Consider the following 57,671-nt stretch of genomic DNA (forward strand, 5'->3'; position numbering starts at 1 on the left):
AAAAATCCTCAAATCTATTGGACAATCAGGACATGAATTGGTTTGGGAGTGAAAGCGCCTGTCATGTTCGTCGTGATATTCATCCATACAAGAAGAACACATCTCAAAATTCCCCATGGATGAGCGATGCCTATCATAAGGAATGCCTCTTAGGATAGAATACCTGGGACCGCATTGTGTACAGGAAATAAAAGGATATTGATAGCGCCTGCTATTTGGATTTAACAACTCCGATTGACAGGACATACAAACTCCAAAATCTGGACTGACGTTGGCACTCTTACTCTCACCTTCTTGAGAGGGTAGAATCTGAAAATCCTTGGTAATGTCTCCTATGTTGGAAATTTGCTCAATCTGTAAATTGGAAATTACTGCCAGTGGCGAAAGCTTGGATTGTAATTCTTCCAAAAACTCATCGAGATCAAGTTTTGAACAATAGACTTCTACGGTTACTCCTTTGCTTGTATTGAATACCTTACCGCCCAAGCCCTTTGCTTGAGCAATGCGCGAAACGTGTGGCCTAAACCCCACTCCCTGCACCTGTCCTTCAATATGAACGCTCCAAAATGGCACTAGACAGCAACTGAATCTGATGATTTTTTCTCTTTGATTTTAGCTTTTAGCCAATTACACCAAGCCTCAATGCCCGTTCCGTCCAAAGAAGAAACTTCAATTACCTCGATACTGGGATTAATGGCCCTGGCATCATTGGTGACCGCCTCGACGCTAAATGGGAGATAAGGCAGAAGGTCTGCCTTGGAAACCAACATCATTTCGCTGGTCAAAAACATTTTAGGATACTTTTGAGGCTTATCATCACCTTCTGTGGTGGCAATAAGTGTAACCCTATAATCTTCCCCAAGATCAAAAGAGGCTGGACAAACTAAATTGCCTACATTTTCAACGAAGAGCACATCCAAACCGGAAATATCAAAACTCTTTAGAGCCTGCCACACCATCTGGGCCTCCAAATGGCAAATACCTCCCGTCACAATCTGTAAAGCTCTCCCTCCTACTTCCTTGATGCGGTCTGCATCTCTTTCCGTTTCAAGGTCACCAACAAGAATACCCATGCTTATCTCATCCTTTAATCGTTTGACTGTTTCTTGCATAAGTGTGGTTTTACCGCTTCCAGCAGATGAGGTGATGTTGATCATCAGCACTTTTTTTTCCGCCATCTGATTGCGGATACTCTCTGCCACAAAATCATTGGCCTGAAGCAAATGGATGGTGGTATTGTCACAGGTAATGGTACCCCTGACATTTTTACTGGACTTAGGTACTTTGGTATTGGACATAATGTAATCGTGTTTTTTTCCAATATACCATTAAAAAAACCTTAAGCAGTGATTTAGTAATTTTTTTCTAAAAATCATTTAGGCCTACCAACAGATGCCTTAACTTAAAAAAATGAAGAGGCTGTCTCAGAATAAATTTAAATTCACAGAATAGCCCCAAATGAGCGATAGAGGCCGATTTTCATTAAATCGGCCTCTGTTTTTTTGAATGCTGTTCAAAAATTCTTGTTTTGTGCCATTTCTTTAACTTTTTCATTTTCTATTTCGGTAATGGAAAATCCCTGCCTGTTTGAGTGACCAGAAGGCTTCTTTAAAGCTAACCTGCCTTTAATGCGGTCATTTTGGCGATGTTATGGGCTATTAAATGGAGTCCTGTTTCAATATCTACCTTGTCCAGTCCTCTGAGCATGTAGCGCTTCATTCCTTTGTTCTGCTTAAGGTGTCCGAAAACAGGTTCAACGTCTGTGGCCCTGCGTTTTCTTTTTTCCAGTCCCTGAGGTGAGGTCAGCCTTTTCTTTGCTTCGGATTTATATCTTTCAAGTTTTCTGTTTACCTCAATAGTCTTTTCATCCTTCATGGGTTTGCATGAAGCTGCCAGTGGGCATCCGGCGCACTTTGTTGCTGTATATTTTGCATACTCCTGTCTATATCCTGATGAAGTGGTTCTTATTCTGGTCCCGCTTCTTTCCATTGGCTGTCCGATTGGGCATATGTAAATATCCCTGATATTGTCATAGTGAAGATTGTCAAGCAGTCCACGTTCCCTGTTTTTTCTTCCCTCTTCTCTGAGTTCTTTATGGAAGTAGTTGTACTTCACGTATGCTTTGGTGCCGTTTTTTTCAAGTGCTGAGTAATTTTCTTCACTTCCGTATCCCGCATCTGCGGTAAGTGTCTCCGGATATGTACCGTAAAGATTATAGTACGATTCCAGGTGGGGAATGAGTGTATTGATGTCGTTGGCGTTCTGGTGTATGCTGTAGTTTACCACAAAGTGTCCGTGTGTGCTGAGCTGCAGGTTGTAGCCCGGTTTGAGCTGGCCATTTTTCATATGGTCTTCCTTCATCCTCATGAAAGTAGCATCCTGATCGGTCTTCGAATAACTGTTACGGCCCTGTAAAACCTCTTCTTTCTGTTCGTATTCGGCAAGCTTTTCCGGCCAGTTCTTTCCTGCATACCTGAGTTTCTGCTTTACTTTAGGATCAACTTCCTTGCCCTCAAGCGCTGCGTTGATCTTTTCAACTGTCTCCCGTACTTTCTCCGGACTTGGATTTTCAAACTTCTCTTCAGGCTGTCCGAGCTCATCTTTGGCCACTTTGGAAGCATAATCCCAGAGTTCCTCAAGCTGTCTGCTTATCCGTTCCCTGCTTTTCTTTATGGTTTTCCCCCATACAAAGCTGTACCTGTTTGCATTGGCCTCTATTTTGGTACCGTCAGTATATACCTTAAATCCGCAGTGCGGATTTAAAAAAAGCCGAAAAAGTGGCTGAATTTATTCAATTCAGGCTTTTCCGGCTCGTTTTTTTTCACTTATTTAGGTGTTACTACCCATCCTTGATAAGCGGTATGAAAATTACGAATTCGACAGAAAAAATCACACCTTTCGGAGGTTTTAATTTTGTTTTTAACTCTTTCAAAAATTCTGGTCTCCCAGAACTCATTGATAATCATTTAGGAGTCAGGAGCTTAAGAGGAGGGTTTTCATACAGCGACATTTTTGCCAATCATATGGCAATTTTCTTTAATGGTGGAGATTGTACTGAGGATATCAATGTCCACCTGAGAGACGCTCTGGAACAGATCCCTTCATTTTCAGTATGCAGTACAGATACAATTTTAAGGGGAATCAAAGAGCTTGCTGTTGATACAGAGATGTTTATAAACCCGTCCAGTGGAGTGAGCCATGAATTTAATATCAATGGAAAGCTCAACAACTTGTTGTTAAAATCAGCTTGTAAGACCGGATTACTCAAGTCAGGTGTTGCTTACGACCTCGATTATGACAACACCGTCATTCCAACTGAAAAGTACGATGCAAATAAAACATATAAACACGTCTATGGATATCAGCCAGGTATAGCCTCCATAGCACACCCTGAATTTTCACAGGCCATTCCTGTGTACGTAGAGGGCAGAAATGGCAACAGTCAGGCCAAATATCTGCAGGCTGATACACTTACACGCATGTTTGGGCAGCTTACCAATGAAAATATCCGTATCGGAAGGTTCAGAGCCGATTCAGCATCCTATCAGGAAGAAGTTCTCCGCACACTGGAAGCACATACCGAAAGCTTTTATATACGGGCAAACAGATGTGCCAAACTGGATAATATCCTTGGAAGTATAGCCCCTGAGAAGTGGCAGAAAATACGTTTGGGTGTACAGGAAATGGAAGTTACTGACCTATCCGACTACAAACCTTTCGGTAAAGACAGGTCTTACAGGCTGGTCATTACCAGAATCAGGCGTAAAGATGGGCAAGCAGATGTATTCAGTGGAGATGCATTTACTTATAGGGCTATTCTGACCAATGAACATACATCGTCCAATGAAGCTGTTGTAAGGTTTTATAACGCCCGGGGTGCAAGCGAACGCTTGTTTGATGTACTCAACAACGACTTTGGCTGGTCTAAGTTGCCCTGTTCGTTTCTGGCAGAGAATACTTCCTTTATGCTTATGACGGCTATGTATGCCAATTTTTACACCTATATTATTGGAGAATATTCCAGAAAAGTTGATTGGCTTAAGCCTACCGACAGGCTCAAGAAGTTTATCTTCAGATTTATCACTGTTTCAGCCAAGTGGATAAGAACGGGAAGAAGAGAAGTGCTCAAACTGTTCACGAGTAAGGATTACAAGCCGATTTTGAACTAAATTCAGATAAAAACCCCTCAGGAGCTCAAAAAACAAAGATTTATAGGGAAGAGGTATGCCTTTTCCATAAAAATTAAAGGTCTAAACCGTCCACTTCACCCTCAAACCTAAAATCCATTGTCTCAAAACTACAAATACACTTCAATCAAATGGGAGAAATTCCTAAACTAGACCAAAAATGAACACAAACAAGCAGATTCAAATCTCCAAACTAAAATCCTGCGGATTTTAGGAAATAAAATAATTCAATCCTTGCTTGTTGCCATTCTAATATTGGCATCTGGCGTAGTGTATGCCCAGCAACCGGCCTTGCAGTATTTCAGGCCAAACGATAAAAACGGCCTGAATGTATTCGAGCCCTCAAAAGAGGATACAGTTATCTTTGATGGCCTCAAAGTAAGAGTAGGCGGTGATTTCGCCATGCAATTTCAAGGTATTAGGCAAAGCAATACGGCAGGTAACCTGACCAAACTGGGATCAGACTTCAATTTGCCGTCTGCCAACCTCAACCTGGACGTCTAGGTATTGGACGGAGTTCGCATGCATCTTAGGACCTATCTTTCTTCCAGAGCACACAACGAAGCATGGATTAAGGGTGGATACATGAGAGTGGATAATCTTGACTTTGTTAAACCTGGGTTTCTGGAGGGAGTGATGAAATATGCAAGTATTACCATAGGGTTAGATGAGTTCAACTATGGGGACGCACGTTTCAGGAGAACAGACAATGCCAGAGGTATTTTCAACCCCTTTGTGGGGAATTATCTTATGGATGCATTCTCGACCGAGGCATTCGGAGAGCTTACAGTTCAAAAGAATGGTTTATTGGCGGTGGTTGGGCTCACAAACGGTAAGCTCAATCAAAATGTAACGGTGAACGATAATACCGACAACAAGCCATCATTTTATGGCAAACTTGGATTTGACAAGCAACTTAATGAAGACTTCAGAGTGCGGTTAACAGGTTCCTGGTATATCAATAATGGTACATCAACTGGAACCTGGTTATATGGTGGTGACAGGGCAGGGACCAGGTATTATAATGTATTGTACACATTACCTGATGCCAATGGAGTTGCTGAAGGAGGTCCAAGAGATGGAAGGTTCAATGCCAGATTCACAAAACTTACCGCCTTACAGATCAATCCATTCATCAAATTCAAGGGACTGGAATTCTTCGGGATATATGAATTGGCCGATGGGAGCAACGAATTCACAGCACCTCAAGCTGACACAGAGGGGGCATTTACACAAATTGCCGCAGAGGTATTGTACCGGTTTGGAGCTGATGAGCGTTTCTATCTTGGGGGCAGATACAATACAGTGAGTGGCAAGATGCGTGAAAGTGCATCAGAGAACCTCGATATCAGCCGGATCAACTTTGGTGGAGGCTGGTTTATTTCAAAGAACGTTTTAACAAAAGTTGAGTACATGAAGCAGCAATATGAAGGCAATGCTTGGACAGGGCGTTTTGCCGGGGCTGAATTTAGTGGAGTCGTGGTTGAAGCGGTGATTAGTTTCTGACGGAACTCCCGTGTGGGTGACTCATCCACACGGGATTCTTTTTACTGCTGTGTAAAAGATAATGACTACAAAAATAAGTGTCAGGAGACTAAGATTTTTCAAGAGAAATACAGCATGAAAATTCACATATTGAAGTATTTGAAATACAAACCATCATTTTTGATATTAAAATCGAACATTCTGAATTAAATTCCGTATCTTCGCATTAGATCTTCTCCAAAGTGCAACGTTTTAGAAAAATATCGGCCATCCTGCTTTCCATTCTGGTGCTGCTCAGTTCCACGAGCTACACCTTTGGTATGCATTTCTGCATGGGGCAGTTGCAGAGCATTGCACTTTTTTCCGGGGCTGAGCCCTGCGAAATGGCCACTCAAAAATCTCCTTGTGCCAATGATAAGCACGATCCAGATTGCGAACACCAGCAAGTAACTAAGAAAGTGTGCTGTGAAGACCAGACTGTTGTAATTGAGGGTCATGAAGACCTTACGCAAGTGACCAAAGTTGCGGTTCCTGATTTTCAAATGATCGCAGTTTTCTACGCTGTGGTATCCTTTCTTTTCAGCGCTCCTGTAGTTGATTATTATTCGTATAACGATTATTCCCCCCCTCTGATTGTGCGTGACATACCTGTGCTCGTTCAATCCTTCCTTATTTAAGCTTTTCATTCAATTCTTTCACTAGGCATAGCATTATGCTGCGCCACAAGTGCATGCATTTGTATGCGCTCAAGTCAATCCAGTTTTAAAGAAAATTGAATGAAAAATGCTCAATTCCATAATCAAATTCTTTCTCGAGAATAAGCTCGTTACCGTTCTCGTATTGCTACTCATTGTAGCCTGGGGCATAGTCACTGCTCCTTTTAACTGGGAGGCAAGTTTCCTCCCACGTGACCCGGTTCCGGTTGATGCCATCCCGGACATTGGAGAAAACCAGCAAATCGTTTTCACCGAGTGGATGGGTCGTTCCCCGCAAGATGTGGAGGATCAAATCACCTATCCGCTCACCACAGCATTGCTGGGTCTTCCAGGTGTAAAAAGTGTGCGGAGTAGTTCTGCCTTTGGCTTTTCCAGCATCTACATCATCTTCAACGAAGACATTGAATTTTACTGGAGCCGGTCACGTGTACTGGAAAAACTTAACTCTTTACCAAGTGGACTTTTACCCGTTGGTGTCCAGCCCAAATTAGGCCCTGATGCCACCGCCTTAGGCCAGGTGTATTGGTATACGCTGGAAGGCAGGGACAAGGACGGAAACCCTACCGGAGGATGGGACTTACACGAACTGCGCACTATTCAGGACTATTACATCCGCTATGCCCTTACCAGTGTGGAAGGAGTGGCCGAAGTAGCTTCTGTAGGTGGGTATGTCAAGGAATATCAGGTAGATGTCGATCCTGCTGCCCTCAAGGCTCATGGGGTTTCCCTCATGGATGTGATGCAGGCGGTAAGGAACAGCAACATCGATGTAGGTGCCAATACCATTGAGGTCAACAGGGTTGATTATTTTGTAAGAGGACTCGGGTATGTTAAAAAACTAAGTGATTTGGACGAGGCAGTGGTAAAAGTCACGGATAATGTACCGCTTCGCATAAAAGACATTGCAAAGGTCAATATCGGCCCTCAACCACGGAATATGAGCGGCTTACTAGACAAATCAGGTGCCGAAGCTGTTGGTGGAGTGGTAATCGCCCGATATGGTGACAATCCGCTTAAAATCATTAATAGTTTAAAGGAAGAAATTGAAAAGATAGCCGTGGGTTTGCCCACTAAAACCCTGGAAGACGGTACGGTATCAAAGGTTACTATTGTTCCCTTTTATGACCGTACCGGCTTGATTTACGAAACCCTGGGTACACTTTACGAGGCAATAAGCTTACAGATACTCATTACGATCATCGTCATTATTGTGATGTTGTATAACCTGAGGGCCTCTATTCTCATTTCCGCTTTGTTGCCTCTGGCGGTGTTGATGTGCTTCATTTTCATGAAATACGTTGGGGTAGATGCCAACATTGTGGCCTTGTCGGGTATCGCCATTGCCATAGGTACTATGGTTGACCTGGGCATTATCCTCAATGAAAATATACTCCGTCACATGGATGAGGCTCCTGATGGCCAATCCAAACTGAAAACTGTCTATGACGCTACAACAGAGGTGGCTTCCGCCATCCTGACAGCAGTAAGCACAACCATTGTCAGTTTTTTACCTGTCTTTACACTTCAGGCAGCAGAGGGAAAACTTTTCGGACCATTGGCCTACACAAAGACTTTTGCATTGGTATCGGCTCTGATTTTTACGCTCATCATTATGCCCGCTTTTGCCCATTGGATTTTCTCTATGAAAAAAGGTAAAGGACGATTTGGGCAATATTTCAATTACCTTTTGATAATAACAGGCCCTATTGTAGCATTTACGGTTTGGAACTGGGCAGGATGGGTACTCTTTGGTTTTGGGGTAATCAATGTATTATTACACCATTTTCCGGAAAAATTCGGAAAACACCGGAACCTGATGCTTGTCGGTTTTACGGTAGCCATGGTTGCCTGGCTACTGACTGTCGAATGGGTTCCATTAGGTGTTTCCAATAGTTTGCTAGTCAATTTCCTATTTATTGCAACCATTATTGCAGTGGTGCTGGGGGGCTTTGCCTTGTTCATCCGCCTATATCCCCGAATACTGATGTGGTGCCTTGATCATAAAGCACTGTTTTTAACACTTCCCGCCATCATTCTTTTAATTGGAGCCAATATATGGATGGGTTTCGATAAAGTATTTGGTATCATTCCAAAAGCAACGGAGAAATTAGGTTGGGATATAAGAGAAAGTTCCGGTTGGTCAGCGATGACAGCAACTTTCCCCGGCATGGGCAAGGAATTTATGCCTTCACTAGATGAGGGAACCTTCCTGCTAATGCCAACATCTATGCCTCATGCAGGTGTGGAAGAAAACAGGGAAGTTTTGCAAAAACTGGATATGCTGGTAACCGCTATTCCCGAAGTAGAGATGGTAGTAGGTAAGGCCGGTCGGGCAGATACGCCAATTGACCCTGCTCCCATTTCCATGTTTGAAAATACCATCAGCTATAAAAGTGAATATGTTTCTGATATCAATGGGACTAAACTTCGCTTTAAAGTTAATAGAGATGGGCATTTTGAACTGAAGAACGGAGAGCTATACAACCATGAAACCATGTCTCCGGAGCAAATAGATGTCGGGCTGCTCATTCCTGATTCAGATGGTGAGTATTTCCGTCAATGGCGTGACCATATTAAATCCCCGGATGATATATGGAATGAAATTTTAGGGGTGGTCAATATTCCGGGAGTAACCTCCTCTCCCAGATTGCAGCCCATTGAAACCCGCCTGGTGATGTTACAAACCGGAATGCGGGCACCTATGGGTATAAAGGTCTATGGGCCGGATCTCGCAACTATTGAAGGATTTGGACTTCAACTGGAAAAATACCTGAAAGAAGTCCCTTCTGTTAAGGCCGAAGCAGTGTTTGCGGATCGAATTGTAGGGAAACCCTATTTGGAAATTGATATCGACCGCATACAGATTGCCAGATATGGTCTAAGTATCAGAGATGTTCAGGACTATGTGGAAACAGCCATTGGCGGCATGCAAATCAGCAGGACTGTTGAAGGAAGGGAGCGTTTCCCCATCAGGGTACGCTACGCAAGAGAATGGAGAGATGATCCTTCTACCATAGAAACCATGCAGGTACCAACCCCCACAGGATCATACATTCCACTGGGGCAATTGGCCAATATTACTTACCGTCCAGGCCCTGAAATGATCCGTGGGGAAAACAGTTTTCTGGTTGGGTACGTGCTGTTGGACAAAAAAGAGGGATTTGCAGAGGTGACGGTAGTGGAGGATGCCCAGCGGTATCTTAAGGAAAAAATAGATTCGGGAGAATTGACAGTTCCGGCCGGGGTACGATACGTTTTTTCGGGCAGTTATGAAAACCAAATCCGCGCAGAAAAACGTCTGGCCATTGTAGTCCCCCTGTGTTTGATAGCCATTTTCCTCATCCTGTACTTCCAATTTAAATCTGTGGCTACCAGTATGATGGTTTTCACTGCCATCGCAATGGCCTTTGCAGGAGGTTTCATGATGCTCTGGCTCTACGGGCAGGGCTGGTTTTTCGACTTTTCAGTCTTTGGTACCAATATGCGGGAATTGTTCCAAATGAAAACCTACAACCTGAGTGTGGCGGTCTGGGTTGGCTTTATTGCCTTGTTCGGGATTGCCACTGATGATGGTGTGGTGGTGGCCACCTACCTCACACAAAGCTTTGAAAAGCACAGCCCGAAAAATATCAAAGAGGTACGAAAAGCAGTTTTGGAGGCGGGTATGAAAAGGGTAAGGCCATGTCTGATGACCACTGCCACAACCCTGCTGGCGCTGCTACCTGTACTCACTTCTTCAGGCAGGGGTTCAGATATCATGATTCCCATGGCGATACCATCGTTCGGGGGAATGGTGGTTGCCTTAATCACCCTTTTGATTGTACCTGTTTTGTATAGTTGGTGGGGGGAAAGAAGAGTGGAAAACAATCCTGAAGTATTTTCGGAATCATAAAAAAGAAGACATGAGAAAATTAGTAATAATAGCGCTTTTCTGTCTGGGGGTACAGGTTCCCGGACTTTCACAAAGTCTGGAAGAATACCTTCGGATTGCCGCAGAGAATAATCCTGAGCTGAAAGCCTACTTCAATGATTATAGCGCAGCCCTGGAGCGTGTGCCACAGGTAGGCTCTTTACCCGATCCTGAACTGGATATGGGCTTTTTCCTGAGGCCAATGGAGTTCCCCATGGGAAACCAAAGGGCACAGCTCCAATTGATGCAAATGTTCCCCTGGTTTGGCACCCTGGGTGCCAGAAAAGATGAGGCCAGTAAAATGGCCCTCGCCCGGTTTGAATTATTCCAGGATGTCCAAAATCGACTGGTTTTTCAAGTAAAAAACACCTGGTACCGGCTTTACGAGCTTGAAGAAGAAATCAGGATTGTTCAGGAGAACCTGGATATCCTGAACCAATATGAAAGGTTGGCATTGATACGTTTTCAAAGTGCCGGTACAAGTTCCGGTTCAGGAGGTATGCAAAGGAATGCATCAATGAAGGAAGAATCCGGATCATCATCTTCCGGTGGAATGGGCAATATGGGCAGTGGTACGAATCCTGGTGCAAAAGGCGCATCTACAGCAGGCAGGAGTACATCTTCCACTTCTCCCTCAATGGGGGGTGGCGGATCAGGAATGAGCGATGTGCTTAGAGTAAGGATGGAAATCAAAGAATTGGAAAACACGCTGGCATTGCTATTGGATTCCAGATTTCCCTTGCAGGCTGAATTCAACCAGCTGCTCAATCGGGACATCAATGATAAAGTGACCATATCTGACACATTGGATGACTTTCCCTTAAACATAGCGCGGTTGGCACTATTGGACAGCATTACCCAAAACAATCCCATGCTGAAGATGCTGGATGCGGAAGAGGAGGCTTATGAAGCACAAAAAAGAATGGCCAAACTTGAAGGAAGGCCCATGCTGGGGGCTGGAGTTACCTACATGCCTTTTAGCCCACGAACCGAAAACGGAACGCCCATGGGCGGTGATGATATGGTGATGCCAATGGTACGCTTATCCATCCCAATTTATAGAAAAAAATACAATGCCCTGCAAAAAGAAGCAGAGTTGAGGCAAACCGCTGTGCAGCAAAGAAGGGAAAATACGGTCAACCAGCTTTCTACAGAATGGGCTAGTGCCATGCGCACCTTGGATGACGCCCAAAGAAGGGTACGCTTATACAGGGAACAGACCGACTTGGCCAGACAAACCTTAAATCTCCTGATGATTTCATATTCGACAGAGGGAAGGGAATTTGAAGAAGTCCTTAGGGTACAACAACAGTTGCTCGACTATCAACTCCGATGGATCACTGCAATTGTAGATCAATATACTACGCTGGCAGTGCTTGAAAACCTGGCTGCCTCCAATCTCAACTGACATTTTAACATTTAAGACAATGAAAGAAATATTTAAAAACAAAAAAGTCCTCCTTATCATACTAATGGCAGTAGTGCTGGGAGGACTGATGGGATGGTGGATAAAACCATCTTCAGACCACCAAGATGAAGAATTTCATCAGCACGAGCTGTCGGAAGACGGCCCGATATGGACATGTTCCATGCACCCACAAATCAGGCTCTCGGAACCGGGGAGCTGTCCGATTTGCGGAATGGACCTGATACCGGCATCATCCAAAAGATCGGCAGCAGATGCCAATCCGATGATACATGAAATGACCCCCCAAGCAGTGGCTATGGCCAATATCCATACCTCAAGGGTGACGGGAGTTTCCCCAGAGGGGGAACTTTTCCTCACAGGCAAAGTGAAGGCCGATGAACGCCAGTTGGCTTCCGTTACGGCAAAATTTCCCGGGCGAATAGAGCAGCTCTTTGTAAACTTCACAGGGCAGGTCGTAAGAACCGGGGAACGATTGGCCACCATTTATTCGCCTGAGTTGGTTACAGCCCAAAAGGAATTATTGGAAGCTGCCTCCACTAAAGAGACCTACCCCCAGCTCTACACTGCTGCACGTGAAAAGTTAAGGTTGTGGAAACTCAATGAAAACCAAATCGATGAGATAGAAAAAACAGGAAAAGTTAGGGATCAGTTTGATGTGCTTTCAGATAAAAGCGGGATCGTAACCCAGCGAAACATTGCAGTAGGCGATTATGTAAACACCGGATCCATACTGTTTGATGTTGTGGATTTGAGCAGGGTGTGGATCATGATCGATGCGTACGAATCCGATCTGCCATTTGTAAAAATTGGTGATGAAGTAAGCTTTACGGCTGCCGGGATCCCCGGACAAACATTCACAGCAAAGGTCACTTACATAGACCCGGTCATCAATCCCGGCACCCGGGCAGCCTCCGTTCGGGCAGAAGCTAATAACAGAAGTGGAGAACTGCGGCCTGAGATGTTCATCAATGCACGGGTAAAAACTACGCTTCGGAAAGGACAATCATCTTTGGCCATACCACGTACAGCTTTGCTTTGGTCAGGAAAACGATCCATTGTGTATGTAAAAGTGCAGGACTCAGAGTTTCCAGCATTTGAAATGCGGGAAATCACCATAGGTTCCCGTATGGGCGAAATGTACTTAGTGGAAGCTGGCCTTGAAGCTGGAGAAGAAATAGTAACCAATGGAGTATTTTCCATTGATGCTGCCGCACAGCTTTCAGGGAACTACAGCATGCTCATGCGACCAAAAACCAAAACTATGGAAGTTCCCCAGTCTTTCCGTCAACAAATCACAGCCTTGGCTGATGCATACTTCAAAATCAAAGATGGCTTGGTGGCGGATGATACAAAGGCTACAAAATCCGCCCTGAGCCAATTGGACTTAGCCTTGGGCAAGGTAAGTATGGACGGGCTGAAGGGCAAGACCCATGATCATTGGATGGCGCTGAAGCAGCAGCTGGCTGAGGCAGCCAAAATGATGCAGGGTGAAGAAACCCTTGTCGGCCTAAGGCAGCATTTCTCAATGCTCTCTGAAAACATGCTGGAAGTCACCGAATCCTTCGGACTGGAAAAAGACAAAGTGTTCAAAGATTTCTGCCCGATGGCTTTTGACAACCAAGGCGCATTTTGGCTCAGTGAAACGGAAGAGATTCTCAACCCCTATTTCGGTGAGGCCATGCTGTCTTGTGGAGAGGTGAAAGAAACTTATCTGAAGGGACAAAAAGTATTTGAAGAAGGAGGCCCTGCCAAGCAAGCAGCCGGTGGGCATAATCACTAAAAATTACGGATAAATCCAAGTTAAAATTTGAAGCAATGAAATTATTGAAGTTCATCGGGCAATTGGTAAATAAATCAAGCATAACCATTCTGTTTATTAGTATAGTCTTCCTGGTTTATGTGTTATTAATGAAGTACATCGACCACAGCACCCGATCGATTATTATACTTATTCCGGTACTGGCTCTTTGCAAGGTCATTTTCTTCACCTTCTTCACCTTCCGAAAGATGCAGGCTTTGATGAACCGCCTTGCTGGAATCAGTGAGGTGCTTTTGATTTTTGCATTACTGGTAGTCTTAATGAGCTTCTCATTTGCAACAGATTTCTCCTGTTTGGCAGAGTTTGACAGGCAATCATTTAAAGGGATAAGTGATAATACCAACATGTCTTCTTGGAAAAGGCTCTTTGATTACTTCTATCTGAGTGTTGTCACTTTCACTTCCCTAGGATATGGGGACATTGTGCCTCTTTCTATTCCTGCCAAGTTGCTAGTCATGATGGAAGTAGGTCTAAGTTTCCTGCTCGGGATTTTTGGCCTTTCAAATATCAAGTTGATTCAACATAAAATATCAAATACAATTCAATGAAAACTTGCTGTAAAACAGGAGATGAAAGATCTCCATCTAAAATAAAAAAATGGGGCAGCCGGATTGCCTGAGGAATAGTCATTCTTCTGGTCACTGGTTTAGCCCTGATTCAAGTATTTAACCTTTAAACAAATAGAAAAATGAAAAAAACAATGATCATGCTATGCCTGGCTTTAGTAAGCTGGGGAGCAAACGCACAACACGACCATGCAGCGCATGGTGCACAAACAAGCAGTCAAACGATGGAACCAATGTTTAAAGACAAGGCATTGGGTTCTTCCTACACGCACTACATTCATTTGAAGAATGCTTTGGTGGCCTCTGATTTTCAGCAAGCAAAATCTGCTTCTGAATCTTTGGTGAAAGCTCTTCACAATGTAAAAGGAAGTGATAAAGTCCATATAGAGGCGGCCAAAGTTGCGCAGGCAGGTTCACTGGAAAACCAGCGAAAGGCTTTCACCGCCTTAAGCAATGAGATGGCCACTTTGGTGAAGGGTGCTGATATCAGCATGGGAGAACTCTATCTGGAATACTGCCCCATGGCCAACGGCAACACAGGAGGCTATTGGCTTTCCAATGAAAAGGATATCCGCAACCCCTACTTCGGTGACAAGATGCTGAAGTGCGGAAGCGTAAAAGAGACAATTAACTGACACAAGTCCTGGCATAAGGGATTGGGTTCACGATAAGCTGAGCCCGATCCTTACACCAGGCACAAATCAATGAGAAATGAAAAAGCACATTATTTTCAGCATAGTATTCCTGGGAGGAATATTGCTGGCAGCATAGGGGCTTTTGGCTCAGCCAAGTAGCAAGACAGAGCAACGCCTTGTACATATCAATGGAAAAGGTGAGATATCGGATGACCAGGGCACCAAACTCGGATACATCAGTAAAGAAGACATTGTTTTCAACAATCAGAATCAAAAACTGGGCTTTATCAAAAACGGCAAAGTGTATGATGCCGAAGGTAATCCCCTTGGCAAAGCCAAAAAAGATGGTCGCTATTACAACAACGATGGAGTCTTCATTCTGAGCACCAAAACGATTGGTGATAAATGTGAAATTCTGGATCCAGAAGGTCACAAAAAAGGCACGGTACACAAAAACTATAAACTACATGCGTGTGCTGCTCACTGTTTCTTCTTGGAACAGGAAATGAAAAAAGAGGAAGATAAGTAAAATTAAAGCCCTGTTGGAGAGTGGCCCTTGTGTAGGTTGTCATGCATACAATCCTGCCGCCACTCTTCCATCAGGCACCAAACGGAAAAGTCATGAAGAAGAAAAGCAACAAAGACAACCCTAAGACATCTACCCGGAATCTGGTGTATGCCTACCTGACCATTGCGGCATTATTAGTGACAGCCACAGCATTGGTGTATTGGATTAACCATCAGCAGCTACAGCCTTCTATAGGCTATAGCCCAGATGAAATTGAGCGACCGGTGGAACCAAGCCTGGTATGCATGGTGAATGACGCCTACATGGGCAAGCCGCAAATCCCGGTACCGGTCAATGGCAAAACCTATTATGGTTGCTGCGAAATGTGCGTGGATAAGCTCAACAATATAGAAAGTGCAAGGATCGCCATCGACCCTTTTAGTGGCAATCAGGTAGATAAATCGGAAGCATTTATTGTAGTGACTAACACGCAAGGCGCAGTTGCATACTTTGAATCAGAGGCTAATTACAGCGCATTTAAGAAAGAATAATTGGCAATCATTTAACCCCAAAAAATCCATGAAATTGACAATGAAAAATATTCTAAAAGCAGTTGTACTGGTACTATTTGCTACAGCAACCGTATCGGCTCATGACGGCCACAAAAGCAAACAAGACAGTACCGCCTTACAGGCGGATACCGTGGTGAATGAACAGTCCACCGGGGAAGAGCATACAGACCACACCCGTATCAGCGAGGCAGACAGCCACGATGCACATGCACAAGATGCACACCACGAAAAAAAGGTCACCGCAGACCTGGCCGATTTCCCTACAATCCATCCACTGATTGTCCATTTCGCTATCGTATTACTGATTGTGGGGGCCATTCTGGCGGTTGTCAACATCTATTTCATCAAAAAGGAATTGGCGTGGACAGCCTTTGCCCTGGTGCTGGTAGGTTTTATTGCTGCGTACTTGGCCGGCAGAAACTTCCATCCGCATACGCACGGACTAACCGAACATGCCAAGCTCGTGCTGGAACAACACGACTTCTGGGCTGACTGGACAATCAATCTTGGATTTATTGGAGTGTTGTTGCAAGGGGTCAACCTGTTCATTTTCAAATCCAGAAGATGGGCTATGGCTATTGTGGCAGTTGTGCTATTGAGCGCAGCGTATGCTGTGGCACATGCAGGGCATTACGGAGCACAATTGGTACACATAGAAGGTGTAGGTCCGGAAGGTAAATTTTTAGAACTGGAGCATGAACATTAAACATCAGATAATGAAAAAATTCCCTAATATAATTTTAGCAATTTTCGCATTTGCCTTGTCTTTTTTATTATCAGGGCTAACTAATGCGCAAAACCTCACTCAAAAATCAGTCGAAGGCAACACTGATAATCTTCCTGTAAGAGAGTACGCCATTTCCATAAATGAGCTGGCAGTGAACAGGGCAGGCAAAGAAGTCATGGGAATGGCCATTAATGGCAGTGTCCCGGGACCCACACTTACTTTTACTGAAGGTGAATATGCCGTAATATATGTAAAAAACGAGATGGATGAAGAAACTTCCATTCACTGGCACGGTTTGTTGTTGCCAAATTTTTATGACGGGGTTCCTTACCTCACCACTCCGCCCATCGCGCCTGGGGAAACACAGAAGTACGAATTTCCCCTGAAACAAGCCGGTACCTATTGGTATCATTCACATACCATGCTGCAAGAGCAGAGTGGTGTTTTTGGCTCTATCGTCATCCATCCTAGAAAAGAAAACCTGGCCTATGACAAAGAGCTCGTTATAATACTTTCGGACTGGACGAATGAAAAGCCTATGAACGTACTCCGTTTTCTTAAACGAGGAACCGAATGGTACAACTGGCGAAAAGGTACGGCCACACCCCTCAACCGCGTTATTGCCAGAGGTGCAATGGGAGCCCAGTTAAATTTCTGGAGGCAGAGAATGGAAAGTGCAGACATTGCCGATATATATTACCCGGCCTTTTTAGTTAATGGTGAACAAGTTCAGGAATATTCCAATTTCAAACCCGGAGAAAAGGTTAGGCTTAGAATTATTAACGGGGCAGCTTCTACCTCGTTTTGGATGACGTTTGGTGGTGAAATGCCGACCTTAGTTGCGGCCGATGGACTAAATGTTGAGCCGGTCAAGCGCAATAAAACATTTATTGCCATTGCGGAGACCTACGATTTTATTGTAAGTATTCCGGAAAGTGGAAAGATGGAATTTCGGGCCACCGCTCAGGATGGTTCGGGAACAGCCTCTGCTTTTTTGGGCCAAGGTGAAGTTTTAGCAGCCGAAGATGTTCCCCGCCCTGATAAAATAGGGATGATGATGCAAATGGCAAAAATGGACATGCGCATGGGGGCTCCTGCCCTAAAATTTAATCCTAAAAAGGACGATCCCCAAAAAATGATGGAGAACTGGGGAATGCAAATGAAAGGCGACAAAAACCCGGATAATGATATGCCGGGTATGAATATGGCCGGAAATAAGGAAGAGGTCTCCCAAATGGATCATTCCTCAATGGATATGTCTGATGATAAAAACTCCAAAATGGATCCGCCAAGTGCTCCCATGGCTGAAATGCCCGGGATGGAAAACATGGACATGTTTTCAGAATTCAATTACAATTATCTGAAATCCCCTGAAAAAACGGTTTATGGTAAGGATGTTCCAGTCAATGAAATCCTCCTCAATCTTACTGGGAATATGAACCGCTACATCTGGAGCATGAATGGTATTCCCCTATCTGAAACCGATAAAATAAAAATCAAAGAGGGGCAAATTACCCGAATCACCCTTAACAACCTGACGATGATGCACCATCCCATGCACCTGCATGGTCATTTTTTCCGTGTCATCAACGAAAGCGGTGATTACTCACCCCTGAAGCACACGGTGAATGTGCCCCCCATGCAAAAAGTAACCATTGAGTTTTACGGGAACGAATATGGAGATTGGTTCTTTCATTGTCATATTCTTTATCACATGATGGGAGGAATGGCACGTGTAGTCAGCTATGATACCCCGGAAGACCCAAGAATGAAACCATTTCCCATTTCCAAACTGATTCACGAAACCAACCGCTTTTACAGTTGGGGAATGGCAGATGTTGCCTCACATAATACAACAGTCAATCTGACCACTTCAAACATTCGCAATCAATTCAATTTATCAATGGAATACGGATGGAATCAAAATCTGGAAGCTGAATTTTCTTATGAGTATTATCTGTACGATTATTTGAGGGTTTTCGGAGGTGTCAATGTTGAGAATACCACCAGGAATAGTTTGGATGATATGAAGACAATTGCCGTGGCTGGTATCCGGTGGTTTACACCTTATATGTTCAATGTTGACCTAAGGATAGATAATGAGCTTCGGCCTAGAATTGGAATCGGTCGATCGCTGATGATATTTCCGAAGTTATCAATTTTTGGCTATTACGAATATCAAATTGATGCAGGATTGGTAAACGGTCTGGAGGCCGGCCAAAATTACAAAGAAGAAATTGTATGGAGTGCCGGTGCACAATACATGCTTTCTAAGAATTTTTCACTGATGACAAGCTATGACAACCGCTTCGGAGCAGGGGGCGGATTATCTGTCATGTTTTAATTAGGAAGTTAGCAGTAATGGTAGGACGACCCAACAGACAATGAAGTGATATGCAAAAAACGACATTTAAGATAACAAAAATGGACTGTCCATCCGAAGAACAAATGATTCGGATGAAACTTGACGATTTGACAAATATTCAATCGTTAGAATTTGACATACCCAACCGACTTTTACACGTTTTTCATATAGACAATAATGAACAAATTTTTCAGCGACTTGACACATTAAAATTTGACACTTCAATTCTCTCGACTGTTTCGGTTGACAATTTTACAGCAACTGACAATCAAAATGACGAAAGAAAAACCTTATGGACTGTTTTAATAATAAATTTTTTGTTTTTCGTTATTGAAATTGTAACAGGACTTATATCAAACTCAATGGGCTTGGTTGCCGACAGTTTAGATATGCTGGCTGACAGTATTGTTTATGGACTTGCATTAATTGTTGTTGGCGGAACAGTAGTCAGAAAAAAGAATATCGCAAAATTTGCAGGATACTTTCAAATCCTTCTTGCTGTAATTGGTTTTATAGAAGTAGTCAGACGATTTATTGGAGTCGAGAAAATGCCTGACTTTCAAACAATGATTTTCGTTTCGATTGTAGCGTTAATAGCTAATGTTATTTGTCTGTATTTATTGCAAAAGAGAAAAAGCAAAGAAGCTCATATGCAAGCAAGTATGATTTTTACTTCAAATGACATAATCATAAATTCGGGAGTAATTACAGCAGGACTTTTGGTTAATTGGCTCAATTCAGGTTATCCCGACTTAATTATTGGAGCAATTGTATTTGTCATTGTAGCGAGAGGAGCTTACAGAATTTTACAGCTATCAAAATGACGACTAACAAGACAACGGAAGAAACCACTACTGCTAACAGCGGTTTTGCGTCAGGCGGGGGAAACGGCTTCGTAAGGAAGTTTTGTGCTAAAAACCCGCCCGAACGCAAAGCCGCAAACCGTTATGGAAGAAAGTTATAAAAAAGGAAGTTTAAGTTTATTAGGATCAATTGCTTTAGGCACTGGTGTAATGATCGGTGCAGGAATCTTTGCATTATTGGGCCAGGTGGCTGAACTGTCAGGGACCTGGTTTCCTTACATTTTCGTTTTGGGAGCTCTCATTTCAGCATTTAGTGCTTACTCCTACATCAAAGTTTCAAATACGTATCCTTCGGCTGGGGGGATAGCCATGATTTTGAAAAAAGCTTATGGTAAATCAACCATAACAGCTTCTGCATCATTATTAATGGCACTATCCATGGTAATCAACGAAAGCCTGGTTGCCAGAACTTTTGGCTCTTATACCCTACAACTGTTCGAAGTTGAAAACAAGGAACTTTGGATTCCCATATTGGGTGTTGCTCTTTTGGTTAGCGCTTTTTTGATTAACATATCTGGCAACAAGCTGATAGGAAAGTCATCACAGTTCATGTCATTTATCAAAATTATCGGAATTCTGATTTTTGCCATAGGAGCTCTCTGGGCAGTGGGTTTTTCTCTGGAAGGGTTGATACCAAAAGCCATCAAAAACACTGATTATTCAGCAACCAGTTATATTGGGGCTTTAGCACTTTCCATTTTGGCCTACAAAGGATTCACTACAATAACTAATAGTGGTGGCGAAATTACAGAACCTCAAAAAAATGTTGGCCTGTCTATTATTATTTCTTTGTTGATATGCACAGTGGTGTATTTTCTGGTTGCTTTCGCTGTAAACTCAAGCCTTACAATCTCTGAAATTATTCAAGCCAAAGATTACTCCCTTGCTGAAGCTGCCAGACCTGCTTTTGGAGATTTTGGTCTTCATTTTACCGTTGCTATTGCCATAATAGCTACTATTTCGGGAGTGATTGCCAGCATTTTTGCAGTCTCTCGTATGACGGCTATGCTTACAGATATGGAACTTATTCCACATAGTCATTTGGGCATGTCAGGCCGAATACAGAAGCATATGTTGGTGTATGTGGTGTTTATCGCTATCATCCTGACTATTTTCTTTGATCTGTCCAGAATTGCTTCCATAGGAGCCATTTTTTATTTGGTGATGGACATCATTATTCATTGGGGTGTATATAAGTATTTGAGGAAAGAGGTGAAAGCCAATGGAACAATTGTACTCACAGCGATGGTGTTGGATTTCATCGTATTGGCAGCTTTCTTATGGATCAAGGCATCATCTGACCTTTTGGTTCTTATTGTTTCTGCATCTGTGATGCTAATAGTTTTCGCAGGTGAAAAATGGTTCTTAAGTCGGGCAGATAAATCCACCCAAAAATGAAGCGCAACAGAAACTACTACATCCGCAAAACGCACCGGTATCTGGGGCTTTTTATAGGCATTCAGTTTATTGGGTGGACGATCAGTGGCCTCTATTTTAGTTGGACGGATATTGACAAAATCCATGGAGACCAGTTCCATCGTGAACATGTAATGACGCATTCACCCCCGGACTTAATCAGTCCGGCTCAGTTAGATTCAACGCTTGGTATTTCATCCCTTGAGCTTCGCTACATCAATCACCAACCGCATTATTGGGTCAACGATAGTCTGCTTTACAATGCCCTGACCGGGCAAATCAAAAAGGGCATAACCGAAACGGAGGCGGTCGAAATCGCACAGAACCATCTCGTAAAAAACCTGAAAATCCTGAAAACCGAATGGATTACTGAAACCGACAACCATCATGAATACCGTGGTAGGCCGCTACCAGCCTGGGCTGTCCACTTTGATCATCCCGAAAAACTGGTAGCGTATATTGATGCCTCCAATGGCCGCTTTGAGCGGGTAAGGCACAACAGTTGGCGTTGGTTCGATTTTCTCTGGATGTTTCACACCATGGATTATGTCGGGCGGGACAACTTTAACAATTGGCTGCTCAGGGCATTTTCAGTCTTTGGCCTTTTTACAGTGCTTTCAGGCTTTACACTTTACGCAGTATCCTCTAAAACTTTCTTAAAAACCACTTCAAAACTTAAAAAGAATAAATGATGAAAAAACTGATTTACACTCTTGCGCTGGCATTGCTGATCGCATCTTGCCAAAACAAAAAAAGCGGTCACGATGGTCACGAACACCACCAGCCTGAAGCTGCATCCGCCACGCAACCCGAAAATTCAAAAAAGAGCATCCCTCAGGAAGCGCATGGCAATGTGGGTAATGCCCATGTTTCTGTGTACTACCACTCACCCGCAGTGCGGGAAAGGGTCATCTGGGGAGGTTTGGTACCCTATGGCGAAGTTTGGGTAACAGGTGCACACAGTGCCACCAATATAGAATTTTCCAAAGCAATCCAGGTCGAAGAAACTACGATACCAAAAGGGAAGTATGCATTCTTTACCATTCCCGGACAGGAACGCTGGACATTGATCCTAAACAAAAACTGGGAGCAGCACCTGGCAGATGATTACGACCAGGCAGAGGATGTCATCAGGATAGAAGTAACTCCTGAAACAGGAATGCCCCTTGCCGAGCGGCTTACTTATACCATTGAAGACAAGGGAGAGGGCTCAGGCGCTATCCGCATGTCATGGGAAAAGCTAAGTGTTTCACTTCCATTCAAAACGGATTAACCACTAAAATTTTTACTCATGGAAAAGCATAATCACGAACATCACAAGCATCATACACACGAGGATCACCAAAGGAACCAATCATCAGATCATCAAACCATCAGCAAATCAGACCATCAGCAAGGACACCACGACCATCATGCCATGATGATCGAAGATTTCAAAAAGCGTTTTTGGATATCTCTGGTGCTCACCGTACCGATCCTGGCACTATCTCATATGATCCAGCAATTACTGGGATTTGAGCTGACCTTTTTTGGTGATCAGTACGTCCTTTTTGGGCTTTCCACTATTGTCTTCTTTTATGGGGGCTGGCCTTTTCTCAAAGGACTTTGGGACGAGCTGAAAGACAAAAACCCCGGCATGATGACCTTGATTGCAGTGGCCATAACCGTGGCTTACGTGTACAGCTCGGCCGTGGTGTTTGGTTTGGAAGGGATGGACTTCTTCTGGGAGCTGGTCACACTGATTGTCATCATGCTGCTGGGGCACTGGATCGAAATGAAATCGGTAATGGGAGCATCAAGGGCACTTGAATTGCTGGTGCAAATGATGCCTTCCGAAGCGCACCTGGTACATGGAGACCAAATCAAGGACATCAAAGTGGATGAACTGAAAAAAGAAGACATCATCCTAATAAAAGCCAATGAGAAAATACCTGCGGACGGCACAGTGGTGGATGGAGAAAGTCATCTGGACGAAAGCATGCTCACCGGTGAAAGCAAGCCGGTGAAAAAATCCAAAGGCGACCAGGTAATTGGCGGATCGGTGAATGGCAGTCAATCCATCAAGGTAAAGGTGTCCAAAACCGGCAAAGAGAGCTACCTAAACAAAGTGATCACCTTGGTGGAAGAGGCTCAGAAAGCCAAATCCAAAACCCAAAATCTGGCCAACATTGCCGCTAGATGGCTCACGTTCATTGCCATTGGTGCCGGCACGATTACACTAGTAACCTGGATCAGTCTGGGCAAACCGTTGGACTTTGCCCTGGAGCGGATGGTGACCGTCATGGTTATTTCCTGTCCACACGCACTGGGTTTGGCTATTCCACTCGTGGTAGCCATTTCTACGGCTGTTTCCGCAAGCAAAGGCTTGCTGATCCGTAACCGTACCGCTTTTGAAAATGCCCGGAAGATTACCGCAATGGTATTTGACAAAACCGGGACACTGACCGAAGGAAAGTTTGGGGTTTCCCGCCATGAGAGTCTGTCGGATGACATAGCCAAAGAGGAGCTTTTGTCATTTGTCGCTTCGCTAGAACAGCAATCGGAGCATCCCATAGCGCAGGGAATTGTGAAAGCAGCGAAAGAGGCAAAACTAAAACTGAAAAAGGTAGAAAATTTTGAATCGCTGACGGCCAAGGGTATTCAGGGCAAGATCGATGGGAAAAGCTGGAAGGTGGTCAGCCCAAGGTACCTGAAGGAAAACAAAATAGAGATACCAGAAAAAGCTGGCTCTGATGCAGCTGAAACCATAGTGTTTGCCCTCAGGGAAGAAAAACTTATTGGGTTCATTGCCCTGTCGGATAAGATCAGGGAAGAAAGCTCCAAGGCCATCGAAACGCTTCGGGAAAAAGGTATGAAACTGTATATGGCCACTGGTGACAATGAGAAAACGGCCAAAGCAGTAAGCGATAAACTTGGGCTGGATGGCTACTATAGCGAGGTGCTTCCACACCAAAAAGTAGAGATTATCAAGAAGCTTCAGAAGGAAGGCCACTTTGTGGCTATGACGGGTGATGGGGTAAATGATGCCCCTGCACTGGCACAAGCCAATGTGGGTATTGCTGTAGGTTCAGGTACCGATGTGGCAGCCGAAACAGCCGATATCATATTGGTTAACAGCAACCCAAAGGACATTGCCAACCTGGTACTGTTTGGCAGAGCCACCTACAACAAGATGATCCAGAACCTCGCCTGGGCTACCGGCTACAACGCAATTGCATTGCCTTTGGCCACAGGATTTATTCCGGGTCTGGTGATTAGTCCTGCTATAGGCGCAGTATTTATGAGCCTGAGTACGGTCATAGTGGCCATTAATGCGCAATTGCTGAAAAGGAAGATGAAAAGCTGAACTATTTAGGAATCTCCCAAGGGTACTTGCCGACTTTTGCAATACCCTTGCACCTTAATTTTGCCTATATTTGTAGGCAAATGAATTCCATTCTATCCATATCGTTCAGTTTTCTGTTCCTGATGCAGGCAATGGGACCTACTTTGGATTTATGTTGTGAATTAGCAAAGCTTCCGGTGCTTTTTGAACACTACGAGGAATATGCAGAACATAATGGAACTTCATTCGCAGAGTTTATTGACTTTCATTATGGTGACGGGCAAAATGCAAAAGGCCACCATGATGACGAGCATGACAAAAACTTACCTTTTCACGGTCAGCACCAGTGCTGTCACGGATACACTTACATAGCTCAACTATGGGGGTATACAGAAATGACTCCCATTCACATTACAACAGAAATAAGAGCAACACGCTATAGTTTTTCTCTTTGTTCTGAGTACTCAGAATCCCCTTTCCAGCCTCCCAAGGCCTGATTTACCGGACACATTTAAATGACTTTTACTTCGTTGCACTGCGTAATGAAGTAAAGTGTAGTTTTTCTATTGCCGTCCGGCATTCCTCTGATGGGCATTTTCGCCCCAAGTCAATTCATTAAATCAGGATTCAAAATGCAAAATAAATGCTGGATAAAATCATTCAATTTTCAGTCAAAAACAAACTGATCATTGGCCTGCTCACGCTGGGCCTGGTCATTTGGGGAGGCTACTCGCTTACACAGCTTCCCATTGATGCCGTACCGGATATTACAAACAATCAAGTACAGGTTATCACCTCTTCCCCATCTCTGGCGGCAGAAGAAGTAGAACGTTTAATCACATTCCCCATCGAAATCACCATGGCCACCATCCCAGAACTGGACGAAATCCGTTCTTTCTCCCGTTTTGGGCTGTCTGTGGTGACCATCGTGTTCAAAGAAGATGTGGATGTGTATTGGGCTCGTCAGCAGGTAAACGAACGCCTGGCCGATGTGCAAGCCCAAATCCCACCGGGAGTGGGGCAGCCGGGTATGGCCCCCATTACTACCGGATTGGGGGAAATTTATCAATATGTGGTAGGTACCGAACCGGGCTATGAAGATCAATATGACGCCCGTGAGTTACGGACGATCCAGGACTGGATTGTGCGAAGGCAGTTGCTCGGTACTCCAGGGGTGGCGGATGTAAGCAGCTTTGGAGGCTATCTCAAGCAGTACGAAATCGCCATAGACCCGGACAGGCTCAAGGCCATGAACGTCTCCATTGCAGATATTTTTCAGGCTTTGGAAGAAAACAATGAAAACACCGGAGGTGCTTATATCGAGAAAAACCTCAATGCCTACTTTATCCGAAGTGAAGGCTTGGTGGGCGACTTGGACGACATCCGAAACATGCTTGTTAAAAGCAATGAAGATGGTATCCCTGTCCTCATAAAAGATGTGGCCAAAGTACAGCTTGGTAGTGCCGTTCGATATGGAGCTACTACCCGCAATGGTGAAGGCGAGGTAGTTAGTGCCATTGTGATGATGTTGAAAGGAGAAAACTCAGCTGAAGTTATCGAGAACGTAAAAAGCCGGATTGCGGAAATCCGCAAAACATTGCCGGAAGGCGTTACAATAGAACCATTTCTCGACCGCACCAAACTGGTCGATACCGCCATAGGGACGGTAACCAAAAACCTGACTGAAGGGGCTTTAATTGTGATTTTCGTACTGCTCTTGTTGTTGGGCAACCTCCGGGCAGGTCTCATAGTTGCTTCGGTCATTCCCCTTGCGCTCATCTTCGCCTTTGGCATGATGAACCTCTTTGGCGTGTCGGGTAATCTGATGAGCCTCGGGGCAATTGACTTTGGCCTCATTGTGGACGGAGCGGTGATCATTGTTGAAGCCACACTGCACCACTTAGGTTTGCTAAAGCTGGGCAGGAAACTCACCCAGCAGGAAATGGACATGGAAGTGTATCAATCTGCCAGCAAGATCCGAAATTCAGCCGCATTCGGGGAAATCATCATTTTAATCGTTTATCTCCCCATTTTGGCTTTAGTGGGTGTAGAAGGCAAGATGTTCGGCCCAATGGCGCAAACCGTAAGCTTTGCCATTCTTGGGGCTTTTATTCTTTCACTCACTTATGTGCCCATGATGTCAGCACTTGTACTAAGCAAAAAAACTAAATACAAGCCCAATATTTCCGATAAGATCATGGCCTTTTTTCACCGCCTCTACGATCCTGCCATCCGATGGGCCATGCACAAACGACCACTGATGTTAGGTGTTGCACTTGGATTGTTTGGGGTATCGCTTTGGGTATTTTCCAATATGGGCGGTGAGTTTGTACCTACCCTGGAGGAGGGCGACTTTGCCGTTGAGACCAGGGTAATTACCGGAAGCTCTCTTCAAAATACCATACAGGCTACTACCCAGGCAGAGAAGATTTTATTGGAACAGTTTCCCGAAGTGAAGCAGGTGGTCTCAAAGGTTGGCGCTGGTGAAATCCCTACCGATCCTATGCCCGTGGAAGCTGCTGACATGATGGTGATTCTGAAAAACAAAGATGAATGGGTTTCAGCCTCTAACAGGGAAGAACTGGCCAACAAAATGGCCGAAGCTCTGGAGGTCATTCCGGGTGTTACTTTCGGATTCCAGCAGCCCATCCAGATGAGGTTCAATGAGTTGATGACAGGTGTGCGCCAGGATGTAGCTGTGAAAATTTACGGGGAAGATCTCAACGAGCTTTCGGAATACGCCCAACAAATCGGCCGGCTTGCTTCAAATGTAGAAGGCGCAGAGGATTTGTATATCGAGGAGGTAACGGGTGTACCGCAAATTGTCATTAATTACAAACGAGACCAACTGGCCAAGTATGGCCTGAGCATTCGGGATGTAAACCGTTCGGTACAGGCAGCCTTTGCCGGGGCTTCAGCCGGACTGGTATATGAAAATGAAAAGCGTTTTGACCTGGTGGTCAGATTGGATAAGACCAACAGGGAGGATGTAGAGTCCGTTCGGAACCTTTACATCGCCCGCAAAGATGGGCACCAAATACCGCTCTACCAGGTGGCCGAAGTGGAAATCCAGGAAGGCCCTTACCAAATCCAGCGAGACGACACCCGCAGACGGATCATTGTAGCTTTCAATGTACGTAACCGGGATGTTGAAAGCATAGTCACAGAACTTCAGCAAAAAATTGATGAGTCGGTGGTGTTTGCTCCGGGCTACACTGTAACCTATGGAGGCCAGTTTGAAAACCTGGTGGAAGCCCGTGAGCGACTCGCTTTTGCCGTACCGTTAGCCTTGCTGCTGATTTTTGTGTTGCTCTATTTCACCTTTGGTTCCATTAAGCAGGGCATCCTCATTTTTACAGCCATCCCACTTTCTGCCATAGGGGGTATTTTTGCCTTATGGTTCAGGGACATGCCTTTCAGCATTTCCGCGGGGGTCGGTTTTATTGCCTTGTTTGGGGTAGCCGTTTTGAATGGGATAGTGCTCATCAGCGAGTTCAACCACCTGAAAAAGGACGGTATCACCGATATTTTCGAGCGGATTTACAAAGGCACGAGAGTGCGTCTGCGCCCGGTAATAATGACGGCTTCCGTAGCTTCCCTGGGCTTTTTGCCTATGGCGCTTTCCCAATCGGGCGGTGCGGAAGTACAACGTCCACTGGCCACTGTGGTAATTGGCGGCTTAATTACGGCTACCTTCTTAACGCTTGTGGTGCTGCCCATCCTTTACTACTATTTTGAAAGAGGAATAAAAGTAAAACCGGGAGCAGTAGCACCTTTGTTGATCATCGGCCTGCTTTTCTTCCAGTTTACGGAAGTAAAGGCGCAGGAATCACCGGCCAACTACCAATCGCTGGATGAGGCGATTCAAATAGCTATACAGAACAATCCTAACCTGAAAGCAGCAGACCTGCAAACCCAGCAGGAACGGGCGCTAAAAGGGGCAAGTTGGAATCTGTCTAAGACCAGTTTCAGCCTCACGCACGGGCAGTACAACAGTATTTACAATAATGACAACCAGTTCAATATTTCACAATCCATAGCCTTTCCAACGGTTTATACCAACCAAAGCAAGTTGGCCAAAGCGAGAATGGAAGCCAGCGAGTGGCGAAAAAACGCCACCCAAAATGAACTGGTGCAGCAGGTAAAGGCTACCTGGTACATCCTCTGGCTGGAGAAAAGCAAAAGGCAGTTATTGCTGGAGCAGGACAGTATTTACCAACGCTTTGTGCGGGCTGCCAACCTTCGCTATGAAACCGGGGAAAGCAACCTGCTTGAAAAAGCAACAGCCGAATCGCAGGTAGCTGAGATCAAAGCCATGTTACAGCAAAACTTGTCAGATATCGAGATTTACCAGACGCAGTTACAAACCCTGCTCAATGTGGAAAGCCCGGTGGACATCACGGTTGGCAAGCTCGAAGTACGGGAAAGCACTGTCCTTCTTGATACCACAAGTATTGCCAACAACCCTACCCTGGCTTGGTTCAGGCAACAAATGGAAGTGGCAGAGAGAGAAAAGTCGGTAGAAAAGTCAAGGCTGCTACCCGACCTGACAATGGGGTACTTCAATCAGTCGCTGAACGGCCCTAATCAAGATCTGGATGGCAATCCGGTCACTTTCTCTTCCAGCGACCGCTTCACAGGTTTTCAGGTGGGTATAGCCATTCCCCTTTTTGGAGCAAAGGCACAAGGCTCGGTCATCAAAGCTGCTGAACTCAGAAAACAGGAAAGTGAGGCAAGGCTGCAAGCTATAACCAATGAACTGCAAGGCAGATTCAGGTCGCTCTTTCAGCAGTACCAAAAGTTTCAAACCAGTCTGGATTATTATGAGCAAAACGCCCTGCCTCAGGCAGAGCTTATTCTCAAACAAGCCCAAAGGGGTTTTGAAAGCGGTGAAATTGGCTATGTGGAATATATTCAGGGGCTTAACCGGGCATTGACAGTCCGGTTTAATTACCTGGACATCCTCAACCAATACAATCAAACCATTATCGAGATCGAGTTCATTTCAGGTGTTCAATAAAAAAAGAAATCAACAATGAAAAATACATTCAAATACATTAGTAAAATTTCGATGGCCCTTCTCTTAGGAATGGCTATAACATCTTGTGGATCAAAAAATGAGGAGGCCACAGAAGAACATCACGAAGAAGGTGAAAATACAGTGGAACTGTCGCAGGCGCAATTTGAGCAGGCAGGTATCAAAATAGGAAACGTGGAACAGCGGGTTATTGGCTCAGAACTTCGGGTCAATGGAGTTATTGACGTGCCTCCGCAAAGCAATGTTTCTATCAATATGCCCTATGGAGGCTTTGTGAAATATACTGAGATGCTGCCCGGCACAAAGGTGAAAAAAGGGCAGTTGTTGGTGGTGATTGAAAACCCGGAGTTCATTCAATTTCAACAGGACTATTTGGAAAGCCTGGCCAACCAGGAGTTTCTGAAAGCGGAATATGACCGACAAAAGGAATTGTTTGATGAAAAGGTAGCCTCCGGCAAATCCTTTCAACAGGCAAAAAGTGACTTCCTGGCCAATGAAGCCCGTATCAAAAGCATGGAGGAAAGGCTGAAATTAATCGGTTTCAGCATCCCCAAGATCAAAGAAGGTACCGTTTCTGCGTCCGTCAACATCTATTCTCCGGTAACAGGCGCTGTTCGTGAGGTGTTCACCAATGTGGGCAAATACATCAACCCACAGGACGTGATCATGGACATTACCAACTCGGAAGACCTGCACGTGGAACTCACCGTTTATGAAAACGACATTCCACGGGTCAATGAAGGTCAGCGCATCCGTTTTGCCCTTGCAAATTCACCCGATGAATGGCGTGAGGCCGAAGTATTCCTGGTGGGCAGTGGAGTCAGGGAAGACCGTTCGGTAACTGTACACGGACATTTGAAACAAATGTATGAAGATTTGAAACCAGGTATGTATGTGGCGGCCAAAGTGGAAACTGATAGCAATGAAGTCTGGGCTGTTCCGGAGGAATCCATTGTGCGGTTCGGGGGCAAGCACTATGTTTTTGCATACGCAGGCGAAAAATCAGAAAACGATGAAACCATGCACAATTTTGAAATGTTGGAAGTCATCAAAGGCTATACCGAGGATGCTTATACTCAGATTTCGCTGGCTGATTCAGCGCAGGATTTGAGTGCCATTGAACTGGTCACCAAAGGTGCCTTTACGCTCTTGGCGAAGGCCAAAAATACTGAAGAAGAAGGCGGTGGACATGGGCATTAAAAGAGCCAACAATGGTGATCAAAGAACTTGAAAATAAACTCAAGCAAAAGGATATCCGACCAACAGCCATGCGGCTGTTGGTGTTGGAAGCCCTGTCCGGTCAGGAGGCTGCCATCAGCCTTTCCGACCTGGAAAAAGCCTTTGAAAAATCGGACAGGGTTACCCTGTTCCGTACCCTGAAAACCTTTCAGGAAAACGGACTGGTACACAGCATCGATGACGGTACCGGAGCGCCTAAATACGCTCTCTGCGAAGAAGGCTGTGAATGCAATATCGAGCGGGACTTGCATGTGCATTTTCATTGCCGGGTGTGCAGTGAAACCTTCTGTTTACCCAAATACAAAATCCCGGAAATTGACTTGCCAGGTATGTTCATAGGCGAAGAAGCTAACCTGGTAGTAAAGGGGGTTTGTGGAAAATGTGCGGATTAAAAATTGCAATGGCTGTGCATCGGGTTTACACGTATTTTCAGATAAAGCACTTAACGAGATGAGATCAATACAAATTATGAACACAATAGAATATGATCGTGATCCTTAAATCAATCAGCATTTTCATACTGGCCGGTCTTTGCGAAATAGGCGGTGGCTACATGATCTGGCTCACTTTACGTGAAGACAAGCCTTGGTGGGTGGGGGTATTGGGGGCTTAATTCTGATCGGATATGGTATTGTGGCTACATGGCAACCGGATCATTTTGGCCGGGTCTATGCCGCCTACGGTGGAATATTTATCGTAATGGCCATTCAATGGGGCTGGAAAATAGAAAGGGTTGTGCCCGACGGGTATGACATAATAGGTGGGACAATTGCTTTAATAGGTATGCTTATCATCATGTATGCTCCAAGGCCCTCATGATTTTGAATTAAAAAATAACATTCACATGAAAAAACTACAAATTAAAATACCGCTTCTCCTGCCCGAAGTACCTGATGAGAGGGATCAATGTGTGCAAAAACTTATTCAACAGCTTCAGGATACAGAAGGCCTTGAAAAAGTGCATATAGCAGACGAAACAGATAAAGGTGTGCCTCAGCTATGTTTTCATTACGACCCTGAGTTAATCTCCCTAGACCGTATCCAGTCGTTAGCCGAGCAAACCGGGGCTGAAATCAATGAGAAATTTGGACACAAACTCATAGAAGTAGAAGGCATTCGCCATACACGCCACGCCCGTCATGTAGAGCGTGACCTTCGGGATATAGCGGGTATTTTAGAAGCCTCCGTATCGGCATCCGGTATGGTGCGGGTTGAGTATGATACGGCCAAAGTGGATGAGGCGGAAATTATGAAAGCACTGAGAAAAGAGGGGCTTGATATCCCGGATACCCAAGTAAGTGCCGAACGTTTTCTTAAACAAGTAAAAGAAACTGAAAAAGGCGAAGATCAAGAAAGAGGTAAAAAGGAACATGACCATGAGGAAGGTGAAGATGATGAACATTCGCACGGTGGCATTTTCGGTAAAAATACAGAGCTGATTTTTTCCATTATCTGTGGAGCATTGCTGGGAATTGGCTTTGGATTGTCTTATGTAGAGGCTGTGCCTTCCTGGGTGAGCCTCGCATTATACATCGGAGCCTATTTCTTTGGCGGATATTTCACGGCCAAAGAAGCCATTCAAACAGTGGCCAAAGGAGGTTTTGAAATTGATTTCCTGATGCTCGTAGCCGCCATTGGAGCGGCAATTCTGGGCGAATGGGCGGAAGGTGCATTACTCCTCTTCCTTTTTAGCATGGGGCATGCGTTGGAACACTACGCCATGAACAAAGCCCGTAAATCCATTGCTGCTTTGGCAGAGCTCGCTCCTAAAACGGCATTGCTCAAGAGAAATGGTAAGACCGAAGAAGTCGGTATTGAGGAATTGAGCATAGGTGACATCATCGTGGTGAAGCCCAACAGCAAAATCTCAGCCGATGGTGTGGTTGTAAGCGGTACAAGCAGTGTCAACCAAGCTCCTATCACCGGTGAAAGTGTGCCGGTAGATAAAGAACCAGTGGATAATCCTGATAAAAACTGGTCGGAGGAAAAAGACATCAAAGACGAGAACCGGGCTTTTTCGGGTACCATCAATGGCAACAATACGCTGGAAATCAAAGTCACTAAAGTAGCGAAGGACTCTACCCTCTCTCGCTTGGTGAAACTGGTCAATGAAGCCCAGACCCAGAAGTCACCTACACAACGGCTCACCGACAAATTTGAGAAATATTTTGTGCCGTCTGTACTGGTTTTGGTAGTCATACTCAATTTCGCATTTCTGGTACTGGACGAAACCTTTAGCGAAAGCTTCTACCGTGCGATGGCCGTATTGGTGGCAGCCAGTCCATGTGCTTTGGCGATAGCCACCCCAAGTGCAGTGCTAAGCGGAGTAGCCAGGGCAGCCAAAAGCGGGGTGCTTATCAAAGGTGGCCGTCCGCTGGAAGATCTGGGTGTACTCACCGCCCTGGCTTTTGATAAAACCGGAACATTGACAGAAGGAAAGCCTAAGCTCACTGAAGTAGTTGCTTTAGGTGATGTAAAAGAGGACGAACTGTTGAAAATAGCAGTAGCTGTAGAAAGCCTGAGCGACCACCCCCTGGCCAAAGCCGTGGTACGGGATGGCAAAGAGCGATTGGATGGTTCTGATGTGCGTGATGCGAAAGACCTGGAAGCGGTGCTTGGTAAAGGGATCAAGGCCACCCTGGATAATGACAAAATATACATCGGCAACCTGGACCTGTTTGAATCCCTGGATGACAAAAAGCCCGAAAAGGAAACGGACGAAAAGGTAAAGTCGCTGGAGTCAGATGGCAATACTACCATGCTGATCCGTCAAAATGACAAATACATTGGCATTATTGCACTGATGGATACGCCCAGAAAGGAAGCTAAAAATACCCTGGAGCAACTGAAAAAGATTGGTATCAAGCGTATGGTCATGCTTACCGGGGATAACCAGAAAGTAGCCGATGCAGTGGCCAAAGAAATTGGACTCACGGATGCCTGGGGCAGCTTGCTGCCGGAAGAAAAGGTAGAAGCCATTAAAAAGCTCAGGGAAAAAGAATCTAAAGTAGCGATGGTGGGTGATGGCGTAAATGACGCCCCGGCCATGGCCAACAGTACCGTAGGTATTGCCATGGGAGCGGCAGGCAGTGATGTAGCCCTGGAAACAGCCGATATCGCCCTAATGGCTGACAAGCTGGAAACCTTGCCTTTTGCCATCGGTTTGAGTAGAAAGGCCAAAGGCATTATCAAAGAAAATCTTTGGGTGAGTTTGGGCATAGTAGCCTTGTTAATACCCGCTACGGTTTTCGGCTTTGCTAATATCGGTATCGCAGTGCTGATTCATGAAGGCTCTACTTTGGTGGTGGTGTTTAATGCATTGAGGTTGTTGGCTTATAAGAAGTAGGACTCAATATTTGAAATTATAGCATAGAATTAACAAAACAATAAGACTGAAAATGGCCAAACGATGCACGATTTTGAAATGCTGGAAGTCATCAAAGGCTATACCGAGGATGCTTATACTCAGATTTCGCTGGGTGATTCAGCGCAGGATTTGAGTGCCATTGAACTGGTCACCAAAGGTGCCTTTACGCTCTTGGCGAAGGCCAAAAATACTGAAGAAGAAGGCGGTGGACATGGGCATTAAAAGAGCCAACAATGGTGATCAAAGAACTTGAAAATAAACTCAAGCAAAAGGATATCCGACCAACAGCCATGCGGCTGTTGGTGTTGGAAGCCCTGTCCGGTCAGGAGGCTGCCATCAGCCTTTCCGACCTGGAAAAAGCCTTTGAAAAATCGGACAGGGTTACCCTGTTCCGTACCCTGAAAACCTTTCAGGAAAACGGACTGGTACACAGCATCGATGACGGTACCGGAGCGCCTAAATACGCTCTCTGCGAAGAAGGCTGTGAATGCAATATCGAGCGGGACTTGCATGTGCATTTTCATTGCCGGGTGTGCAGTGAAACCTTCTGTTTACCCAAATACAAAATCCCGGAAATTGACTTGCCAGGTATGTTCATAGGCGAAGAAGCTAACCTGGTAGTAAAGGGGGTTTGTGGAAAATGTGCGGATTAAAAATTGCAATGGCTGTGCATTGTGTTTACACGTATTTTCAGGTAGGTACTTAACAAGATGAGATTCAATACTCATAATCATGTATGCCCCACGAACTTCTTAAAGCAATCACTATGGACGAAAACAAAATCACTTGCAAGCTCACTACTCTGGAGCTGAGGCAAAGAAAAGCTACTGTGATAGCTTCATTAAAAGTGCGGGTATTGGAAAAACAGGAACTTGCCAATGGGTTCAGGTACAGATTTGACAGCTCGGATCAAACACTAGATCTGCTGAACAATTTCATCAAGACCGAACGGCTTTGTTGTGACTTTTTAATACTGGGTCTTACAGTTGCCCATCAGGATTCTCCGGTCTGGCTCGAATTATCAGGCCCGGAAGGCGCAAAGGACTTTATCAAAAACGAGATTGAATTTTAGAATTTAACCCAGGCCGATCAATCATGACCACTTTACTCACCGGTACCATCATGCTCAGCCTCCTTCATGGGCTGATCCCCAGCCACTGGCTGCCGGTACTGGCTTTGAAAGAAAGGTTTGGCTGGCAAGGAAGCAAGACGGTTCGCATTGCCTCTGTGGCGGCTTTGGCCCATTCGTTGAGTACGTTTATGCTAGGTGTATTTCTGGGCTTGTTCAGCCTGTCATTGGCGGAAACGCTGAACAGTTACACCCGTTGGGTCATTCCCTCATTGCTTATCGCCATCGGCTTGTATTTTATCATCCAGCACCACCATCACCACCACTTTCACATTGCTGAAAAACAAAAACTGGAAAAAGCTGGAGCAACACAAGTGGTGACCTTGCTGGTATTCATGATGTTTCTTTCGCCCTGCCTGGAGATTGAAGCCTACTTCCTGATGGCAGGGACGTACGGCTGGCCGATGATCCTGGCAGTGGGCCTGCTTTATACCATCGTTTCCGTGTTGGGGATCACCTTTTGGGTGTACCTGGCACAAAAAGGACTGCACCGCTTCAACTGGCACAGGCTGGAACACAATGCCGGGCTGGTTTCAGGAGGCATACTCATTCTTACAGGGATCATTTCCTTTTTCACACATTAAAACTGACAAGATCATGGCCAATACAAACAATATAGAAGACAAAGCTTGCTGTGATACCGACCAGCAACCAAACAAACAAAAGAAACAAGAAGAAAAAACCTCCTCCACTTTCCTGCAAACCTGGGGCAGTGGTATTGTGAGCCTTGCCATGCTGCTGGCCGGAATTGCGGCTGACCAGTTGGGACAGCCTGCATTTTTCCAGGGCTGGATCCGCATCTGTTGGTATGTGCTGGCCTATCTGCCTGTGGGCTGGCCGGTATTGGTCAAAGGCTGGAAGGCCATACTGAAGGGCGATGTGTTCACGGAATTTTTCCTCATGGGCATAGCCACGCTGGGTGCCTTTGCCATAGGCGAGTATCCCGAGGCAGTGGCAGTGATGCTTTTCTATGCCATCGGTGAGCTGTTTCAGGATGGAGCTGTGAACCGGGCCAAACGTAACATCAAAGCCCTGCTGGACATCCGTCCTGAATCGGCCTCCGTGCAACGAAACGGCCAAACGGTGACCGTACACCCGGAGGAAGTACAAACCGGGGAAACCATACAGGTTAAGCCCGGAGAAAAAGTGCCGCTCGATGGGGAAATGCTGAGCGAAAAAAGCAGCTTCAACACTTCGGCTCTGACGGGTGAAAGCAAACCGGCTACCTACAACAAAGGAGAAAATGTGCTGGCAGGCATGGTCAACCTCGACAGGCTGATTGAACTGAAAGTCACAAGGCTGTTCAACGAAAGTTCGCTGGCACGCATCCTGGAGCTGGTGCAGAACGCCACCGCCCGTAAGGCAAAAACCGAACAGTTCATCCGCAGGTTTGCGCGGGTTTACACGCCCATCGTTACTTTTCTTGCAGTTGGACTGGCCTTCCTGCCCTACTTTTTTGTAGAAAACTATGTGTTTGAAGACTGGCTTTACCGGGCATTGATCTTCCTGGTGATCTCCTGCCCCTGTGCGCTGGTGATCTCCATACCACTCGGCTACTTTGGAGGGATCGGGGCAGCTTCCCGCAAAGGGATACTATTCAAAGGCTCCAACTTTCTCGACCTCATGACAAAAGTCAATACCGTGGTGATGGACAAAACCGGAACCCTGACCAAAGGAGTATTTGAAGTGCAAAAACACTTGGTATAGACAAGGCATTTGGCGACTTGCTGCCCGAACAAAAGGTACAGAAAGTGGAAGAATTGAAAAAAGACGCCAACCGTGTCATCGCCTTTGTGGGAGACGGCATCAATGATGCCCCTGTATTGGCACTGGCCGATGTGGGCATGGCCATGGGCGGCCTGGGCAGTGATGCCGCCATCGAGACGGCCGATGTGGTCATCCAGACCGACCAGCCTTCCAAAATTGCCACGGCCATCCAGCTCGGCAAGCAAACCAAACGGATCGTATGGCAAAATATCAGCCTGGCCTTTGGGGTGAAGCTCATTGTGTTGGCACTGGGAGCCGGAGGCCTGGCTACCATGTGGGAAGCTGTATTTGCCGATGTGGGTGTGGCACTGTTGGCGATATTGAATGCGGTAAGGATACAGCGAAACTAAGAATACTTTAAGCTATGAAAATAACAAACTCACTTTTTAAATGTCTGAAATTTACAACCACCTATATGAAGATTTAGAGGACAAACTTAGAATGATCGATCTGGAGGAAGATAACCTCCTCAAAAAATCAGAGCTGAGCTTTCAAAGGGTTCTAATTGCCATTAACAGGTTACAGAATGTCTTAACTAAAAACCTTGTAGATTCTCAAGCCGGTGAAATACTCTTCTTTAAGGAGATTTAACCCAAATACGCCTGCAAACTCATTTACAATCTCAACGTGTTCAATTTTGGAACTAACAAGCCCAATAGGGATTAAGATTAGGCGCAAGTATTATCAAAACGAATTAGATAAGCTCACAGGCTTCTTTGACAATATCTTGGAGTTTTACCTACGCAATTAAAAACCCAAAGACCACCAAAAGCCGCTTGGAAACAATGGAGTGATGAGGCACCTAGAGAGGTTCTGGAAGATGGTGACCATGGCTGTAAAAATGGAATGGGTAAGCCGGGATCCCTTTGAAAAGTATCTGCTCAAATTTCATCGAGTTGATAGGGATTTCCTTAATCACGAAGAGTTGGAGGCAGTAGAAAACAAGGACTTCAAGATTGTGCGTTTGCAGTGGGTCAGGGATCTGTTTGTGTTCAGTTGCTATACCGGACTGGCCTACATCGATGCGATGAACCTGACACCATCCAACATCACGATTGGCATTGATGGGGAGTACTGGCTTTCCACCTGCCGCCAGAAAACCGACCAACCTGTCAGGGTTCCCATCCTTCCCAAGGCCTGGGAGATTATTGAGAAATACAGAACCCACCCAAGGGCTTTGCAAAAAGGATCTGTATTCCCTATGATCTCTAATCAAAAGCTTAACTCTTATCTGAAAGAAATAGCCGACCTGTGCGGGATTGAAAAGAACCTCACCTTTCACCTGGCCAGGCATACATTTGCCACCACCGTTACTCTTTGCAATGGTGTCCCGTTGGAGACTGTGAGCAAGATGCTGGGTCATTCAAAAATCACCACTACTCAGGTTTACGCTAAAGTGGTGGAGAAGAAGGTAAGGGAAGACATGCACACTCTCCGGGAGAAGCTGGCAGCACCAAAATTGATGAGAAGGGCGAAGTAGCCCTTCGAAGTAGCCCTTTTTTGTATTTAAGTGATTGCTTAAATACATTTAATTCCTTAGCTTTGTTAAGCAAATGCTTAAATACGAAGTTATGAATACATGTATCCGTGTCTTTGCCGATAGCGACCAGATCAATAGGTGCAGGGAAGACTTGAAGAGTAAAGAAGAAGGCTTTTTAGAACTGACAGATGTACTGAACCTGGCTGGTAATGCGGTTCGCCTCAAAATCCTGTACCTCTTGAAACAGGAAAATGAACTTTGTCCGTGCGACTTGTCAGACATCCTAGGCATGACAGTGCCGGCCATTTCCCAACATCTGAAAAAGCTGAAGGATGCAGGAATCGTGACAACCAAAAAATCCGGACAAACCATCTTCTATTCAGTAGAAGCGCACAGTCAGCGGATCATTTCATCAGTGCTCGATTTGTTTAATCTCCCAAATACAATTCCTGCCCTATGATACCCAGTGATCTTACCCAAAGCATAAAGGTTTCCTTAAAAACTGCTACCGGGCAGTTGGGATATATCCTCAGTAAAATTGACGATGAGGACCAGGTGGAAAACATACTTCTCCAGTTGAAGGCGGTACAATCCACCCTTACCAAGACTACTTATGAATTATTGGATGATACCTACAGAAAAGCATTAGCAGAAAGAATCTCGTTAGCTTACCAGAACTGCCCCGGTAACTGTGGTAATGAAGAAACAATAGAAAAGCTGAGAACACTATTTCCAGAGCTTAAACTCGAAGAAGTGCCTGAAAAACTAAGGGAAGCCCGGACGGTGGAAGAAGAATTGAAGAAATTTTTATCCGAACGTTTGGACACCCCCTCCCCCCGTGACTGAACTTTGGAGAGATGTTTCAATAAAATAGTATTGATATGAAAAGTAAACTCATGATTTTGGCCACAGCGGGTATTCTCGCCATTGGTGGCCTTGCTTACGGGATCAACTCATCCCCAAAAGCTTGTCCTTTGGAAGGTACTCCAGATTGTCCAAAAGTTAGCTGCCCTTTGGCAGGCACTCCGGAATGTCCTTATGATTTGAAAGTGGCGGAAATACCCGCCTGCTGCAAGAAAAAGTAACCGGGAGGGCGCAGAGCCCTTCTTTTTTTGAAATGAAAAAGTATATGAAAAATTCGCTTTTAACCAGCGGTATTATGGCTGCACTCTTAAGTTCACTTTGCTGCATCACCCCGGTGCTTGCACTAGTGGCCGGTGCAAGCGGGATTGCCTCCACTTTTTCCTGGCTGGATCCTGCACGGCCCTTTTTTGTGGGCATTACGGTTGTAGTGTTGGGTTTTGCCTGGTACCAAAAACTTAAACCAAAGGCCAAAGGTGAAATAGAATGTGCGTGTGAGGAGGACCTACAGCCCTCCTTTTGGAAAACAAGGAAATTCCTTGGGATAGTCACCGTTTTTGCGACCCTGATGCTCACATTCCCGCTTTATGCTCACATTTTCTACCCTAAATCTGAAAAGCAAGTGATCATCGTTGATAAGTCAGACATTCAGACCGTAAATTTTCAAATCAAAGGCATGACTTGCCAGGGTTGCGCAGATCATGTTGAACATGAGGTAAATAAGCTCAGCGGTATCCTTAAAGTAACCGCATCCTACGAACAGGGCAATGCCATTGTAGAATTTGACAATACCAAAACAGGCATCCTTGAAATTGAGCAAGCTATCAACTCGACCGGATATTCCGTGACCAATAAAACAGAGAAATAAATGGAAATCATATTAGAATCAACCATCACCTGCCCGGAATGCGGGCATCAAAAAGAAGAAACCATGCCCACTGACGCCTGTCAGTATTTTTACGAATGTGAAAATTGCCACCAGGTACTAAAACCGAAGGAAGGGGATTGCTGCGTGTATTGCAGCTATGGCTCAGCACCTTGTCCACCAGTACAATTGGATTCTGATCAAGCATGTTGCTAGCGTAGACAATGCTTTATCTGACATACATCATGTTTTAACATGTACAATGTCATAGCACCCTCAATTACCGTTGCGTACTTTTGAGTCATATTGAAGGGAATACCAAATAGATGCCCCTTCAATGGATGGCATTTTACATCAAAAAGGCTCATGAAGCGCAACTTATATATAGTCCTGCTCATTGCAATGCTCCTCCCTGGCAAAGGGATGGCAGTGTTTCAGCACTTTTGTGGGGGCGAACTGATCAGTTTCGAGCTTTTTCTAAAACACCACGAACCATGCTGTGACGATCACAGCAACCCTTGTGATGGCTGTGAGGACCAGGAAACCATCTTCTCTCTTGATGATTTCAGAGCACCTCATTCTGACATTCCGGTCATTGCTTTTTCACCTGCGGCATTGGCTCAGCCATCTTTCCATTTGCCTTCTACACAATTTTTCGAATCAAGAACATACACAAATCCTAAAAAGGCTCCCCCGGCTGGTCAGGGCGGTATCGCTCTATCCTGTTCCAGTCATTTCTTATTTAGATACATCTGATTATCAGTTAGTTGCCTGGGTTACGAAACCTTCGAGCAATGTCGGAAATGGTTCTGTAAAATATAGCTGTTCCGGGATATTCGAACAGCATTAGAACACGATCTATCCGACAAAACTATCATCAAGTTTCTTTAATCAGACTTTCAATAAAATAATTTCTGCGTGCAATTGTCCGGCAATCGCTCCATGCAAATCAAACCTCTACCGGATCTGGTTGCTTATCGAAAAAAAATAACAGCATTGGAAAAGGAAATTTCAAAGTTAAAATCGGCCATAGCCAAGAGCAAACAGTTCAATCAAAAAGTGGAATTGAACCAACAGCTAAAAGCCGCTGAAAAGGAGCTGGAGTGGCTATTTGCAGATGGGAAAGGATCAAATTGATGGAGTTCGGAATTCCGAAATACTTAACTTCGATAAAACATTGTCTAAAGGAAGTCGGCCGAAAATCATGAATTTAATTTTCCCAGATGATGCTTAGGATGGTTTTATACCGCCTTGTTGGAATGCAATACTCATAGAAGTCTGTATCTTCATCATATTCACTTAGATTGAACCATGTTGATTTGTTAATGTTCTGTGCTTTTTCTTCAAGTTTATACACAAACTCGTAATCTTTTTGAATATACTCTGCGGCAACTGAATCGGAAGGTGGTGCTAACTTGGTGTAATCGCCCAACCAAACTTTTAAGTCGTTGGACTTTTTCCAATATTTCACTTTCCCATTCTCGATAAAGACAAGGCAAAGAGGGTGTAACTGCTCAAACTGCAAATAGCGAAAAATAGTTGCTGTCAAACTAGTTTTAAATCGTTCTGAAAGTTGCTTGATCAAAAGGGGTGAAAACTTCTTGCCTTTTGCTTCTTTAAGGAATAAATTTTCAGGCATTAGAAGTTCACTGGCGAATTCATTTGCTTCCAATTCTTGCCTCCCGTTTTTCAATGTATTTTCCGTACCTTCAATAATGTTAAAATTAGTGAATGTATCATCGGGAAGCTGCATATTTCTATGCATCAAGAGATGCCCTATCTCATGGGCTGCAACGAAGCGTTTTCTCTCCTGGAACTGTATCTTTGAATTTACCTTTATAACCGCCTTATTGTTTCCAAACACAATTTTTCCATCACAATTAGAGAGCTCTTCTTCGATAAGTATTGCATCATGCCCAGCAACCACTAATCCGGCGACAAACAGATCCATGTCCAAATCGGTTATCTCATCCAATCCACAGTCGTCTAAAAGTTTGCGAGCCTGTAAGCGCGCATTATTGACGCTTCTCATCGTTCTCCAATTCTTCAATTAGTTGAACAAAGTTCTGATCCTTGATTATTTCGATAATATCCTCTTTGGACAATTTATCGAGATTTCGGTACAAGGCCAAAGAAGCATTACCCTGAATAAATTGTTTGAGCATAGCCACAGGCTTCTCAATATTCGCTTCGATGGCTTGTTGAAATTTACTGACTAATTTCAATAAATTGTCATTCCGTTCCTTCTGTGCCTTTGCCCTTGCCAAAAAAACAAGTTGCTTCTTTTTTTTGTTGTACGCATCGATATCTGATACATCATCTTTCAGCATATCGGCGAGGGCATCCTTGTCCACTTCTTTGTAGAAAGCAATCAGAGCATCGTCAATCCTATTTTTAATATTATTGCTCATATGATACTTTTTGCTTGTTCTCTTATTTTGGGCAATCTTCGTTCCAATCGTTTCACGGTCCTGTAAATCTCCTTTACATCAATGCCGAGATCCTCTGCAATTTCTCTTGGTTTGCAGATACCGTCCATCCAATACTCGAACACCATTAATTCGTCATCATCCGCTCCAGCCTGTTGCAATAATTCTGAAACTTGTTGCCTTTCTTCTTTAATATCATCTTGATTATTATACGCGTGACTCTCCAAAAGATCCTGCGTTTGCCCAACCAGAGATCCCTTTAAAAAATTGCTGATTTCACTTCGAAGACTCCCGAACATAAAATCGGTAAACGAACAATTCGCATTTTCCCAATCACGGGTACCTTCAATTACCTTTAAAAGTAAATCTCCAACAAAATCAAAAGGCTCTTTTCCTCCCAAATCCTTTAACCCGGCTGACTTCAAACGATTGGTCGCATACGAGGTCAACCTGTCTAACAGGTCGTCCAAGTCAATAGATTGCAATTCGTCATAAAGATTCATCAGCTCTTGTCTATAATAATATGCTAAGATGGGGAAAAAATTTGCCACTCGTAAAAAAAAAATTCTTGGTCGTGGCAAAAAATTGAAAAACATCAGCATGTATATATAAAGGCTCCCATTAAAGAAGGGGACGAAGAATATTAAAAATTAACAAATAATAAAGACATGGCTAAAATAAATCAACATGTGGTGCCGAGGGGCGACAATTGGGCAGTCAAAGGTGCCGGAAACGAAAAGGCTACAAAAATTGTAGGAACCCAGAAAGAAGCAATTAAGATAGCACGGGAAATTGCTATCAATCAGCAATCAGAAGTTGTTATCCATAGACCGAATGGTACAATCCGGGATAAGGATTCCTACGGCAACGATCCTCACCCTCCAAAAGACACAAAGCATTAGTCGATGAAAGGAAAAGTAAGTTTGGTTATCGGCCTTTTAGGGTTCCTCTCCTGCTTTTTTCTGGCAGGGGACGAACCAAAAGGCACAGTGTTTAAGATCTCTTTAGGTCTCGTAGTCGGTGGCATGGTAGAGTTCTGTGTATTCTTGTTGGAGAACCGAAAAAAATGGAGGCTATTTAAGACATTGATTATAAAACGTAATCAACCAGTCAGGGTCACGGTCGCTTATTTGTTTAGAATTGAAGTGAATGGCAGATACCTATTAATCAAGAGGCACAAGAATGACAATCCCGGCTACCAACCGGTTGGAGGTGCATACAAATATTTGAAGGAAGAAAACAGGGAATTGTTCGATCGGCTGGGTGTTGAGCCCTGCAATCACGTACCGAGAGACGAGGATACCGAAAACGATTTACGGATTATTGTTAAAAGGAGGAAAAATCTAATTGATTTCCTGAAATGGTTTGAAAGCAGAAAAAACCGTGAAATGGATCCAACCAGAGAATTCCGTGAAGAGCTGATCGATGCCAACATATTACCTGGTGATATTTTCAAGCACATTAAATACGTGTTTATAGGGAAACACATCGAAGGCGTTTTAAAATCACCGGCATACCCTATCGATGAATTACGATATGCAGACATCTTTGAATTGAGGACTGAAAATGATGCCCAAAAGCAATCTATCAATGCCCTGATAAGCAAAAGGGACGAGGTTTACTTTGCTACGCCAAATGAGATCCGGAACGGGTCAACCATAAATGGTGAAAGGATTTTGCCACACACATTTAAAATTTTACCAAAATGATACTATTAGGAAAGAAAGCTACACAAATTGATGATCTGCTCGATAGGATGGCAGAAGAGGTTCAACTGGACAAGACACGGCGTGATCGTATGAAAAGTAGTTACGAGGCCGTGAAAGAGTGGATTGAAGCGGATGAAAAATTCTTCAAGCCATACAAGTATGATGTGTATCCTCATGGGTCTGTTCGAATAATGACAACTGTCAAGCCTTTCGGAAGAGAAGAGTTTGATTTGGATATTGCAATACACCTGAAATACGGAACCCCACATAGTCCTGAAAGGATATACAATGAACTGAGGCGACGATTAAATGAGCATGGATTGTATAGGGATATGTTAGAAGCCAAAAACCGATGTATCCGTTTAAAATATGCAGGGGATTATCACATGGATATTTTGCCAGGGGTTCAGGAAGTTGAATATGATAGAAATCGTATCATGGTTCCTGACCGTGAATTAGGAAGCTGGGTCAGTAGCAATCCGCGAGGTTATGCTGACTGGTTTATAGCGCAATCAAATCTTGTTAAGGAAAGCCTGCTTGAGAAGGCACTTAGAGCCGAAAATCTGCCTGTTGACGATTTCAGTAAGAAAAAGCCATTGCAGCGCGGAGTACAGTTAATTAAGCGCTACCGAGATATCTATTTCCAAAAGGATGACAGCTACAAAACATCAAGCGTGATCCTGACAACGATAGCCGGCCAATTTTATCAAGGCGAAGACAGTATTTTTAACACCGTTGATAATATTGTTTCTACGATCCAAAATAGCATAGGGCAGTCCTATGGGAGACTTAAAATACTCAATCCGGTGAATGCAGATGAAGACTTTACCGATAAATGGGATAAGGAGCCTGAATATTACGAAGCATTTAAACGGTTTTCATTTCATTTACATAGTGAATGGCAAAAATTGAAGAAGGATAACGGCATCATTGAAGAAAGTCGGATTATGAAAGGCCTGTTTGGTGATGATCTGTTCGTGAAAGCGCAAGGTAGTCAAGCGATGGAGATTGAAAGATCTCGAAAAAGTAATGCACTTGGGGTAGCAACAGGTACTGGGGTATTGACCTCGACCAGCTCACTGGGCAGTATCCCGATTAAGAATAACACTTTTTTCGGCGAATGAGAGCTAGTTACACGTCAAGGATCAGAGAGAAAAAACTATCGGAACAGATAGCTTATATGAAGACGAAATTTCCGCAATTTGCGACCAAGTTTACCTCTCCAAGCTCTATGAAAGTGGAAGGAGCTCTGCGGCCCAGTGCCCGAAGTTGTTTATATGAATTTGTCTTAAAATATAAGCTTTCAGACATGCCAAACATAACCATCGTTTCACCAAAATTGGAACTGAATGCAAATGGGGAAAAGGTACCTCATTTGTATTCATCTGGGAATCTATGTTTATATAGACCGAAATATAATGAGTTCAAGAAATCTGATTTTTTGGCGGATACAATTATTCCCTGGACGGCCTTGTGGTTATATTACTATGAGCTATGGCACACAACTGGTGATTGGCTGGGAGGCGGTGAGCATCCGAATTGAAATGAAAAAAAAGCAGATTACACCCCGAGTTCTATTTGCCCCACTCGGGAGACAACCATTTGTCGCTCATTAGCTTGCTTTTAAGCAACCTATTTAATAAGTTGAATAAATTCGGAAGCATATTTTTCTGCTAATTCACGACTGTTTTCGACGCTAACAGTCTCCCTATTCCAATTGGCTTTTGTTGTCCAGTTATAAGAACCATGAATAACCGTTTTTAAGTCGATAATACAGAATTTGTGATGCATTATATTTTCATATTTCCCACTTTTTGGAACTCTTTTAGCTTCAAAATATTTTTCAAACTCAAACCCGTATTTTGAGTTTATTTCATCATCTAAGACTACAATGCGGACACTGACCCCTTCAAGTTTTTTGTTATAAATCTCCCTCATAAGGGTTTTGTTGGTGAACCAAGCAACCGCTATCCAGATTGAGAATTTGGCGTTTTGGATTTGTTCGACAATTTGTGCTTCGATGTCTTCAAAATGTACTTCAACCTCAATGTTATCCGGTAAGTCGGCACCTATTATTTTGTATTGTCCATTAAATTCATCAAGTCTATAGCCATCTTGTTGCAAGAGTGGATTAATTTGTTCAACAGCTTTTGCGATATCCTTACTTGTATCCCCCGCAAAATGTCTTGGATCAAAGATCATTTGCATTAGTGCTACCATTTCCTTTCTTCCATTTATTTCAATGAGTTTCTCCAAAACATAAGCGTTTCGACTAAGACCATTTGGCATTCCTCCATCTCTGTACTTATAAACATCTTTAAAACCAATCCGGTTAAAGAGTTTTAAAATTTCTGGGCCTGTAAGATAAGGCGTCAACTGGTTATCCCCCGAAATAAATTCCTTTATGCTATCTATTGTTAACTCTGATAATTTCATTAATTATTTGGATGATTTTTGTTTATGCTAAAATAGCAACTATCCACCAATAGAATGTATAGACAAACTGCAATTCCCTTTTAAATCTGAGACATACCGCCACTCACCGCCAAGTAATTCCTCTCACTGCCACTTAGTTATACCTCCTCCCTTTTTGAAACACCTTTGTCCCGAAAGCCCGCAAGGCGCGGGTCGAAAGCAACAAATTAAAGTGTTTCAATTATGGAAAAACAAAGCAAAAAAGCGCTTTTGGCAGCGGTAGCAGTGCTGTCAGGCTTTAGTGCGCTTGCCCAGCAGGGCAACGGTTCGGCCGGGATCAATGAAGCCACCCAAATGGTAACATCCTATTTCGATCCGGCCACACAGCTTATCTACGCCATTGGTGCGGTCGTTGGGTTAATCGGTGGTGTTAAGGTGTACAACAAGTTCAGCAGCGGAGATCCCGACACGAGCAAGACGGCGGCTTCGTGGTTTGGAGCCTGTATTTTTCTCATTGTTGCGGCTACCATCCTGCGTTCATTCTTCCTTTAATCCCTTGCCTTATGAGTACTTACAACATCAATAAGGGCATTGGGAGAACAGTAGAGTTTAAGGGATTGAAGGCTCAGTACCTGTTCATCTTTGCCGGTGGACTGCTCGGCATACTTATCCTGGTGATGATCCTGTACATGGCGGGCGTAAACTCTTATATCTGCCTGTTTCTTGGAGCGGGCGGTGCTTCGCTGATCGTGTGGCAGACCTTTTTACTGAACAGAAAATATGGCGAACACGGACTGATGAAGATAGCAGCCAACAAACGGCATCCCCGATACATCGTCTGCCGCAAGCCTGTACGCCGCTATTTAAAGTTTCCCCTTAAATCCGGTGCCGTATGAGAAATGTAGCAAAGACCTCCACACTGGAAAGCAAGTTCCCTTTACTGGCAGTAGAGAATAATTGCATCCTTTCAAAGGATGCGGATATCACTGCCTGTTTTGAGGTGCGATTGCCGGAATTGTTTACCGTAGCTTCTGCGGAATACGAGGCCGTTCATTCCACCTGGCACAAGGCCATCAAGACCTTATCGGATTTTACAGTCGTTCACAAACAGGACTGGTACATCAAGGAAAGTTATAATCCCGATTTGGATAAGGATGGTTTTAGCTTTTTAGGCAAATCCTACCAACGTCATTTCAATGAGCGTCCGTTCCTGAATCATTATTGCTACCTGTTCCTGACCAAGACCACTAAAGAGCGTATGCGGATGCAGAGCAATTTCTCTTCGCTTTGCAAAGGCACACTGATCCCAAAGGAAATCAGAAATAAGGAAACGGTACACCGATTCATGGAAGCCGTGACACAGTTTGAGCGTATCGTGAACGATAGTGGCTTTATAAGCTTGCAACGGCTAAGTGAAGAAGATATCGTTGGTACCGATCAAAAACAGGGATTGCTGGAACAGTACCTTACATTATCAAAGGAAGCCGGTACACCCATGCAGGATATTGCATTGGGAAGTGAAGAAGTCCGTGTCGGTAACAAAAGATTGTGCCTGCATACGCTTTCCGATACAGACGACCTTCCACCAACGGTATCGGCGGATACCCGATATGAAAAATTATCCACTGACCGTAGTGACTGTCAGTTGTCTTTTGCTGCTCCCGTGGGATTACTGCTTAGCTGCAATCACATTTACAACCAGTACCTGTTTTTGGACAACAGCGAAGACAACCTGCAAAAGTTTGAAAAGTCCGCAAGGAATATGCACTCGCTGGCTCGGTACAGCCGTGCCAATCAGATCAACAAAGAATGGATTGAGCGCTACCTGAACGAAGCCCACAGCTTCGGGCTATCATCTATCCGGGCGCACTTCAATGTGATGGCCTGGTCGGACGACCCTGGCGAATTGAAGCAGCTCAAGAACGATTGCGGTAGCGCATTGGCATTAATGGAATGTAAGCCGCGGCACAACACCACGGACGTCGCTACCTTGTTTTGGGCAGGAATGCCGGGCAATGCAGGCGATTTTCCGAGTGAAGAAAGCTTTTACACTTTCATCGAGCCTGCTTTGTGTTTCTTCACCGAAGAAACCAATTACCAAAGTTCACCCTCGCCATTCGGTATCAAAATGGCTGACCGCCTGACCGGAAAACCCCTCCATTTGGATATTTCGGATTTGCCCATGAAACGTGGCATCATCACGAACCGGAACAAGTTTATTCTTGGTCCGTCTGGCTCGGGGAAATCTTTTTTTACCAACCACATGGTACGGCAATATTACGAGCAAGGCGCTCACGTGCTATTGGTGGATACCGGTAATTCCTATCAGGGATTGTGTGAACTCATCAAGGGGAAAACCAAAGGCGAAGACGGAGTGTATTTCACCTATACGGAAGACAATCCCATTGCCTTTAATCCCTTCTATACCGATGATGGTGTATTTGACATTGAGAAAAGGGAAAGTATCAAAACTTTGATACTGACACTTTGGAAACGTGATGATGAGCCGCCAACCCGTTCCGAAGAGGTAGCTCTGTCCAATGCCGTGAGCGGTTATATCGAACGAATCCGGCAAAGTGATGAATATCCATCTTTCAATGGTTTTTATGAATATGTACGAAGGGATTACCGGAAGATACTGGAGGAAAAACAGGTCAGGGAGAAGGATTTTGATGTCGCCGGCTTCCTGAACGTACTGGAACCTTACTACAAAGGCGGTGAGTATGATTACCTGCTCAACTCCGACAAGCAACTCGACCTGCTTTCCAAGCGCTTTATTGTGTTTGAAATTGATGCCATTAAGGATCACAAAATCCTGTTTCCCATTGTGACCATCATCATTATGGAGGTTTTCATCAACAAGATGCGTAGGCTGAAAGGCATACGAAAGCTCATTTTGATTGAGGAAGCCTGGAAAGCCATCGCAAAAGAGGGAATGGCAGAGTACATCAAGTATCTTTTTAAGACCGTCAGAAAGTTTTTTGGTGAAGCCATCGTGGTTACGCAGGAAGTGGACGACATCATCCAGTCACCCATCGTCAAGGAGAGTATCATCAACAATAGTGATTGCAAAATCCTGCTTGACCAGCGCAAGTACATGAACAAGTTTGACGATATCCAGACCATGCTCGGGCTAACGGATAAAGAAAAGGCACAGGTACTTTCCATCAACATGAATAATGACCCAAGCCGGCTTTATAAAGAGGTGTGGATTGGCTTGGGTGGTACGCACTCCGCAGTCTATGCCACGGAGGTTAGTCTGGAAGAATATCTGGCTTATACCACGGAAGAAACCGAAAAGATGGAAGTGATGCAGCTTGCTTCCGAACTGGATGGCAATGTAGAACTCGCTATTAAGCACATCGCTATGCAAAGGCGGGATAAAGTAAATCAATAGTCATTAACATTTTAAAAATCAGAAACAATGAAGAAGATCATGTATTTGGTGTGTACGGCAATCATGCTTGCCGTAGCACCGTCCGCAAAAGCCCAGTTTGTAGTAACCGACCCGGCAAATCTGGCTTCGGGTATTCTCAACAGCGCGAATGAGATCGTACAGACTTCCTCCACGGTAAGTAATGTGGTGAAAAATTTCAAGGAAGTTGAAAAGGTCTATAAGCAGGGTAAAGAATATTACGACAAGCTGAAAGCGGTAAGTAACCTGGTCAAAGATGCCCGAAAAGTACAGCAAACGGTACTCTTGGTGGGTGACGTGTCCGAGATGTATGTACAGAATTTCGGCAAGATGATGAACGACCCGAATTTTTCCGCACAGGAATTAACAGCCATATCCAACGGTTATTCCGCATTGCTTAATGAAAGTACTGAACTGCTGAAGGAACTCAAACAGATCGTAAGTGCCACAAGCCTGTCGCTGAATGATAAGGAACGGATGGATATTATCGACCGGGTGTACAAAGAGGTTAAGGAATACCACAGTTTGGTGCGCTACTATACCACCAAGAACATCTCCGTAAGTTATCTCAGAGCCAAAAAACAGAACAATACCCACCGGGTGCTGGAACTCTATGGAACGGCTAACCAAAAATACTGGTAAGCCATGGAGTTTAGTAATCTACACGAAGTCCTGCGCTCATTATACGATGAGATGCTGCCCCTGTCCGCCGATATGGCGGCAATAGCCAAAGGGTTGGCAGGTTTGGGGGCTTTATTCTATGTGGCCATCAAGGTATGGCAGGCATTGAGCCAGGCAGAGCCGATTGATATATACCCTTTGCTCCGTCCTTTTGCTTTGGGCATCTGCATTATGTTTTTTCCGACCATCGTGCTGGGAACCATCAATGCCGTGTTGAGCCCTGTAGTGCAGGGTACGCATACTATCCTCGAAGACCAAGTGCTTGATATGACCGAATTACAGGAGAAAAAAGACCTGTTGGAACGGGAAGCGATGCTCAGAAATCCTGAAACCGCTTATCTGGCATCTGATGAGGAGTTTGATAAAAAACTGGACGAATTGGGCTGGTCACCATCCGATTTAATGACGATGTCGGGCATGTACATCGAGCGGGGCATGTACAATATGGAACAGGCAGTCAAAAACTGGTTCCGGGAACTGCTGGAAATTCTGTTTCAAGCGGCAGCATTGGTAATCGATACCATACGTACTTTTTTTCTGATCGTCCTGTCCATACTCGGTCCCATAGCTTTTGCTATTTCCGTATGGGACGGTTTTCAGTCCACGCTCACGCAGTGGCTTACGAGGTACATCAGTGTCTACCTATGGCTGCCCGTTGCAGACCTGTTTAGTGCCATGCTCTCCAAGATTCAATCCCTAATCGTCGAAAAGGATATCGAAAAGCTTGCCGACCCGACATTCATTCCCGACACCTCCAATACCGTCTATATCATCTTTATGATTATCGGAATCGTGGGATACTTCACTATCCCGACGGTAACAGGTTGGATTATCCAGGCAGGTGGCGCAGGAAACTTTACCCGTAACGTAAACCAGACCGCAATGAAAGCAGGGAATGTCGCAAGTGCCGGAGCAGGTTCAGCAGCTGGAAACATCGGCGGTCAGCTACTCAAATAATGTAAAACGATTAATCCGTAAAAAATGGAATTTAAGACGCTAAGAAATATCGAAAACAGCTTCCGCCAGATACGCTTGTACGCAATCGTATTTGCCGTTCTCTGCACTGGAGTGGTGGGATATACCGTGTGGAAATCCTATCACTTCGCAGAGCAGCAACGCCAGAAAATCTATGTGCTGGACAGTGGAAAGTCATTGATGTTGGCGCTGTCACAGGATGCAAGTATCAACCGTCCGGTTGAGGCTCGGGAGCACGTGAGGCGCTTTCACGAACTGTTCTTTACGTTGGCACCTGACAGGAATGCCATCGAAAGCAATATGAACCGGGCATTTAACCTTGCCGATAAAAGTGCCTTTAACTATTACAAAGACCTTTCAGAAAAGGGGTATTACGGTAGGATCATATCGGGGAATGTCCAACAGCGCATTGAAGTGGATAGCGTGGTGTGCAATTTCGACAACTATCCTTATTCGGTACGAACCTATGCCAAACAGTTCATCATCCGATCGAGCAACGTGACCCGGCGAAACCTGATTACTTCCTGTTACCTCGTCAATTCCGTCCGCTCGGACAACAATCCCCAAGGGTTTAACATCGAAAAGTTTGCCGTCATGGAAAATAGGGATATGGAAGTCATTGAACGCTAAAAAAACAATGTAATGGAAGCATTATCAGATTTAAACACATTCGCGAAAATCCTTACTGACAAAGGATATAACGGCTATTTCCACACACAGGGTGCATATCCGGGGAAATTAAAAGAAAGCATAGGGGAATACCTTGAAAGCTGTCAAAAAGGTAATGATCATTTGCCTGAAAGGGAATTGCTATTGACGAGCTACCTGCTCTGGGCTGGCGAAGACAAGCCACGGATAGAATGTAATATGTGGGTGAAATACCTGAACAACAAATTCTTCGTCGACAGCATGGAGATTACGAAGAAAGACCGCTTTGGTCAACTATTGAAACAATCAAAGCTGACTAACCTATCGGTGTTTACCGTCCCAAAAGCAGCAGAAGCAGTGGCTTTGGTAAACGAAGTACCGAAGCAAAAAGTAGATCTAAGCCCCAAGCGTTTCAAGCTATAACAACAGAAATAGTATGAAAAAGATCAGAGCAAATCTGGACAGGTATTTTGACAGGCTGGACGAGCACTGGAAAGCCTTACCCGTTCGAAAACAGCGTAGGTACACCTTATACTTTTTTACAGGTTACCTGATGCTTACCGCCGGAGTAATTACCAGTGTCTGGCTCGATACAGGAAAGTCTGCCAACGATATGGTCATTGAGCATATCGAAAACCCTGTTCTTAAAAAGAACGAAAGCCCTGCAAGCTTGCAGGATACATTATTCACAAACTCAAAAGATAAGACTGATGAAAGAAAATGAGAACCAAAGAACGGTTGTCCGGGTGACCGAGGGTGATCCGGGAACAACCAAAGATATGCTGCAGGACAGCACACAGAACAAAACCGAAAAGTTCAAAAAGCCCCTCATATTCGTTTTGATGGGGGTCGTATTTCTCGGTTGTATGTACCTGATATTTAAACCATCCTCCGATAAAAAGGAGGTCGAAAATGTCGGGATCAACGATGCCGTTCCCCAAGCTACAGGAGCAGGACTCCCCGCCGATAAAGGCAAAGCCTATGAGCAGGAAATGATGGAACGTAAGGAACAGGAAAAACGCAATGCGATGGCAACACTTTCGGATTATTGGAATACCAATGACCAGGAAAAACCAATGGAGGAATTTCCCGAAGAAGACGAAAATTACAGCTATACGGGTGGTAGAAGCGCCGGACGGTCCGGTAATCCGGCACTCAGCAGCTATCGTTATGCACAGAATACATTAGAATCCTTTTATCAGGAAGATGATACCGAAACAGCTGAACTTCGCAGGCAACTAGATGAATTGAAAGAACAGCTGGCGGAAAAAGAGGTACCACCCGCCGTCACTGTGGATGACCAATTGGCGCTGATGGAGAAATCCTATCAGATGGCTGCAAAATACCTTCCTTCAGGCACGAATGCGGGACAAGCTGTGTCAGCTGACGGTGTAGCCAAAGTCGCTGCTCCTACACAAAAGGTACATTTTGTCGCATTCACGCCAACAAGGAAAAACACGGTATCCGCACTGTACCGTGAACCAGCGGATAGTACCTTTTTAGCCGATTGGAGTGAATCCCGAAACAGGGGTTTCTTTACTACGGGTTCCGTCGGGCAGGTGGTACAATCGAAAAACAGTATCAAAGCCTGTGTACATGAAACGCAGACCATTACCGGTGAAAGTGGAGTTCGGCTTCGTTTATTGGAGTCTGCCCAAACACCTGATCGTACGATCCCCAAGGGGACTGTTTTAACGGCAAATGCCAAGTTTCAGGGCGGCCGCTTACAATTGAATGTATCTTCCATCGAACTGGAAGGCAATATCATGCCGGTGGATATTGCCATTTATGATCTGGATGGACAGCAAGGTCTGCACGTTCCGTATTCGCCGGAAATGAATGCACTGACCGAAATGGCGGGTAATATGAGCCAGACTTCGGGAACAAGCCTGATGCTTACCCAATCCGCCGGACAGCAGATGGCCGCAGACCTCAGTCGTGGTGTGGTGCAGGGCATATCCGGCTATTTCTCCAAGAAAGTAAGGACACCGAAAGTCACCCTTAAAGCAGGGCACCAGCTCTTCCTCGTCCCTAAACAATAATGTTAAACTCAAATAAGTAAAACAATGAACAGTCTTTTTAAAACACTGGGAGCAATAACCCTGATCATCGGCTTTGCCATGCCGTCATTTGCACAGGACAACGCGACAAGAAAACCTCTTGCCCTGGGCAAGATAGAACCGTACCAGATGGAAGTCACCTACGATAAGACTTCGCATTTGATTTTCCCGACCGCTATACGTTACGTGGATTTGGGAAGTGAGTACCTGATTGCCGGAAAAGCGGACGATGCGGAAAACGTGTTACGTGTAAAGGCCTCGGTAAAGGATTTTGAACAGGAAACCAATTTTTCGGTCATTACCAATGACGGACGTTTCTACAGTTTCAATGTCCATTACAGTGCCAATCCACTGGCTTTGAGCTACGACCTCCTTACCATGCAGAAAGCCGTGGAGAAAGCGAATGGAAACGACGTTCTGTTTGAAGAGCTGGGAAGCAGCTCGCCATCGCTTGCAGGTCTGCTAATGGAAACCATTTACAAAAAGGATAAGCGCATCATAAAGCACATCGGTGCTAAAAGCTTCGGCATTCAGTTCATCCTGAAGGGAATTTATATCCATAACGGTAAATACTATTACCATACGGAGATCCGGAACAAAAGCAATGTGCCGTTCGAGATTGATTTCATCAATTTCAAGGTAGTGGACAAACAAGTCGCTAAACGTACCGTCGTGCAGGAGCGACCACTGATACCACTCCGTACCTATAAGCCATTGGGAGGAATTTCAGGAAATATGACGGAGCAGAATGTATTCCTCTTGGATCAGTTTACCATCGGCGATGACAAGATTCTCCAGATTGAGATTTTTGAGAAGAACGGAGGTAGGCATCAAACACTTCAGGTGGAAAATTTGGATTTGATCAAGGCTCGTCTGATTGACGACATGCACCTGAAAATTTGATAACCCTTTGACAGCGAAATATGAAAAAGTATATCTATACCGTGATGTTCACGCTCTTGGGCATCACGATGGCACAGGCACAACGGATGTTGCCCAAGCAGAAAGGATTGGAAGTAAGCGCCGGTGTATTATCCAATGACAAAATCAGAAACGATTATTACCTCCAAATCGGCATGACTGTAAATGGCAAAAACGGGAACTACCAGCTTTGGGCTTTGGAATATGCTCACCAGTATTACGACTATAAAGACCTTCGCATACCGCATGAAACCTACATGGCAGAAGGTGGTTACAGCTTCTTTTTGTTGGGCGATACCCGGAAGAATTTCACATTCAATCTTGGAATTACAGGTGTTGTCGGCTATGAAAACATCAATCGAGGTGAGCAAATGCTATACGACGGTGCGAGGATATTAAGTGAAGACAACTTCGTTTACGGCGCAGGCGGACGGCTCAGTTTAGAAACATACCTGTCCGACCAGGTTGTATTCCTCATACAAGGACGTACAAAAGTTCTTTGGGGAACGGATCTGGAGCAGTTCCGTCCATCGGCAGGCGTAGGATTACGATTTAACTTTTAAAATGACTTATGATGAAACGATTATTCAGAAAATACAGTCTGCATTTTCAAGCTACATTTATGCTTGCAGCAATGTTCATTTGTTCAGTGGTTTTGTTTTCTTGTGAAAAGGACGAACTCGAAATCCAGAACGACTTTCCCTTTGAAGTCGATGTAATGCCCGTACCCAATGAGGTGGCAAATGGCAGTACCGTGGAGATCAGGGTAACGATACAGCGAAACGGCAACTACGCAGATACCCGGTACTTTCTCCGCTACTTCCAGTTTGACGGACAGGGAAACTTGCGGTATTACGATGAACCGCCATACCTGCCCAATGATTTATACCCTTTGCCAGCAGAGCAGTTCCGATTATATTACACCTCGGCATCCACCGTATCACAATCGTTTGAGGTGTGGATTTCGGATAATTTCGGTAACGAGAAACAATTGAGTTTCCGGTTTAACAATAGTGATTAAAGGCTTCCGAAATCAATCAAAAAAGCGACTTGTATCCTTATTTACAGGTCGCTTTTTTCATTTTTTGCTCCCCAAATAGGAGGTTTTTCCTTAAATTTACTTGGATTATCAGCTCAATGCAATGGATGCAGTAACTTCACAATTAATGCTTGGTATTATTCCCGTTGTGGTGGGGATTGGGCTTATCTACTGGATAAGCCGCAGGAAATTTTACCGCCGCAATATGGCTGGTGTGGAAGGCTTTTCGAGCTTTGAATCTTCAGTATTCACCCGTTTATTGGAACGTATCGGCAAATGGCTCGCATATGCGCTGATTATCATCGGCATTCTTTTTCTATGGTCGTATTCCAGAATGAAAAGCGATAAGGAACAGCAAACCACCGAAATTCATAGCCCGAAATAGTCGGTTCAATAATACGATAAGATTTTTTAGGCGATAAAGTGGTTAAAAACTTGCTTGCAAACAGCACTCCAACAACGCCAGGATAGTGGAAGCAATATCTATTCAGTTCTAACCAAGCGGCGTTCTTTTGCTTCTCCTATGTTTGTATAATATAATCTAAGTGAAGAAGAGCGAGAGCAGATTTTGCTTTAAATAGCCTTATGGTATATTCAAGAAAAGAGACTGCCTCCTCTTCTTTAACCTTTTAGAATCTGAACAGAATGTAAGGAATTTGTATCCGTCCTTCAAATTCAGAACCTGCAATTTTTTTAAAATGATTGTGGTGAATTATCATTTTTTTAAATAGGAGGTTTTTTAAGAAAAATGAGAAAACCAATAGCAACTAAAATAATGCTTCCTGCAATTATGAATGGATAGTAAAAACCTCCGGTAACCAACCAAGTTCCTAAAATGGGACCTAAAATCTGACCCATACTGTTTGTTGAACTTTGTATTGAAATATTTCGACCTGTATTTGTTTTGGATAACAAGGATACTGCAGACAGCAAATTAGGTGTAACCATAGCACCACCAGCTGCAAACACCACAATTAAACCGTACACAACAAATTCATTTTTGAAAAAAGGAAAGGCAATTAATGAAATTCCTGAAATGAATAACCCAAAGCCGATTTGCTTTTTAGTAGATAGAATCTTTTCCCCATAACTGGCAAATACAGGCTGCAA

At 44.5% G+C, this 57,671-nt stretch carries 60 protein-coding genes and 2 pseudogenes (2 of these 62 cut by a window edge); 54 read left to right on the plus strand and 8 right to left on the minus strand.

The genetic code is table 11. The annotated features are described in order from the left end of the window. The 3 genes from hypF to HUJ21_RS17370 all read right to left on the minus strand — a co-directional run. Positions 1-573, minus strand: partial view of a carbamoyltransferase HypF gene (hypF, locus tag HUJ21_RS17360; RefSeq protein ID WP_186300123.1) — the start only. 1,758 nt of this gene lie to the left of the window's left edge; only the first 573 of its 2,331 coding nucleotides appear in the window; the start codon lies at positions 571-573; its stop codon lies beyond the left edge, outside the window. Then, positions 573-1,298 carry a hydrogenase nickel incorporation protein HypB gene (gene hypB / locus HUJ21_RS17365; RefSeq protein WP_144606344.1) on the minus strand — a complete coding sequence of 242 codons (726 nt, stop codon included), beginning with the start codon at positions 1,296-1,298 and terminating at the stop codon, positions 573-575. Before hypB ends, hypF begins: the two co-directional genes overlap by 1 nt. Positions 1,299-1,614: 316 nt before the next feature. Then, positions 1,615-2,787 (minus strand): IS1182 family transposase, encoded by a 1,173-nt coding sequence (locus tag HUJ21_RS17370; protein WP_291371893.1) that lies wholly within the window; start codon positions 2,785-2,787, stop codon positions 1,615-1,617. A 74-nt stretch (positions 2,788-2,861) separates the two neighbouring features. On the opposite strand from HUJ21_RS17370, the gene HUJ21_RS17375 reads away from it, so the two are divergent. The 38 genes and pseudogenes from HUJ21_RS17375 (at position 2,862) to HUJ21_RS17555 (ending at position 41,406) form a co-directional block, all read left to right on the plus strand. Continuing rightward, a complete protein-coding gene (locus HUJ21_RS17375; RefSeq protein WP_291371872.1) occupies positions 2,862-4,169 on the plus strand; it encodes an IS1380 family transposase in 1,308 nt (435 codons plus the stop codon). A 252-nt stretch (positions 4,170-4,421) separates the two neighbouring features. Beyond that, positions 4,422-4,691 (plus strand): hypothetical protein, encoded by a 270-nt coding sequence (locus HUJ21_RS25105; protein ID WP_317129949.1) that lies wholly within the window; start codon positions 4,422-4,424, stop codon positions 4,689-4,691. Between the two features lie 18 nt (positions 4,692-4,709). After that, positions 4,710-5,693: a hypothetical protein gene (locus tag HUJ21_RS17380; protein ID WP_366483709.1), complete on the plus strand. Its 984-nt coding sequence runs from the start codon at positions 4,710-4,712 to the stop codon at positions 5,691-5,693. Between the two features lie 221 nt (positions 5,694-5,914). Further along, positions 5,915-6,349, plus strand: a complete 435-nt coding sequence (locus HUJ21_RS17385; RefSeq protein ID WP_291371873.1) for a hypothetical protein — start codon at positions 5,915-5,917, stop codon at positions 6,347-6,349. A gap of 106 nt (positions 6,350-6,455) precedes the next feature. Next, complete coding sequence (locus HUJ21_RS17390) at positions 6,456-10,280, plus strand: efflux RND transporter permease subunit (RefSeq protein ID WP_291371874.1); 3,825 nt, start codon at positions 6,456-6,458, stop codon at positions 10,278-10,280. Positions 10,281-10,290: 10 nt separating this feature from the next. Continuing rightward, positions 10,291-11,706, plus strand: coding sequence for a TolC family protein (locus HUJ21_RS17395; protein ID WP_084121526.1), 1,416 nt, complete (start codon positions 10,291-10,293; stop codon positions 11,704-11,706). Between the two features lie 19 nt (positions 11,707-11,725). Then, positions 11,726-13,507, plus strand: coding sequence for an efflux RND transporter periplasmic adaptor subunit (locus HUJ21_RS17400; RefSeq protein ID WP_291371875.1), 1,782 nt, complete (start codon positions 11,726-11,728; stop codon positions 13,505-13,507). 35 nt (positions 13,508-13,542) lie between these two features. Further along, the gene (locus HUJ21_RS17405) at positions 13,543-14,094 is read left to right on the plus strand and encodes an ion channel (RefSeq protein WP_286748036.1); all 552 of its coding nucleotides are present in this window, start codon (positions 13,543-13,545) and stop codon (positions 14,092-14,094) included. A 140-nt stretch (positions 14,095-14,234) separates the two neighbouring features. Beyond that, a complete protein-coding gene (locus tag HUJ21_RS17410) occupies positions 14,235-14,747 on the plus strand; it encodes a DUF3347 domain-containing protein (protein ID WP_084121523.1) in 513 nt (170 codons plus the stop codon). A 142-nt stretch (positions 14,748-14,889) separates the two neighbouring features. Then, complete coding sequence (locus HUJ21_RS17415; protein WP_291371876.1) at positions 14,890-15,276, plus strand: 5-fold beta-flower protein; 387 nt, start codon at positions 14,890-14,892, stop codon at positions 15,274-15,276. A 92-nt stretch (positions 15,277-15,368) separates the two neighbouring features. Continuing rightward, entirely contained in the window at positions 15,369-15,806 is a 438-nt protein-coding gene (locus tag HUJ21_RS17420; RefSeq protein WP_201430299.1) for a hypothetical protein, read from the plus strand. A 28-nt stretch (positions 15,807-15,834) separates the two neighbouring features. Then, positions 15,835-16,533 (plus strand): hypothetical protein, encoded by a 699-nt coding sequence (locus tag HUJ21_RS17425; RefSeq protein ID WP_291371877.1) that lies wholly within the window; start codon positions 15,835-15,837, stop codon positions 16,531-16,533. 10 nt (positions 16,534-16,543) lie between these two features. Then, positions 16,544-18,898, plus strand: a complete 2,355-nt coding sequence (locus tag HUJ21_RS17430; RefSeq protein ID WP_291371878.1) for a multicopper oxidase domain-containing protein — start codon at positions 16,544-16,546, stop codon at positions 18,896-18,898. Positions 18,899-18,948: 50 nt separating this feature from the next. Then, a complete protein-coding gene (locus HUJ21_RS17435; protein ID WP_184493624.1) occupies positions 18,949-19,743 on the plus strand; it encodes a cation transporter in 795 nt (264 codons plus the stop codon). Positions 19,744-19,866: 123 nt separating this feature from the next. Further along, entirely contained in the window at positions 19,867-21,180 is a 1,314-nt protein-coding gene (locus HUJ21_RS17440) for an APC family permease (RefSeq protein ID WP_073094959.1), read from the plus strand. Further along, positions 21,177-21,890, plus strand: coding sequence for a PepSY domain-containing protein (locus HUJ21_RS17445; RefSeq protein ID WP_291371879.1), 714 nt, complete (start codon positions 21,177-21,179; stop codon positions 21,888-21,890). Before HUJ21_RS17440 ends, HUJ21_RS17445 begins: the two co-directional genes overlap by 4 nt. Further along, a complete protein-coding gene (locus HUJ21_RS17450) occupies positions 21,887-22,471 on the plus strand; it encodes a DUF2911 domain-containing protein (RefSeq protein WP_291371880.1) in 585 nt (194 codons plus the stop codon). Before HUJ21_RS17445 ends, HUJ21_RS17450 begins: the two co-directional genes overlap by 4 nt. 18 nt (positions 22,472-22,489) lie before the next feature. Then, on the plus strand, positions 22,490-24,544 hold the full coding sequence (locus HUJ21_RS17455) for a copper-translocating P-type ATPase (RefSeq protein ID WP_291371881.1): 2,055 nt from the start codon (positions 22,490-22,492) through the stop codon (positions 24,542-24,544). Positions 24,545-24,624: 80 nt separating this feature from the next. After that, a complete protein-coding gene (locus tag HUJ21_RS17460) occupies positions 24,625-25,020 on the plus strand; it encodes a hypothetical protein (protein WP_219956399.1) in 396 nt (131 codons plus the stop codon). A 146-nt stretch (positions 25,021-25,166) separates the two neighbouring features. Next, complete coding sequence (locus HUJ21_RS17465) at positions 25,167-29,543, plus strand: CusA/CzcA family heavy metal efflux RND transporter (protein WP_291371882.1); 4,377 nt, start codon at positions 25,167-25,169, stop codon at positions 29,541-29,543. Positions 29,544-29,558: 15 nt separating this feature from the next. Further along, complete coding sequence (locus HUJ21_RS17470; protein ID WP_286754959.1) at positions 29,559-30,761, plus strand: efflux RND transporter periplasmic adaptor subunit; 1,203 nt, start codon at positions 29,559-29,561, stop codon at positions 30,759-30,761. A 14-nt stretch (positions 30,762-30,775) separates the two neighbouring features. After that, positions 30,776-31,192, plus strand: coding sequence for a transcriptional repressor (locus HUJ21_RS17475; RefSeq protein ID WP_291371894.1), 417 nt, complete (start codon positions 30,776-30,778; stop codon positions 31,190-31,192). A 161-nt stretch (positions 31,193-31,353) separates the two neighbouring features. Beyond that, a pseudogene (locus HUJ21_RS17480) lies at positions 31,354-31,619 on the plus strand (YnfA family protein). A 25-nt stretch (positions 31,620-31,644) separates the two neighbouring features. Further along, positions 31,645-34,146: a heavy metal translocating P-type ATPase gene (locus tag HUJ21_RS17485; protein WP_073094237.1), complete on the plus strand. Its 2,502-nt coding sequence runs from the start codon at positions 31,645-31,647 to the stop codon at positions 34,144-34,146. Between the two features lie 63 nt (positions 34,147-34,209). Continuing rightward, positions 34,210-34,389: a hypothetical protein gene (locus HUJ21_RS17490; RefSeq protein WP_268034880.1), complete on the plus strand. Its 180-nt coding sequence runs from the start codon at positions 34,210-34,212 to the stop codon at positions 34,387-34,389. 14 nt (positions 34,390-34,403) lie between these two features. Beyond that, the gene (locus HUJ21_RS17495) at positions 34,404-34,820 is read left to right on the plus strand and encodes a transcriptional repressor (RefSeq protein WP_291371894.1); all 417 of its coding nucleotides are present in this window, start codon (positions 34,404-34,406) and stop codon (positions 34,818-34,820) included. A gap of 113 nt (positions 34,821-34,933) precedes the next feature. Next, entirely contained in the window at positions 34,934-35,239 is a 306-nt protein-coding gene (locus tag HUJ21_RS17500) for a hypothetical protein (RefSeq protein ID WP_291371883.1), read from the plus strand. Positions 35,240-35,262: 23 nt separating this feature from the next. After that, on the plus strand, positions 35,263-35,880 hold the full coding sequence (locus HUJ21_RS17505) for a hypothetical protein (RefSeq protein WP_084121511.1): 618 nt from the start codon (positions 35,263-35,265) through the stop codon (positions 35,878-35,880). 13 nt (positions 35,881-35,893) lie between these two features. Continuing rightward, positions 35,894-37,413 (plus strand): annotated as a pseudogene (locus HUJ21_RS17510) (HAD-IC family P-type ATPase). 40 nt (positions 37,414-37,453) lie between these two features. Continuing rightward, positions 37,454-37,654: a hypothetical protein gene (locus tag HUJ21_RS17515; RefSeq protein WP_291371884.1), complete on the plus strand. Its 201-nt coding sequence runs from the start codon at positions 37,454-37,456 to the stop codon at positions 37,652-37,654. Positions 37,655-37,856: 202 nt separating this feature from the next. Continuing rightward, positions 37,857-38,543: a site-specific integrase gene (locus HUJ21_RS17520; protein ID WP_052331439.1), complete on the plus strand. Its 687-nt coding sequence runs from the start codon at positions 37,857-37,859 to the stop codon at positions 38,541-38,543. 91 nt (positions 38,544-38,634) lie between these two features. Then, positions 38,635-39,003 (plus strand): metalloregulator ArsR/SmtB family transcription factor, encoded by a 369-nt coding sequence (locus tag HUJ21_RS17525; RefSeq protein ID WP_291371885.1) that lies wholly within the window; start codon positions 38,635-38,637, stop codon positions 39,001-39,003. Then, complete coding sequence (locus tag HUJ21_RS17530) at positions 39,000-39,389, plus strand: metal-sensing transcriptional repressor (protein ID WP_291371886.1); 390 nt, start codon at positions 39,000-39,002, stop codon at positions 39,387-39,389. The genes HUJ21_RS17525 and HUJ21_RS17530 overlap by 4 nt, the downstream gene beginning before the upstream one ends. A 35-nt stretch (positions 39,390-39,424) precedes the next feature. Then, positions 39,425-39,628: a hypothetical protein gene (locus tag HUJ21_RS17535; RefSeq protein WP_015266975.1), complete on the plus strand. Its 204-nt coding sequence runs from the start codon at positions 39,425-39,427 to the stop codon at positions 39,626-39,628. A gap of 44 nt (positions 39,629-39,672) precedes the next feature. Continuing rightward, on the plus strand, positions 39,673-40,272 hold the full coding sequence (gene merTP / locus HUJ21_RS17540; protein WP_221444440.1) for a mercuric transport protein MerTP: 600 nt from the start codon (positions 39,673-39,675) through the stop codon (positions 40,270-40,272). Next, positions 40,273-40,485, plus strand: a complete 213-nt coding sequence (locus tag HUJ21_RS17545) for a GDCCVxC domain-containing (seleno)protein (protein WP_137404718.1) — start codon at positions 40,273-40,275, stop codon at positions 40,483-40,485. Positions 40,486-40,635: 150 nt separating this feature from the next. Beyond that, positions 40,636-41,025: a hypothetical protein gene (locus HUJ21_RS17550; RefSeq protein ID WP_041738738.1), complete on the plus strand. Its 390-nt coding sequence runs from the start codon at positions 40,636-40,638 to the stop codon at positions 41,023-41,025. A gap of 186 nt (positions 41,026-41,211) precedes the next feature. Further along, positions 41,212-41,406, plus strand: coding sequence for a DUF4391 domain-containing protein (locus HUJ21_RS17555; protein WP_041738736.1), 195 nt, complete (start codon positions 41,212-41,214; stop codon positions 41,404-41,406). A gap of 73 nt (positions 41,407-41,479) precedes the next feature. Here the strand turns inward: HUJ21_RS17555 and HUJ21_RS17560 are convergent, their stop codons facing one another. The 3 genes from HUJ21_RS17560 to HUJ21_RS17570 form a co-directional block, all read right to left on the minus strand. After that, positions 41,480-42,220 carry an ImmA/IrrE family metallo-endopeptidase gene (locus HUJ21_RS17560; RefSeq protein ID WP_157501465.1) on the minus strand — a complete coding sequence of 247 codons (741 nt, stop codon included), beginning with the start codon at positions 42,218-42,220 and terminating at the stop codon, positions 41,480-41,482. Positions 42,221-42,284: 64 nt separating this feature from the next. After that, on the minus strand, positions 42,285-42,680 hold the full coding sequence (locus tag HUJ21_RS17565) for a hypothetical protein (RefSeq protein WP_015266969.1): 396 nt from the start codon (positions 42,678-42,680) through the stop codon (positions 42,285-42,287). Continuing rightward, a complete protein-coding gene (locus tag HUJ21_RS17570; RefSeq protein ID WP_184493632.1) occupies positions 42,677-43,201 on the minus strand; it encodes a sigma-70 family RNA polymerase sigma factor in 525 nt (174 codons plus the stop codon). Before HUJ21_RS17570 ends, HUJ21_RS17565 begins: the two co-directional genes overlap by 4 nt. A gap of 165 nt (positions 43,202-43,366) precedes the next feature. On the opposite strand from HUJ21_RS17570, the gene HUJ21_RS17575 reads away from it, so the two are divergent. The 3 genes from HUJ21_RS17575 to HUJ21_RS17585 are packed head-to-tail and all read left to right on the plus strand — an operon-like array spanning position 43,367 to position 45,531. Further along, entirely contained in the window at positions 43,367-43,600 is a 234-nt protein-coding gene (locus HUJ21_RS17575; RefSeq protein ID WP_291371887.1) for a DUF2188 domain-containing protein, read from the plus strand. Between the two features lie 3 nt (positions 43,601-43,603). Then, positions 43,604-44,407 carry an HU-CCDC81 and SPOR domain-containing protein gene (locus HUJ21_RS17580; protein WP_015266966.1) on the plus strand — a complete coding sequence of 268 codons (804 nt, stop codon included), beginning with the start codon at positions 43,604-43,606 and terminating at the stop codon, positions 44,405-44,407. Then, a complete protein-coding gene (locus HUJ21_RS17585; protein ID WP_184493634.1) occupies positions 44,404-45,531 on the plus strand; it encodes a nucleotidyltransferase in 1,128 nt (375 codons plus the stop codon). The genes HUJ21_RS17580 and HUJ21_RS17585 overlap by 4 nt, the downstream gene beginning before the upstream one ends. A 508-nt stretch (positions 45,532-46,039) precedes the next feature. On the opposite strand, the gene HUJ21_RS17590 is transcribed toward HUJ21_RS17585, so the two are convergent. Beyond that, positions 46,040-46,843, minus strand: a complete 804-nt coding sequence (locus tag HUJ21_RS17590) for a phospholipase D-like domain-containing protein (protein WP_184493638.1) — start codon at positions 46,841-46,843, stop codon at positions 46,040-46,042. A 222-nt stretch (positions 46,844-47,065) separates the two neighbouring features. On the opposite strand from HUJ21_RS17590, the gene HUJ21_RS17595 reads away from it, so the two are divergent. The 13 genes from HUJ21_RS17595 to HUJ21_RS17655 all read left to right on the plus strand — a co-directional run bounded on the left by HUJ21_RS17595 (position 47,066) and on the right by HUJ21_RS17655 (position 56,946). Further along, positions 47,066-47,374, plus strand: a complete 309-nt coding sequence (locus HUJ21_RS17595; RefSeq protein WP_184493640.1) for a DUF4134 domain-containing protein — start codon at positions 47,066-47,068, stop codon at positions 47,372-47,374. An 11-nt stretch (positions 47,375-47,385) separates the two neighbouring features. Continuing rightward, positions 47,386-47,718, plus strand: a complete 333-nt coding sequence (locus HUJ21_RS17600; protein WP_015266961.1) for a DUF4133 domain-containing protein — start codon at positions 47,386-47,388, stop codon at positions 47,716-47,718. Beyond that, positions 47,715-50,219 carry a TraG family conjugative transposon ATPase gene (locus HUJ21_RS17605; protein WP_015266960.1) on the plus strand — a complete coding sequence of 835 codons (2,505 nt, stop codon included), beginning with the start codon at positions 47,715-47,717 and terminating at the stop codon, positions 50,217-50,219. Before HUJ21_RS17600 ends, HUJ21_RS17605 begins: the two co-directional genes overlap by 4 nt. 27 nt (positions 50,220-50,246) lie before the next feature. Further along, positions 50,247-50,879, plus strand: a complete 633-nt coding sequence (locus tag HUJ21_RS17610) for a DUF4141 domain-containing protein (RefSeq protein ID WP_184493644.1) — start codon at positions 50,247-50,249, stop codon at positions 50,877-50,879. A gap of 3 nt (positions 50,880-50,882) precedes the next feature. Continuing rightward, positions 50,883-51,875 (plus strand): conjugative transposon protein TraJ, encoded by a 993-nt coding sequence (gene traJ, locus HUJ21_RS17615; protein ID WP_015266958.1) that lies wholly within the window; start codon positions 50,883-50,885, stop codon positions 51,873-51,875. Positions 51,876-51,899: 24 nt separating this feature from the next. Then, entirely contained in the window at positions 51,900-52,523 is a 624-nt protein-coding gene (traK, locus tag HUJ21_RS17620) for a conjugative transposon protein TraK (RefSeq protein WP_015266957.1), read from the plus strand. Positions 52,524-52,535: 12 nt separating this feature from the next. Then, positions 52,536-52,964, plus strand: a complete 429-nt coding sequence (locus HUJ21_RS17625; RefSeq protein ID WP_015266956.1) for a hypothetical protein — start codon at positions 52,536-52,538, stop codon at positions 52,962-52,964. A gap of 13 nt (positions 52,965-52,977) precedes the next feature. Next, entirely contained in the window at positions 52,978-53,265 is a 288-nt protein-coding gene (locus tag HUJ21_RS17630) for a hypothetical protein (RefSeq protein WP_015266955.1), read from the plus strand. Then, positions 53,252-54,583 carry a conjugative transposon protein TraM gene (gene traM / locus HUJ21_RS17635; protein WP_015266954.1) on the plus strand — a complete coding sequence of 444 codons (1,332 nt, stop codon included), beginning with the start codon at positions 53,252-53,254 and terminating at the stop codon, positions 54,581-54,583. The genes HUJ21_RS17630 and traM overlap by 14 nt, the downstream gene beginning before the upstream one ends. A 24-nt stretch (positions 54,584-54,607) precedes the next feature. After that, positions 54,608-55,504, plus strand: a complete 897-nt coding sequence (gene traN / locus HUJ21_RS17640) for a conjugative transposon protein TraN (protein WP_015266953.1) — start codon at positions 54,608-54,610, stop codon at positions 55,502-55,504. A 20-nt stretch (positions 55,505-55,524) separates the two neighbouring features. After that, positions 55,525-56,085, plus strand: a complete 561-nt coding sequence (locus HUJ21_RS17645; RefSeq protein WP_291371888.1) for a conjugal transfer protein TraO — start codon at positions 55,525-55,527, stop codon at positions 56,083-56,085. A gap of 8 nt (positions 56,086-56,093) precedes the next feature. Beyond that, positions 56,094-56,543 carry a DUF3872 domain-containing protein gene (locus HUJ21_RS17650; protein WP_245553342.1) on the plus strand — a complete coding sequence of 150 codons (450 nt, stop codon included), beginning with the start codon at positions 56,094-56,096 and terminating at the stop codon, positions 56,541-56,543. A gap of 121 nt (positions 56,544-56,664) precedes the next feature. Then, a complete protein-coding gene (locus tag HUJ21_RS17655) occupies positions 56,665-56,946 on the plus strand; it encodes a hypothetical protein (RefSeq protein WP_041738734.1) in 282 nt (93 codons plus the stop codon). Positions 56,947-57,284: 338 nt separating this feature from the next. Here HUJ21_RS17655 and HUJ21_RS17660 read toward each other — a convergent pair whose 3' ends face one another. Further along, positions 57,285-57,671 carry the 3' portion of an MFS transporter gene (locus tag HUJ21_RS17660; protein WP_291371889.1) on the minus strand. Its footprint extends 831 nt past the window's final position, so only the last 387 of its 1,218 coding nucleotides appear in the window; the start codon falls outside the window, past its right edge — the gene reads right to left on this strand; it ends in the stop codon at positions 57,285-57,287.

Source organism: Cyclobacterium sp. (genome assembly GCF_014762705.1).
GTDB lineage: Bacteria > Bacteroidota > Bacteroidia > Cytophagales > Cyclobacteriaceae > Cyclobacterium.

Coding starts and splice junctions, on each gene's coding strand:
- HUJ21_RS17430 (WP_291371878.1), top strand. CDS start 16,544: ATGAAAAAATTCCCTAATATAATTTTAGCAATTTTCGCATTTGCCTTG.
- HUJ21_RS17515 (WP_291371884.1), top strand. CDS start 37,454: ATGTCTGAAATTTACAACCACCTATATGAAGATTTAGAGGACAAACTT.
- HUJ21_RS17465 (WP_291371882.1), top strand. CDS start 25,167: ATGCTGGATAAAATCATTCAATTTTCAGTCAAAAACAAACTGATCATT.
- HUJ21_RS17435 (WP_184493624.1), top strand. CDS start 18,949: ATGCAAAAAACGACATTTAAGATAACAAAAATGGACTGTCCATCCGAA.
- HUJ21_RS17565 (WP_015266969.1), bottom strand. CDS start 42,680: ATGAGCAATAATATTAAAAATAGGATTGACGATGCTCTGATTGCTTTC.
- HUJ21_RS17570 (WP_184493632.1), bottom strand. CDS start 43,201: ATGAATCTTTATGACGAATTGCAATCTATTGACTTGGACGACCTGTTA.
- HUJ21_RS17595 (WP_184493640.1), top strand. CDS start 47,066: ATGGAAAAACAAAGCAAAAAAGCGCTTTTGGCAGCGGTAGCAGTGCTG.
- HUJ21_RS17560 (WP_157501465.1), bottom strand. CDS start 42,220: ATGGATCTGTTTGTCGCCGGATTAGTGGTTGCTGGGCATGATGCAATA.
- HUJ21_RS17375 (WP_291371872.1), top strand. CDS start 2,862: ATGAAAATTACGAATTCGACAGAAAAAATCACACCTTTCGGAGGTTTT.
- merTP (WP_221444440.1), top strand. CDS start 39,673: ATGAAAAATTCGCTTTTAACCAGCGGTATTATGGCTGCACTCTTAAGT.
- HUJ21_RS17585 (WP_184493634.1), top strand. CDS start 44,404: ATGATACTATTAGGAAAGAAAGCTACACAAATTGATGATCTGCTCGAT.
- HUJ21_RS17485 (WP_073094237.1), top strand. CDS start 31,645: ATGAAAAAACTACAAATTAAAATACCGCTTCTCCTGCCCGAAGTACCT.
- HUJ21_RS17410 (WP_084121523.1), top strand. CDS start 14,235: ATGAAAAAAACAATGATCATGCTATGCCTGGCTTTAGTAAGCTGGGGA.
- HUJ21_RS17645 (WP_291371888.1), top strand. CDS start 55,525: ATGAAAAAGTATATCTATACCGTGATGTTCACGCTCTTGGGCATCACG.
- HUJ21_RS17455 (WP_291371881.1), top strand. CDS start 22,490: ATGGAAAAGCATAATCACGAACATCACAAGCATCATACACACGAGGAT.
- traM (WP_015266954.1), top strand. CDS start 53,252: ATGAAAGAAAATGAGAACCAAAGAACGGTTGTCCGGGTGACCGAGGGT.
- HUJ21_RS17460 (WP_219956399.1), top strand. CDS start 24,625: ATGAATTCCATTCTATCCATATCGTTCAGTTTTCTGTTCCTGATGCAG.
- HUJ21_RS17400 (WP_291371875.1), top strand. CDS start 11,726: ATGAAAGAAATATTTAAAAACAAAAAAGTCCTCCTTATCATACTAATG.
- HUJ21_RS17395 (WP_084121526.1), top strand. CDS start 10,291: ATGAGAAAATTAGTAATAATAGCGCTTTTCTGTCTGGGGGTACAGGTT.
- HUJ21_RS17545 (WP_137404718.1), top strand. CDS start 40,273: ATGGAAATCATATTAGAATCAACCATCACCTGCCCGGAATGCGGGCAT.
- HUJ21_RS17625 (WP_015266956.1), top strand. CDS start 52,536: ATGGAAGCATTATCAGATTTAAACACATTCGCGAAAATCCTTACTGAC.
- HUJ21_RS17445 (WP_291371879.1), top strand. CDS start 21,177: ATGAAGCGCAACAGAAACTACTACATCCGCAAAACGCACCGGTATCTG.
- HUJ21_RS17555 (WP_041738736.1), top strand. CDS start 41,212: ATGCAAATCAAACCTCTACCGGATCTGGTTGCTTATCGAAAAAAAATA.
- HUJ21_RS17405 (WP_286748036.1), top strand. CDS start 13,543: ATGAAATTATTGAAGTTCATCGGGCAATTGGTAAATAAATCAAGCATA.
- traJ (WP_015266958.1), top strand. CDS start 50,883: ATGGAGTTTAGTAATCTACACGAAGTCCTGCGCTCATTATACGATGAG.
- hypB (WP_144606344.1), bottom strand. CDS start 1,298: ATGTCCAATACCAAAGTACCTAAGTCCAGTAAAAATGTCAGGGGTACC.
- HUJ21_RS17440 (WP_073094959.1), top strand. CDS start 19,867: ATGGAAGAAAGTTATAAAAAAGGAAGTTTAAGTTTATTAGGATCAATT.
- HUJ21_RS17580 (WP_015266966.1), top strand. CDS start 43,604: ATGAAAGGAAAAGTAAGTTTGGTTATCGGCCTTTTAGGGTTCCTCTCC.
- HUJ21_RS17605 (WP_015266960.1), top strand. CDS start 47,715: ATGAGAAATGTAGCAAAGACCTCCACACTGGAAAGCAAGTTCCCTTTA.
- HUJ21_RS17390 (WP_291371874.1), top strand. CDS start 6,456: ATGCTCAATTCCATAATCAAATTCTTTCTCGAGAATAAGCTCGTTACC.
- HUJ21_RS17520 (WP_052331439.1), top strand. CDS start 37,857: ATGAGGCACCTAGAGAGGTTCTGGAAGATGGTGACCATGGCTGTAAAA.
- HUJ21_RS17610 (WP_184493644.1), top strand. CDS start 50,247: ATGAAGAAGATCATGTATTTGGTGTGTACGGCAATCATGCTTGCCGTA.
- HUJ21_RS17590 (WP_184493638.1), bottom strand. CDS start 46,843: ATGAAATTATCAGAGTTAACAATAGATAGCATAAAGGAATTTATTTCG.
- HUJ21_RS17530 (WP_291371886.1), top strand. CDS start 39,000: ATGATACCCAGTGATCTTACCCAAAGCATAAAGGTTTCCTTAAAAACT.
- HUJ21_RS17490 (WP_268034880.1), top strand. CDS start 34,210: ATGCACGATTTTGAAATGCTGGAAGTCATCAAAGGCTATACCGAGGAT.
- HUJ21_RS17550 (WP_041738738.1), top strand. CDS start 40,636: ATGAAGCGCAACTTATATATAGTCCTGCTCATTGCAATGCTCCTCCCT.
- HUJ21_RS17500 (WP_291371883.1), top strand. CDS start 34,934: ATGGACGAAAACAAAATCACTTGCAAGCTCACTACTCTGGAGCTGAGG.
- HUJ21_RS17450 (WP_291371880.1), top strand. CDS start 21,887: ATGATGAAAAAACTGATTTACACTCTTGCGCTGGCATTGCTGATCGCA.
- HUJ21_RS17535 (WP_015266975.1), top strand. CDS start 39,425: ATGAAAAGTAAACTCATGATTTTGGCCACAGCGGGTATTCTCGCCATT.
- HUJ21_RS17655 (WP_041738734.1), top strand. CDS start 56,665: ATGGATGCAGTAACTTCACAATTAATGCTTGGTATTATTCCCGTTGTG.
- HUJ21_RS17420 (WP_201430299.1), top strand. CDS start 15,369: ATGAAGAAGAAAAGCAACAAAGACAACCCTAAGACATCTACCCGGAAT.
- HUJ21_RS17575 (WP_291371887.1), top strand. CDS start 43,367: ATGGCTAAAATAAATCAACATGTGGTGCCGAGGGGCGACAATTGGGCA.
- HUJ21_RS17630 (WP_015266955.1), top strand. CDS start 52,978: ATGAAAAAGATCAGAGCAAATCTGGACAGGTATTTTGACAGGCTGGAC.
- HUJ21_RS17470 (WP_286754959.1), top strand. CDS start 29,559: ATGAAAAATACATTCAAATACATTAGTAAAATTTCGATGGCCCTTCTC.
- HUJ21_RS17525 (WP_291371885.1), top strand. CDS start 38,635: ATGAATACATGTATCCGTGTCTTTGCCGATAGCGACCAGATCAATAGG.
- traN (WP_015266953.1), top strand. CDS start 54,608: ATGAACAGTCTTTTTAAAACACTGGGAGCAATAACCCTGATCATCGGC.
- HUJ21_RS17380 (WP_366483709.1), top strand. CDS start 4,710: ATGCATCTTAGGACCTATCTTTCTTCCAGAGCACACAACGAAGCATGG.
- HUJ21_RS17425 (WP_291371877.1), top strand. CDS start 15,835: ATGAAATTGACAATGAAAAATATTCTAAAAGCAGTTGTACTGGTACTA.
- HUJ21_RS17505 (WP_084121511.1), top strand. CDS start 35,263: ATGACCACTTTACTCACCGGTACCATCATGCTCAGCCTCCTTCATGGG.
- traK (WP_015266957.1), top strand. CDS start 51,900: ATGGAATTTAAGACGCTAAGAAATATCGAAAACAGCTTCCGCCAGATA.
- HUJ21_RS17600 (WP_015266961.1), top strand. CDS start 47,386: ATGAGTACTTACAACATCAATAAGGGCATTGGGAGAACAGTAGAGTTT.
- HUJ21_RS17650 (WP_245553342.1), top strand. CDS start 56,094: ATGATGAAACGATTATTCAGAAAATACAGTCTGCATTTTCAAGCTACA.